The following is a 41,532-nucleotide window of genomic DNA, read 5'->3' as shown; positions in this document are numbered from 1 at the left end:
AAAGAAGCCGCCATATGTCTGTCCAGCGACTTGCAGCGAATGGAGCGCAGAGAGACATATGGCGGCGGAAAGCCTATCCTAAAAGTGGCATTACGAACTGAATCCATGGAATACCCACCACAATGAATATAGCGAGGTAGATAATCCCAAAGATAGCACCTAGTTTCCAAAATTCAGGGCCTTTATTATAGCCACTAGCAAACCAAATTGGGCTATGACCAGTACCATAAGGGGTAAGAATCCCCATAATTCCCATTGGTACTAAAAGAATCAACATAACTTGAGCTGGATCAACACCAGGAATCTGAAGAATTAAAGTAGCAAACAAACCTACCATAGCTGTTACATAAGCGGTGCCAGAAGCAAAGAAGTAACGAAGTAAGCAAAATGCTAATAACAAGCCAAGAACAGCCATTGTTGGATCTAAAGAAACTAAAGAACCACCTGCAGATTTAGCAAGCCATTCCAAGAAGCCTACATTCTTAAGCCCAGAAGCCATCGGCACAAGTGTGGCAAACCAAGTCAAAACATTCCATGCTGGTTTGTTAGCAAGGAAATCTTGCCAAGTCATAATCTTAGTAAAAATCATCAAGATAATAACAATTAAAGCCGTTGTAGTTGGGTTGATTTTAAATGTAGAAGCACCAATCCACAATACGAGAGCCAATACAGAAATCAAGGCCATAAAGATTTCACTGCGTGTCATGGAGCCTAATTTCTTATATTCATCCTTTGCCCATGCTGCAATTTCAGGGGAACCTTTTACCTCTGGTTTGCAGAATACATACGTCAACAATGGTGTAATGATAAATAGAATAATACCTACTGGCAAGAATGCTAAGAACCATGTACCCCAGTTGGCAGCTACGATACCCGACTTAGCAGACAATTCAAGAGCCAATGGATTTGGCGCCGCACCAGTCAAGAAAATAGAACTAGATACACAAGTTGTTGCCAATGCTACCCAATTTAAATAAGAACCAATTTTACGAGGATTCTTATCTGGATAAGAATCGAACATCGGACAAATACTGGATACAATTGGATAAATCGTACCACCAGAACGAGCCGCATTACTTGGAATAAATGGAGCCAACACAAGGTCAGTAATAGCAATGGCATAACCAAGGCCTAAAGAGGACTTTCCAAGCTTGGCTACGAGGAACAATGCAATACGTCGGCCAAGGCCAGAATTTTCATAACCGATACCGATCATAAATGCTGCGAATATCAACCACACGATGGCATTAGAGAAACCGCTAAGCCCCCAGCTGATAGCTTGAGCATCTGTAATAGCCTTTGCTACACCAGTTGCTTTATCCACAATAGGTGCTGGACCAACCTTAAATAACATAGATACGGTAACAGCAATGATACCGATAAAAGCGGGTGGGATTGGTTCTAAAATCAACCCCACCACGAGGCCTGCAAAAATACTTACATAAATCCAAGAATTTGGACTAAGGCCTTCAGGCGCACCGATGAGCCATACAAGAATAGCTACTACAAGCGGTGCGAATAATTTCCAATTCAACTTCATTAGGAACACTCCTTACTAAAAATAAAACTACAAGATTGCAAATACAGTATAGCAGAATATTTTTAGTGAAAATATAATATTCGTCATAATACTTATTGATTGATACTAAACTTTTAGTAATAGTTTTTACTAGATATTTTTGGTTTTATACAATATAATATAAACATCGAAAATTACTAATATATCGAAAGATATGTCGAAAGGATTGAAATGAAGTTAATTTCTAGTTATATAAAACCTTTATGGTTCTCTATTATCATTGTGTCACTTCTTTCGTTACTCAATGTAGCAGGCACTTTATATATACCAACCTTAACAGCTACCATCATCAATGACGGTGTCCTCCATGGTGATTTAGAGATGATTACTAACTCTAGTGCAACGATGCTTATCGTTGCACTATTAACAGTATCGTCTGCTATCCTAGGTGTTGCTATGAGCGCTCATATTTCAGCCTCTATAGGCAAAGTATTGCGCGACAATTTGGTGAAAGCTATACAAGCCTTTTCACTACGCGACTTTACACACTTTGGTACAGGCACCATACTCATGCGGACCAGCCGAGACGTTGAGAAAATTCAATCAGTTCTAGGAGAAGGTTTAAATATGATTCTCCCTATGCCTCTCATGATATGTATTGGTCTAGGACTAACCTTCTATAAGAGCTGGCAACTAGGTCTCGTCATCCTTGCTGTTATGGCATTCATGATACTGACCATAATTTTTATTGAAAGTCGCGCCTTACCTATTATTAAAGCGTTACAACTAAAACTAGATACTATTACCGATATGGTACGTGATCATATTGTGGGCATGCCTGTTATACGAGCTTTCAATAGAAGACATTACGAAAATACTAAAGAAATAGAAATTTTTACAGAAACAGCTCAACTAAATAAAAGATTACGCCAAACCTTTGCTATTGGTTTACCGACTATATTAATTCTCTTTAACATGAGTACCGTTGCTATCCTTTGGCTCGGAGGCTATAACGTAAGCATAGGTTCCCTACAAATAGGTGACATTATGGCCGTTATTGAATACGCTAACCTTATCCTCTTAAGTATGCTCATGGCTATTTTCGTCATCATAGATATACCCGAAGCTATCGTATGTTACACCCGCATTCAAGAGTTATTGGAACACGAAAACTCAGATACATTTCCTGAACCATATAATAAAAATACAAATTTAAACACCCATTATATAGTTGGCCAAGAAGATAGCAGAAAATTTGTAGATTTGGCATCGGCATCGACATCGGCATCGGCATCGGCATCGGCATCGGCATCGGCATCGGCAAACGATGATACTCCACTTCTGGAATTTCGCAATGTTACGTTCCGTTACGATAATGCAGAATCGCCGGCTTTAGAAAATATTTCCTTTACCGTTCATCACGGTGAAACATTGGCTATTATGGGTGACATTGGTTCTGGTAAAAGTACGATTACAAACCTAATCCCTCGCCTATTCTCCATTGAGTCTGGAGACATTCTCTTCAAAGGCAAATCCATCTATGAATGGAATGTAGATGACTTACGCTCACGCATCGGTTATGTCCCACAAAAAGCCTACTTATTTACAGGGACTGTAGAAATGAACATCCGTTACGGTGCTGCACCAAGCCAAGATATTTCAGTTCAAGATATAGAAAATGCATGCCGATTATCTAAGGCGGATGAATTTATTAGTCGCCTTGAAGGTGGTTACCAATATATCGTCTCCCAAGGTGGTACTAATCTATCTGGAGGTCAACGCCAACGTCTTGCCATGGCTAGAGCGCTCGTGCGCAAACCTGATTTATTTATATTCGATGATAGTTTCTCTGCTCTCGACGGCACCACAGAGCGTGCCGTTCGCACCGTATTACATGAGGAATTGCAAAAGGACAATCGCCCCGCTCTCATCTCTGTAGAGCAAAAGGTAAGTGCTGCAAAAAAAGCAGACCACATCTTAATCATCAACAGAGGTCAAGTGGCAGGGTATGGCACTCATGATGAGTTAGCTGAAAACTCTACCGTATATAAACAAATTTTAGCATCTCAGGAGGTGACAGAATGAGCCCATTACGTCGTTTCCTAATCGATTCTAAAAGCCAATGGGGTTGGCTAGCACTACTCATCTTAGCCCTTATCACAGCAGCTATGTTTGAGGTATCAGCTCCAGTATTACTTGGCAAGGTCGTAGATGCTATTATCAGTGGATTACAAACAAACCAAGACATTAATACCATATTCGCCTCTATTGATACAATCATCCTCTGGCTTATTGCCATCTATGGATGTCATGCTTTATTCACATACTTCGGCGAATACATGATGGCCTCCATTGGATCAAAAACAGTGCTCGCCTTGCGTACACGCATGAGTACTCACTTATACTCATTGCCTATCGAATACTTTCACAATCACCAACGTGGTGATCTTCTAAGCCGTCTAACCTCTGATTTGGATGCCGTTGCTGAAACGATAGGTGAAGGTGTGCCCGGTCTCGTGTCCGCCATTATCGGAATCATCGGCGCCACTGCAATGATGCTCTGGATCAGTCCAATTTTGGGAACATCCATCATCGTCATCATACTGATTGGTATCGTATGCTTAACGTGGCTATCTAAACGAGCCCGCCTCGTGTATCTTAGAAATCAGAATGCATTAGGAGCTTTCAACAGTGGCATAGAAGAAATCGTTGTAGGCAAGCCAATTATTCAAACCTTTGGTCTAGAAGAGACTACAACTCGCCAAGTAAATATACTGAATGACAATCTATTTAAAAGTATGCGAAGTGCTGCTTTCACCAGTCAGCTTGTAGAGCCTCTCGTAAAATTTTTAAATCAATTTACCTATTGCCTCGTCGCTATTCAAGGCGGTCTCATGGTATTACGTGGGTCCATTTCCATTGGGGATATTCAGGCATTCTTCCTCTATGTAGGTCAGGTATCCGATCCCCTATCTCGTAGTTCCTATATTATGACAAAATTCCAAGAAACCGCTGCCGCCTTAGGCCGTATTTACGAGGTAATTGATGCCCCATCTGAAATTGATGATGGAAAATTGACATTATCCAACAGCTCATCAAAAACTGATAGAGACGCTATTAGTACTAACACATCTATGACGGCCAATCAACCAAGTAATCAAGCTCATATGGGGACAATTAATTTTGAACATGTTGATTTTGGTTATACACCGTCCAATGTGTTTATGAAGAATATTAATATTCACATTCCAGCTGGCTCTATGGTAGCCATCGTAGGTCCTACCGGAGCTGGCAAATCTACATTAGTGAATCTCATCATGCGCTTCTATGACATTAAAAATGGTCGCATCACTATTGACGGTGTAGATATTCGGGATTTGTCTCGTGAAAGCTTACATAATACGGTAGGAATGGTATTGCAAGACGCTTGGATTTTCACGGGTACTATCGCCGATAACATTGGCTACGGCAAGCCAAATGCTACACGTGAAGAAATCGAGTATGTCGCAAGGCTTGCCATGGCAGATCACTTTATCCGTACATTACCCAATGGATATGATACGATGCTCAACCGAGGTGGTGATGATCTCTCCCAAGGTCAACGCCAATTAATTACCATCGCTCGGGCCTTCTTAGCTGATCCTAGCATTCTCATCCTTGACGAAGCAACGGCTAACGTAGATACCCGTACCGAAGTAGAGGTTCAAAAAGCGATGAACACACTCCTCAAAGGTCGAACCAGTATCGTTATCGCCCATCGCTTATCCACAATAAAAAATGCGGACTTTCTACTAGTGGTAGAAAACGGCACCATTGTAGAACAAGGGACACATGATGAACTCATGGCACTTAACGGATACTATAAAAAACTATATGAAAACTATGCTGAAGGAATGACAGTATAGGACAAATAAAAAACGTACACAAGCACGCTTCATTGGTCTAGTTCCATTTTGGATAGTACCAAAGTCGCTGTGCTATGTACGTTTTTTTATATTTAATCTAATCATCTATATTGATTGAAAAGGTATAAAGATCCTAGTATAATAGGTGCCCCTATATAGAGACCCATATTAGGTACTTCCCCCAATAAGAATGCTGCTACAATAGCTGCCACTATAGGCGAGATATACATAAAATTAGTTACATCAGAAACCTTTTCAGCATGTTCCAAGGCGTAGCTCCAGAATACAAAGCCTAACGCACTAGATAGGAATGCTAAATAGGCCATAGCAAATTTTGCGCTAATCGGTGCCACCACAATCATTTCCAGGGCATGTTCTGCAAAGGGCAATGCCATAATAGCCCCCGTAAACATAGACCACATAGCAATGGTAATAGGCTTATGTCCTTTTAAACTAAGTCCACGATTTAGAATATTATACACTGCAAAGAGTATCATTCCTAACAAAGTCCACAAGGCTCCTACAGGAATAGTAAGGGCGGAATTCCATAGAATGATTATGGCTACACCTATAAATGCAGTTATGGTAAATAGCCACCCTATGGGTCGTATTGTATCCTTATAAATTATCATGGCCATCAGTGCTGTCGTCATCGGGGTCAAGGCCATAATAATACTGGATGTAGCCGCTGGAATTGTACGCAAGCCTTCATTAAAAACAACTTGATAAAGAAAATTCCCTGTAGCTCCTAACAGAATATATAGTCCCCACTCACGCCATGTTGTCGGTATATGTAGCCCTTTTACAACGCCGATTACCAGCATAAGTAAAGCGCCACCCATGACCCTTGCCACAGACAATGTCAATGAATCTACTGACTGTAATGCGATTTTACTGAAAGGAAATGCAGTAGCCCACACCGCAATAGTAGCAGAAGCACCTAAAAGTGCTTTCTTTCGATTTGTCATTAACATCCACCTTTCAATAGCATTCGCCTATACAATCTTATAATCCACTTTGATTAACGTATATTCTATCCAAATTATTTCTATCTTGATTCATTCTACCAAGATCATGTTATCCACATGTTTTATAGCTTAATAACACTATCTCAATAGTACCATAATATACCCCTAACACTACAATAAATTAAATCATACTTTTTATTCCTATGAAGGGGAAGATTTCTTCCTTATTAGTTCTACAAAATGTGTAACAAAGTCGTTGGAACAAGTAATAACGCTTTATGAAAACTATGTAGCAGATATGTCTATGTAATTAATGCAACTATTCACTTAACTTGACTATTGTAAGTTCACTATTAATCCCATTAATTTCAATTTGATTTTCTGATTCAGCCACGGAAAAATCGTCTACAAGATTTCCACATTCTTCGAAGAGCAATTTAGTGCGAATACCTTTTTTCACCGCTTTGAAAGCATACTCATGAGGGACATACAGCCGAGATTTCGCCGATATCTGATTCACATCAATTCGCCCCGTATAATCCGCTACATATATATCCATTGAAGAGTTGTTATCCAGCTCTATATGACTGTTACCGCCGGCAATATAAATTTCTTTAGCCGCTCCGTCCAGCTCAAACTTTTCACTATCAATATCAAACAGCTCCAGTTTTTCACAATGAGTCGCTAACTCCGTATCTCCCATATATTTTTCAGGCAAATTTATAAAAATCCACAAATGTTCTTTTACAAGCTCTTCAGATAAGGATTTGGAACAATTTACATCCACATCGATACGCCTTTTGATATCATCGATTTTTACTTTCACCAGTTCCGTCAAATTTTCAATAGTATCACTGACCAATTGAACCTTTATCTTCTCACCCTCTCCAGCTCTCATTTTTACGCAATTAACAGAACCCAGTTTAATATCGAAATGTTTTATCTCATCGATATCATATTCTACGATGCTTTCATAAGGATATCGAGGTTTAACCGCTTCTTCTGAAAGCAATTCATCCACAGAGACATTGAATACACCTGAAAGGGCCTTTAAATTTGAAATATCCGGCATTCCATTGCCCGATTCCCACTTTGTTATGGCCTGTCTCGACACATTAAGTGTTTCTGCTAATTTCCCCTGAGATAATCCAGATTGTGTTCTATACTCCCGTAATTTTTCATTAAAATCCATAATGTGACCTCCTATTTTAAGCAATATCAGTTACTCTTCAACAAGAGCTGCTCAGAGTATAGTATATAGTGTCAGTGAAGAAAAGAAACGCTTGTTTTCCTGGCTGGCAACGTTCCGTAGCATTACAATATACATGCATTTATAAAGACTTGCAGGCTGATTCTGTACAAGATATAAACGGCCTCCGAACAGTACACAAATATAAACTATCCAATCATACTATTGAATAATCCGCCTTCATCCTCTTTAATAAAATTTTTATTTCCTTTATTAATATTGATATGCAATTTCATATTATTATATATACATTAAATGAAATTGCAAAAAGCAAAATCCCATATAAGCCTATATATACTGGTGTATTTAAACAATTTAGCTTATGGAAATTTATGAGATACTTCACAAAATTGCATAGTATGTATTGAAAATCTATATCATCTATTCATTGTAGAATTGCTACAAACATTGTACACTATAGGCATAGAAATCTATAGTTATATCCTTTTATGGAGGTGCAAAATGCAACATACTGCATGGAAAGATTTTAACACAGGTGTGTGGGATAAAGCCGTTGATGTACGCGACTTTATTCAAAGAAACTATATCCCCTATGAAGGGGACGATTCCTTCCTTGCTGGTCCTACAGAACGAACAACAAAATTGTGGGAACAAGTAATGAAGCTTTATGAAGAAGAACGTGAAAAAGGCGGCATGCTCGATGCTGATACTTCCGTGGCCACACACATTACTGCCCATGCGCCAGGATATATCGACAAAGAACTTGAAACAATCGTTGGTTTGCAAACTGACAAACCTTTAAAACGCGCTATGTTCCCATATGGTGGCTTGCGCACAGCAAAATCCGCTATTGAAGAATACGGCTTCAAAATGGATCCGCAAACAGAGGACTTCTTTAAGAAACATCGCAAAACTCACAATGATGGCGTATTTGATGTATATACTCCAGAAATGCGAGCTGCACGTACAGCTCACATTGTAACTGGTTTACCAGATGCGTATAGCCGTGGTCGTATTATCGGTGACTATCGTCGTATCGCTCTTTACGGTGTTGATTATCTCATTGAAGATAAAAAAGAACAATTTAGCATTACAATGGGTGACATGCTAGAAGATGTTATTCGCGACCGTGAGGAAATACAAGATCAAATCCGCTCTTTGAAAGAATTGAAAGAGATGGCAGCATCCTATGGCTATGATATTTCCAAACCAGCTAAGGATGTTCGTGAAGCTATGCAATGGATTTACTTCGGCTATCTTGGTGCTATTAAAGAGCAAAACGGTGCTGCTATGTCCATTGGTCGTAACTCCACATTCCTCGATATCTATGCGGAACGAGACCTTCGCAACGGCACATACACAGAGGAACAAATCCAAGAATTCGTAGACCATTTCATTATGAAATTGCGCATGGTTCGCTTCGCACGTATCCACGAATACAACAATTTGTTCACAGGTGACCCTGTTTGGACCACTGAATCCATCGGTGGTATGGGTACTGACGGCCGTACATTGGTTTCTAAGATGTCCTTCCGTTACCTACATACATTGACTAACCTTGGCCCTGCTCCAGAGCCAAACCTCACTGTATTATGGTCCCCTCGCATGCCTATCGGTTTCCGCCGTTTCTGTGCGAAATTATCCATTGAAACATCTTCCATTCAATACGAAAATGACGAATTGATGCGTCCTAACTCTGGTGATGACTACGCCATCGCATGTTGCGTATCCCCAATGCGTATCGGTAAAGAAATGCAATTCTTTGGTGCTCGTTCCAACTTGGCGAAATGCTTGCTTTACGCTATCAACGGTGGCGTTGACGAAAAGTTGAAGAAACAAATTGGTCCTAAATACCGCCCTATCACTTCCGAATACTTAGAATTTGACGAAGTATGGGAAAAATTCGACGACATGATGGAATGGTTGGCAGGCGTATATGTAAATGCCTTGAACATCATTCACTACATGCACGATAAATATGCTTATGAAAAACTAGAAATGGCATTGCATGACCGCAAGGTAACTCGTTGGTTTGCAACTGGTATCGCTGGTTTATCCGTAGTAGCAGACTCCTTATCCGCTATTAAATATGCTAAGGTAAAACCTATCCGTGACGAAAATGGCATCGCTGTTGATTTCGAAATCGAAGGTGACTTCCCTAAATATGGTAACGATGATGACCGTGTAGATAGCTTGGCAGCAAAGGTTGTTTCCACATTTATGAACAAGATTCGTAAACATCCTACATATCGTCAATCCGTTCCAACTATGAGCTTGTTAACAATTACTTCCAACGTAGTATATGGTACTGCTACAGGTTCTACTCCAGACGGCCGTAAAGCTGGCGAAGCTTTCGCTCCTGGCGCGAACCCAATGCACGGTCGTGATTCTCACGGTGCTGTATCCTCGTTGGCATCCGTAGCTAAAATGCCATGGCGTGATTGCTCCGATGGTATTTCTAATACCTTCTCTATCATTCCGGACGCATTAGGTAAATCTGGTGAAACATTTGTTTCCGTCAGCGATTTTGATATTGAGTTAGACCCTTCTCAATTGCCTAACAGCAATACAAACTTCGCATGCAGCGAACCAAATGTTACTATAAAGGAAGATAAATAAAATCTTCCACAGTATCGGACTGCTTTCACCGGCACCGATACGAGTGTTAGTCTTGGTTGAAAGGAGGTTATACCCATGAGCAACCAACAAGTTGATAACTTGGTAGAGTTATTGGATGGTTATTCCCAAAAGGGCGGCCATCATTTGAACGTTAACGTGTTTACTCGTGAAACATTGTTAGACGCTCAAAAACATCCTGAGTTGTACCCTCAATTGACGATTCGTGTATCCGGTTATGCGGTGCACTTCAACAAATTGACAAAACAACAACAGGACGAAGTTATTTCCCGTACATTCCATCAACGTATCTAATCGAGGTTTCCTATGACTGGACGTATTCATTCGGTTGAAACGATGGGTACGGTTGATGGTCCAGGCATGCGCATGGTGGTATTTCTTCAAGGATGCCCCATGCGCTGTGCTTATTGCCATAATCCTGATACATGGGATGAAACTAGCGATAATGCTAAATTCATGACCGTAAAGGAATTATGGGACCAGTACGAACGTAACCGCCAATTTTATACTAATGGTGGTATCACCGTCACAGGTGGGGAAGCTCTTATGCAAATCGACTTTGTTATTGAGCTTTTCACATATTTCCGTGAAAGAAACGTCCATACCTGTTTAGATACAAGTGGAATTTGTTTTGACCCCCACCAAGAGGTGGCATACCGTAAATTACTCAGTGTAACTAGTCTCGTCATCCTAGACATTAAGGAAATCGATCCAGCCAAGCATTTATGGTTAACGGGTAAACCGTTAGAGCCCATTCTCGGGTTTGCTCGATTGACGGCAGACGTGGAAGTTCCGATTTGGGTTCGTCACGTAGTAGTCCCTACGATTACAGATAATGCCGATCGTCACTATCGTCTAGGCTTTTTCCTAGGATCTCTGAAAAATTTACAAGCCGTTGATTGCTTACCTTATCACGTTATGGGTATTGCTAAATATAAGGAGTTAGGTATTCCCTATCGCCTAGAGGGCATCCCAGCTGCAACGAAAGATATTGCAGCTAAAGCGACAAGAACCGTGGTGGAAGGCATCAAGGCCTATAGACGCCATTGGTGGAGTCCCATCAAAACACAACATCAATCATAATCAAGTTTGAGGATAACTACCTCCCTTGATATATATAAATATATATACCAAGACTTGATCTATGATAGCCCTAATCAATAGAGCCGCCCCCATACAACCGGGGACGGCTCTTATTGCATTTAAATAAACTTTCTATCATACAAACGGGCAGCGATGAGGACCACTAAACAAGATCCCACATTATGCACTAATGCACCTGTAGTAGGCGTCAAAACCTCAAGCAATGAGAGAATAATAGCGATACAATTAATGACCATTGATAAAGCAATACTAAATTTTATAGTTTTAATCGTAGCATCTGATAATCGTTTAATATAAGGAATTTTACTAAGGTCATCACTCATCAAAGCAATGTCTGCTGTTTCTATGGCAATATCACTACCAATAGTCCCCATTGCAATACTCACATCAGCAGTCTTCATAGCCGGTGCATCGTTAATTCCATCGCCAACCATACAAACCTTATGATGTTTCCCTTGCAATGATTCGATAATACTTACTTTTTCTCCTGGTAAAAGCTCCGCATGTATTTCGGAAACGCCAGATTTCTTTCCAATATATGTAGCTGCTTCTTTACTATCACCAGTAAGTAATACTGTTGTCATATCTAAGCTTGAGATAGCAGATATCATATTTATCGCATCATTTCGCATTGTATCAGATAATGTAATGATACCTATAATATGCTCTTTATCTGCAATAATGACAGATACCTTTCCTTCACTTCGATATACATTAATGGCTTTTTGAATAGAATCACATACAATAATATTATGCTCTTCAAGAAATCGTTCATTTCCACAATATAATTCCCGACCTTTTATTACGGCTATAATCCCTTTACCTACAGACATCGTAAATGAAGTAGTATCAAGTATTTCTAAATCTTGCTCTATGGCATGAGAAACGATAGCCTTGCCAATAGGATGTTCGCTCTTAGCCTCTACAGATGCAGCTAATTGAAGAATATCAATCTCACTATAATCTGTATCAACGGCTAAAATAGATTGAACTGATAACTGACCACGTGTTAATGTGCCGGTTTTATCAAATGCCATGGTATCTACTTTTCCCATAGTTTCAAGAATTTCACCAGATTTAATAATAACGCCATGTTTAGTAGCTTGACCAATAGCGGCCATAACCGCAGTAGGTGTAGCAAGCACCAATGCACAAGGACAAAACACAACCAACACAGTAACACCGACGATGATATTACCAGTTACTAAATAGCCTATACATGCAATCATCAATGCAATAGGAACCAATCGACTAGCAACAATATCAGCTATACGCTGAATCGGAGCCTGTTTCTGTTCCGCATTTTTAATAAGTTGAATCATTTTTTGAATAGAACTATCTTCGCCCACTTTGGTAGCTATAATATCTATGGCACCAAAACAGTTAATCGTTCCGCCAAATACATCATCATCAATTGTTTTATCAACAGGGATAGACTCTCCTGTCATAATAGATTGATCTACCGTTGTTTCACCATTAATAATGCGTCCATCTACAGGCATCGTTTCGCCCGGAAGGATTCGTAAATAATCACCACTTTGTATAGACTCTACAGGAACCATCATTTCTTTGTTATCTTGTATTTTACGACCCTTAACAGGTGCTAATGAAATTAACTTCTTTAACCCTTTTTTTGCTCGCTCCGTAGTTGCTTCTTCAAGGAGAGCGCCTAAAGCCATAATAAAGGCGACCTCACCAGCCGCAAATATATCTCCAATAGCAATGGCCGCAAACATAGCCATGGAAATCAATAAAGCTGACGAGATTTTACTAATCCCCTTATTATATATAATCCTTCGTATAGATAAATATACAAGAGGAAAACCACAAATAATAACGGTAATCCAGGAAGGTTCAAAAGGGATTATATTTTGAAATAGTCTCTGTCCACAAAACTCTTCTATCAAATGCGGAATTCCATCAAGCAGTAAAAATAGCCCCGCTAAAATCGTCATATATAAACCAGATAATATATCATGTATTCGATGTACCATATGGCAATCCCCTTATCAGACTTTCCCAATCAATATGAATTGAATTACAACTATACTTACAGTACAATAATTACAATAGCGAACACCTTGTTCATTTTAATTGTATCAACCTATGGTATTAATACAATATATAAAACAGCGTATATGTTCATTATGGAACATATACGCTATTCTGTACTTAAAGAATGACAGGAGTTATTATGGATCGTAGACAGAAAAAAACTCGTAAAGCCATATTTATAGCTTTTAACAAATTATTATCTAATAAGGCGTATGACAAAATCACCGTTCAAGAAATCATTAGTGCCGCAGACATTGGCCGCACCACCTTTTATGCTCATTTCGACACAAAAGAAGCATTGCTAGAAGCACTCTGCGAAGACTTATTTTTACATATAAAAGATAGTATTAATCACTTACCGCATGCTCATGGGCTGTATCAACAAAGTATTTACCCTGTCTCAGTATTTGGTCATTTATTACAACATTTACAGCAAAATGAAAATAAAATCCTCGAACTACTAGCTAGTGATAATAACGAAATCTTTTTGCGCTATTTCAGGGATCATCTAAATGAGTTGGTACAAGGATATTCTATCAACCAAGACCGTAAAGCAAATACAAATCTACCGGATGACTTTATTATTAATCATATTTCAGGTAGCTTTGTGGAAATGGTGTTATGGTGGGTAAAAAACGGCATGAAAGAATCGCCTACAGAATTAGACAATTACTTCCATGCCGTTATAGAACCTATTATATAATTATTTAAAATTTATCAAGATACAACATTGATTGGTTCCCCCTTAAAGAAGGCTTGTACATTATCTCGAATAATGCCTACCAAGCGTTGACGTGTTTCAAGGCCTTTCCAACCCATGTGCGGAGTAATGATGACGTTATCTAGTGTATAGAGAGGACTATCCTCTGCAGGAGGCTCTACCTCCTGTACATCAAGACCGGCTCCAACAATGCGTTTAGCGGCTAATGCTTCACAAAGGTCCCTTTCATTAATAAGAGGTCCACGACCCGTATTCACAATGACCGCATTAGGTTTCATCTTACCGATTGTTTCTTTATTAATAAGATGTTTAGTTTGGTCATTTAGCGGGCAATGTAAGGAAATATAGTCACTATTAGCTAGCAATTCATCAAGGCTCACATAACGAATGCCATCACCATCAGCCTTTGGTGTACGTGTATGCACTAAGATGTTCATGCCTAGCGCTTTTGCAACTTTGATGACTTCCATACCGATGTGACCAGCTCCGACAACACCTAAGGTTTTACCATTCACTTCTGTATGGCTCACTTGAAGGTATTTCGTGAAATTGCTGCGATTACCTTTAGCCAGCATACCAATTTGTTGCTGCATGGTAGATGCAAAATTGAGGATCATCATGATCACCGTATGTGCTACACGCTCTGTGCTATACGCAGGAATATTGCACACAGTGATGCCCTTTTTCTTTGCTGCGTCAAGGTCAATATTATTATAGCCAGTACCTGCTTCTACGATAAGCTCTACAGTATCAGGAAATTGTGAAAGCAGATCGGCACTTACAGGCAATTCTTTTGTAACCACAACACGAGCACCTTGAATCCGTTCAATAAGCTCAGCATTCGTACTATCTTCGTAGACCTGCACATCATTAGATAATATGGAGAAATCCAATGCATGGTCATAATTCATTTTGCCTGCATTTACCACTACTACACGTTCGCTCATGAGAACCTCCTAAATTGAATAGCCTAAAACATAGGTAATACCACTTCTATATAAATTATACTATTATTTATATAAATTTATACTAAAATAACTTCTATTATATATCAACTACCTATACCAATTAATATACTTTCACAACTAATTAGTATACTTTCACAATTATTGTATATAATATATGTATAAAGCCTATAAAATTCAAAATAAAACTCATTTTTCTGTATATAACTTTCACAAAAGTATTGTGTAATTCCCCAAAAGTTATAAAATAAAAGTAATGTTATATAGAATTGAGGAATACAATGAGACCTACCTATTTGACCATAAATACAAGTCTCGTTCGCGAGAATTTGCGCAAAATTAAAGATAGTTTACCTGAATGGAGCACGTCCACAGCTGTCATCAAGGCAAATGGCTACGGCCACGGCAGCGTTATGATGGGCCGTATTGCTGTGGAGGAAGGTTACGAATCCTTAGCCGTTGCTATTCCAGAAGAATCCGTACCACTTCGCAATGCAGGTATTATGGTACCTATTTATTTATTAGGACTCACAAGGCCACAATCCTTTGAACTTGTGGCAGACACTAATTCGATTCCTGCCGTTTGTGAATCTACCGACTTGGAATCACTCGATAAAGTAGCCGATAATCACGACATGATTATTCGCGTTGCTGTTGCTGTCGATACAGGCATGCATCGCATCGGTATCAAGCCTGAGGATGCCATTGAGTTTATCAAACGCATTGAGTCCTACGAAAATTTGGAAATAGACGGATTCTTCTCCCACATGAGCAATGCTGATGCGGCGGATCAATCACACGCCCATAGCCAAACGCAAAAATTTCATCGCATGGTAGATGAAATACGAGCATTCCGTCCAGAAGCAGATTACCGTTTCTCCCTCGCCAACAGTGCAGGTCTTTTATCTGTCAAAGATAGTCTATTCACAGATGCTCGTCCTGGTATTATTCAATACGGTATCATGCCATCCCTTGATGTGCCAAATCGATTGGGCTTAAAACCTGTTTTATCTTTCCATAGTGAAGTTGTTCATGTACAACATATCCCTGCTGGCGAAGGCATTGGATATGGATCTACCTATATCACACCTGAGCCAATGACAATTGCTACTATCCCTGTAGGCTATGCGGATGGCTACCCTCGTAGTTTATCCAATCGGGGCACCGTACTCATTCATGGCACTCGTTGTCCCGTAGTAGGTCGTATTTGTATGGATCAATTCATGGTTTCTGTTCCGGATACAATCACGGTAAAGCCTGGCGATAAGGTGGTGCTTCTAGGGTCTCAAGGTCATGAAAGCATTTCTGCTTTAGAAATTGCAGCCCTTGCTTCTACAATTCCTTATGAGATCTTTTGTGGATTCTCAGAGCGCGTACCACGACAATATATTTAACCTATGTAAAATAAAGAAAGCCCGTATCACATGTAGAATTCTACATGTGATACGGGCTTTCTTGCTCTCCTATACCCAGCGTGCTGTAAAGCAGTTACGTTCTTATTGTGAGAGAGAGTATATATACCAAGTATATAATCTTATGATTCGGAGGGAACCACAATTCATAAGGGGCCCTCTGAACGATAGACGGCATAGGAGAGAGTCAATGTTTATCTATCCAATCCAGAGGGCTGTGTGTAATTGTTTATTGTGTGTGTGTTGTTTATTGTGTGTGTTTTATGTGTTGTGTATGTGTGTGTAAGTGTATTTATGTTATGTGTGTATAGTTTTGAGTGCTTAGTGTTCGTTTTTGAAAGGGTTTGCTTTACAGCGCTATAGAATAGGAGATCAACTTATTTTGCTACCGTCCCTGTTTTAGCATCCAATACAACGGATATCGGTTTATTTTGTGCATCATGGAATTCTATGGTATATAGTGGTTTACCATTTTGATTAGCAAGAGACCACGTATTAATACCAGTCGCTACCTTGCCAGACTGTACGAAAGCTGCATTAATTGCCACATGTGGAGGTATTACTGTTCCAGCATCAATAGCACTAGCTTCCATAGATGCGTCATATGCTTTAGGAGTACCATCCGTTACATTACCAGTAGCCACATCTAGAGTCATAGAATGAGCACCACTAGTATTAAAACCAGCTACTTCATAGATGGCAGTTTTACCTTGAGTTTTGAAGGATACATTAGTGATTTTGGAGTTTCCAAATTTACTTTCGAATTGGTCAATTAAATAATTAGCACCAACTACGAAAATACTATTTTGGTCTACTACGCCTTCTTGCTGATTGGTTGTGCTAGGTTGTGATTTTCTACTTTTAGAGTTTTTTTTTCCTCTTTAGTAGGCTCTTCTTTATCAGCCTTTTTTTCGTCTTTCACAACTTTTACTTTAGGCGCTTTGTCTACTGCAGCTTTTTTAGTATTTTTAACTTCTTTATCATGCTTTGCTACAGATTCTGATTTTTTATCGCCACCGCGTACTACTCTTGTTTCACTAGGAGCTTTAGCTACAGATACAGTTTCAATAGTAGGAACTGCTGCTGCAGGATTTTCTGTACTAGGTACTACAGTTTCTTGAGCTACTGGTGTTTTAACATCTTGTGTAGCTGTTGGAACTGGTGTAGTATTACGAACTGCTGTACCTACTTGATTAGCATCTACTACAGGAGCTACCGGAGTTTTAGGTGCAACTGCAGTAGTAGCCACATCTGGAGCCACCGCTGTAGTAGGAACTACTGGGTCAGTAACTGGTTGTGCTGGAGTCGCTGCACTCGCTGTTTCTTGTGTAACAGGCATTGGAGTTACTGGTTCAGCTGCGGTTACAGCTACAGTGGCACCAAATACGCCAGCCACTGCTAAAGCAATACTACTTTTTAAAATAGATTTTTTCATATTGTCCTCCTTATTAATTCATTTACATGCAACTTTACGCATGTATATTTCCAGTCAACTCAATGTCATCATGTAAGTTCCAAAACATATATCTAGCATGGACTTGTAGATATATAGCTTGGAAATTTCAGATATAGTTGAGTTTGTCTTTCGACTGGTACACATACTATCGACAGTCTATGAAGTCAAAATGTAGAAGCACTGTTAAAAGCTTATTTTATAGTGAGTTTAGAATGAATTTATATATAATTCCTATGAAATCCTATGGGATTTACTTTATACTTAAAAATTCCATGAAAAATATATCAAAAGCCGTTTATCCCATATATAAGGGATAAACGGCTTCAAAATATACGTATCGATATCTAAAATTGCACATTCATGAGCAAACTTTCACAAAAAATGCCTCAATACTAGTTATTTTTTTAAGAAAAATAGTATTAAGGCATTTAATTATTATATTCAGAATAAAATAACTAGGCACTATTAAGATATAATAACTAGTCAATCATATATTAATCGTCAAATTTAACAGATAGCAATTTACCATTCATTGCATCCATATGCACATGTACCTCTTTATTATCTGCTGTACCAAAGCTAACTTTGTAGACGATTTTACCTTTATCATAGCGCACAGCCCATTCATTAAGGCTCACAGCTTTACCTTTTGTTTGGGCATAAGCAAAGTTCACCACAGCTGCAGGCGGTAAGATTTCCCGAGGATCAAACGATTTTTTCTTTAGTGATTTATGGAAGTCCCCTTCGCGCTTTTCAAAGATTTGATTAGTAGCATAGATATACGTTAACTCATACTTGCCAGATTCATCAAAACCTTCTACATCATACTTAATTTGGCCTCCATCCGCATCAAATGCGATTTCCGTAATTCCAGCATTTGGATGATTTTGGATAAAGGCATTTAATAAACCATTAGCACCTACAATGGCCGCATGGTTGCCATCAACAACTGCCACAGTTGGCTCTACAGCTACTAAAGGGGCTGCACTTGCATTTGGCATGCCAAATGCCACAGCCAAGGCCAATACAAGGCTACCTTTTACAAAAAATGATCTCATTAGTTCCTCCATATCTCAAACAGTTATCATAACAATATATATACAATTATACACTAAATCAACGCGGTTTATAATCTTTATTTATATAATTAGTGCATGTACCTACGCCCTATGATACAATGCACATAGATTCATTTTTGTAATTACATGTGAGCTAACTATGATTTCAATTTACCCCACTATATATCATACATTTCAATGCAAGGCCGACCGATGCGAAAATACATGTTGCCAGCTGTGGACCATCGATATAGATGAACCTACTGCTGAACGCTATCATGCCATGACAGGTTCTCTTGGTGAAAGCTTACGCCAATCCATCACAGTTGATGATGAAGGCAGTCACTTTATCTTCTCTAAAGCACAACCTATGTGTCCCTTACTCAATGAAAAGGGGCTGTGCAAGGTAGTTCTTGAGCTAGGAGAGGAAGGACTATGTGACACCTGCCACATGCATCCACGCTTTTATAAATACATTGAAGACTTAGAACTATGTGGCGTTGGATTATCTTGCGAAGCATCGGTTGAACTATTAGCCCAACAGGAGCCGCTGGACTGCCTCCTCTTTACAATAGAAGATGACTATAATGAATTCAAACCTGAGGAGCGATTAACACTTCAAAATGTATTTGAGTTATTGGCCTTTGATTTAGATCCTAATCTATTCCAATATACGCCAAAGCCCTCAAATCAGTCTTTCAAAGAATTATTAGACCTATATAAAAGGAGCGAACCTATCGATGAGAATTGGACTGCACAGGTTAATACATTATCTAGTAAACTAGACCAACTTGTCGCATCTATACAGCCCTATATACAGCAAGAAGATATGAGCCTATTTAATAAGGTGTACCAATATATATTGTATCGCCAAATCGATATGCTATCAGACTATTCCTTGGAATCTATCTTAGCTTATGCAAAGGATGGTACTGACTATATACTTATAGCCAGTATATTAGAGGGACAACCCTTAAAGCAAATTGCAAGATGGTCACAACAAATCGAATACGACGAAGATAATGTAATGCTGTTATTACAACACTACGAATCACAGCTCATAGAGTGAACAAAAAACCGCAAGAATCTTATCTTGCGGTTTTTTTATGTCTTATCACAATACATCATTTGAATAATGTATGAACAAAACGGATCCATTGAGGTAATACGGAGACAGATAATAATGCCACAATAAACATGACAATATAGGTTTTAACGATACCCAGTGCAACATAGCGGCACATTAATTGGGCTATAATGAACACAGCATAATACTGGCTGAACATCGTAATAAGATAGGCCATATCCCCTACATATTTTTGAAGAGATAAAGAGAAAAAAATAATCCCTAGTATATGAACTAATACTAAGACAACTGTGCGAAGTGCATTTGTATAAGCTAATCCATATATATAATTGCGCAATACCCCACCATAAGTACCACGACCACCTAATAAAACAAGTAAACGCCATATAACAAATGAACCGATGATAATTTGAAAAATTAAAAATACAGAACTGGCTAAAATACTAATTACATCAAAATGAGTTAGCCCAGTCATCCGTTTAATCCCCAGCAATGGAGATATCACTTTCACTATAAACGGTAAGCTATAGGTCATTATATATAATACAATAGTAGATACCAGTAGATTTAGAATGGCTCTCGTATAAGATCCATAATTGATAATATTCTGAAATGATTGTTCGCTAAGTTTGGTAAATAAATGCAATATATCCTTATACCATGTCATAAATACTCCTTTTAGTCTAAAACTAGTAAAAAAGGACGAGCCAAGTCTCGTCCTAGATATATCATATGTATTTTATCGAGTCAACATATAAATCCATTCAAACACGTGTACCAACAAAAGAGCAATCAACATCAGAATCAAACCTTCATAAGGGGTCCCATTAATACATGCTCCCACAATACGTCCCATAGTTTGTAACAATAATACGGTACTTAAAATACATAGCACAATCATACAGAAGCCAATGATCGCTTGCAGTATTAATGGTACCGAAGTTAGAATCAGCATAATCCCTGCTGTAAAAGTAATCAGTGCCACAACAAGTTGAGCAAATGACATGATATGCAAAATACCGGTTGTAACAGTTCGAACGTAGAATTTACGTTGTTGAGCAACTGCATAGACTATAATGATACATACCATGAGAATGACTTTTCCGATTACCCATGCAAAGCGACCTATATTCCAAAATTCTCTAGGACTACCCATCTGTTCCAAAAAAAGTTGTATTTCATGTTGACCTACTGGAAGAGATAGCGATTCCCACCTTACCAATAATGAAGAATTACGTATAAACGCACGTATAGCATCTAAATATACGCCTTCACCTACAATAGTAAATTGATAGCATATAAGTGTTAATAGCAGCATGCCTATGAGTTGCCCATAGGCAATATCAAAGTGATACATACGAGGATTATTCTCTTCAATAGGGTTTAATAAACGATAGATAAACTGCATTAAACCTACCATCATAGGTATCACCACCTTTTACACCATATACATACACAACATTCAAGTTTGAATACTATAACCTACAACACACAATAAGGAACTATAAAAAATAGTTCCTTTTCATTTTCCGTTCATCATTATAACACAAAAGAGCCTATAAAAGAATGTGGTTTTACTATATTCTAATTGCGGTTCCTTTAAAAAATAAAAAAGGGGACTGTTTTGTTACAGCCCCTTTCATATTTTTCATGTTATGTAATTATCTGGAAGTAGCAAGTACTACCATACCAATCAAGACACCTAAAATGATTACAGGAATTAAACTCGTAATAATAGAAATGCCAAAAGTTGCTAAACGGGATTTATTAATTTGGCGACTCAATAATGTTAAGCATACCCAGAATGTATAAACTGCAAAAGCTATCGTTGCGAATATAATAATAGTTATCCATACAATACTACCTACTGTAGAATCAGGATGAGAGCCTAGTAGCAGCAAAAATGGCAATGATAGTAATAGGAATCCAATGAAATAAACTAGCCCCATAATCTGATTATAAGCTTGTTCATACCACATAATTTTTAATACAGACTCATATGTAGTATTGGCATCAAATTTATTAGCGACCCAAGAAAAAATAGCAGAATAAATAGCAATACCAATAAAAGCAAATAGCAAGCCAACCGCTAGACCTAATAAGCCAACCCCAGAAAGAGCTGCCGCACCAGTAAGTGCAACATTAAGTTTATCCACAAATATCATACTCAGAAGAGCCGGTAGAATATTTGAAAATACGAATGACGTCAATGCCAAAGCTGCTGTAGCATAGAACCCTTTGCGACAAGATCCATGCTCTACAATCTGTGGAATACCACGTTTAAAGGGAGCTACTATAAGCTGCCAAATATCTGAATACCATTTTGTTTCCATAAATCCTCCAAAACACCTATATTTCTCTAATTGTAACACAAACTATATTTAAACCGTCATGGACAACATTATCCCTCCCACACCAAAGATGAAGGATATTATGTAAAAAGAAATACCCGTTATCCAAAGATTTAGACCAAATTGCTTATAGGTAACTTGCCCCTTCAAAATAATAACTATGGTCAAACCCTTTCATCAGCAACCCCTGATTTATTAATGATAACCATATTAGGTTTCCTTTTTATTTCATCTATTAATATATTATACTATATAATTCAAATTTTAAGACATTATTCTAACCTATTATAACGCAAAAAAGCAGCCCCACTAGGGGCTGCCTTTTCGTTTATCTTATTGCAAAGATGCTGCAATTTTTGTAAGGTTTTCATCCATACGTTCTAAGTATGTTTTATTATCTTCGTTGCTTTCGATAGTATAAATAGTTTCTACCTTAGCACCTACTTCTTGTGCCAAAGTTTTGGATACTTCTGGGCTAGCCATTTCTTCTGCAAAGATAGTAGTAATATGGTTTTCTTTAGCGTATTCGATGAGTTTAGCCAATTGTGCTGCATTAGGTTCACCTTCAGCAAATACATCTTCCACACTGTTTTGTTCTAAACCAAAATCACGGCATAGGTACGCAAATGCTGCATGGCCTGTAACAAAGTTTTTATGCGGAGCTTTAGCGAATTGCTCTTCATATTTTTTAATCATTGCATCTAATTTAGCAACGTATTCAGTATAATTCTTTTCATAATAATCCTTGTTTGCTGGGTCAACTTTTACAAGGGCATCCTTGATATTTTTCACTTCAATTTTAGCATTTTTCAAAGATAACCATGCATGAGGATCTTCTGCACCATGTTCTTTAATTTCTTCTGGGTCAGTATTTTTAATAGCTTCAACACCTTCAGTAGCTACAACAGATACGAGTTTATCATTTTTAGCTGCTTCGATAGCTTGTTTTGCCCAAGGCTCCATACCAAAACCGTTATACACAAATACTTGAGCTGTTGCCAGTTGTTTCATATTTTCAGGCTTCAACTCGAAATCATGTGGTTCTACGCCATCTGGTATAATAGTAGATACCTCTACCTTGTCACCACCAATAGCCTTTGTAAACTCAGCCATTGCATTAAAGCTTGTTACCACTTGGATTTTTTTACTTGCTTGTTCCTTCTGTGCACTCGGTGCATCATTGCCACAACCTGCAAATAAAGCAGCCATCATAATACCTACAACTAACAAAATCAGTTTCTTGATCATCGTAGTCCTCCTTTGTAAAAACCTGATCGCTATGCCTATACAGAATATAAACCATTCTTTAGTTGCAGTTGCGACTCAGTTGCATTTGTAATATAGTTATAGTATAAACTTACTTAGAATTTTGTCAATCAGAAATGTGGTTTTCATATGTTATCAATAGAACATCTTTATTTTTCCTATCAAGGTCAACCGCCTTATGTGCTAAACGACCTTAATTTACATATTCACAGTGGTGATTATATATCCATCGTTGGGGATAATGGGTGTGGTAAAAGTACCTTACTCCGTCTTATTTTAGGTTTTCTTACCCCTGTAAAGGGCTCTATCAAACGAGATACAAACAATATTCGGTACGTATCTCAGAAAAACGATTTCTCTCACGCAGGCTTTCCTATTACGGTAAAAGAAATCCTCGATTCCTACCGTAAACTTTTAAAGATTAAGGATAAACAGGAAGTCAATCGCGTATTAGAGCTTACCCATATGACAGAATTTAAAGACCGTCTCATCAGCAAACTTTCAGGTGGACAAGCTCAGCGTGTATCTATCGCCCGCGCCCTCATTGGTAAGCCTGACCTCATCATCCTCGATGAGCCTTCAACAGGTATCGATAGAAAAAGCCAAGAGGGCATCTATGCTCTACTTCGCAATTTGAACCAAGAGCACCTTATTACGATTATCTCTGTTGAGCACAATATCGAAATGGCTCTCGCCAACTCTACCAATATCTACCATATTGCAAATGGTCAAGGTCACCTTTGCTCCCCTGAGCAATATGCTAGTGAAATCATGCACAGTACGGGTCGCAATCCAATAGATCACAAAAACTGCTCCTGTTTCACAGATGTAACAATAGAAACTCAGGCTCAGGCTCAGGCTCAGGCTCAGGCCGATGATACCACAGTTGAGGAGGTGCGCCATGTTTAGTTATGATTTCATGCAAAATGCCTTCTTCGTAGCGATTTGTATTTCTCTTTTATGTCCATGTATTGGTATCTTCATGGTGCTACGCCGTTCCAGTATGATTGGCGATACCATGAGTCATGCATCGCTAGCAGGTATTACACTAGGTTTATTAACGAATACTAATCCAATTTTAGGAGCTTTTATCTTCACTGCCATCTGCGGTGCACTTATCGAGTTCTTGCGAAAATACTTCTCCCACCACCTCGATTTAATTCTAACTATCATCTTATCCCTCAGTATCGGTACTGCTATTACTCTCATTAGTTCAGGCAAACTAAAGGCTAACGCAAATGTATTCTTCTTTGGTAGCATCCTAACGGTAAACGCAACCGATATGATTAGCATTGCAGTGCTCACCATTTTATCAGTATTAACGCTATACTTTTTGTATAACTCCTTACTCTACATCGCTTACGATGAAGAAGCGGCTCGTGTAGCAGGTGTTAAAGTAGATTTTATCAACTATATCTTTGCTATCTTAATGGCTGCCGCCGTATCCATTTCTATTAAAATCGTTGGTGTTCTCGTATTGAGTGCCATGATTGCACTACCAGTAGCATCTGCATTACAATTAGAAAAAGGATTTAAAATAACTTTATTATGCTCCATTGGATTTAGCTTACTTGCCATGATCATCGGACTTTTTGGATCCTACTTCCTTAACGTAGCACCTGGTGGCTTCGTGTCCCTAACATCGGTAGGTATTTTACTGGTAGTGTTAGTCATTAAAAATATTCGCACCATCATACGACGCTTTCAGTTTAGTAGATAAGCTAAAACAATAATTTATATATTTAGGCATAAATATTATAGCTAGTTAGAGTAATATAACTAGTTAGAGTCAAATAATATAGCTAGTAGATTAAAAAATATATCTAACCAAATGCGATAGCATATTTGATATTTTATTAGCCATATAAGTCATTTAACTATACAGGTGTATAGCATGTTTAGTATTAAAATAGAATCGAAAGAGAGCTATGAATACAACAACTTGGCCAGAAGGCATAAAAAAGACCAAACAGCGCGAAGCCATTTGGTCTGTATTAACAACTACAGATAAACCCATTACAGCCCTTGAAATCGCAGAACGCTTAGGTGACGGTAGCACTACTTGGATGTCTACTATCTACCGTACACTTGAACTATTAGAAACTAAGGGTATCGTTACACGTACCACGCTCATGGGTAGTGATATGGCATATTATGAAATCACCCCTCATACACACCGCCACTATGCTGTATGTACGAGCTGTGGTGCCATGATACCTCTACATACCTGTCCCGTCGTAGAAATGCCTAAAGAACTCAGCGAAGCAGGATTTACTGTGACGGAACATCACTTAGAGATCGCTGGAATCTGTAGAAACTGTAAGGATAACAAAAAGGACGTAACACTGTAGTTACGTCCTTTAACGTTTTAGCGTATACTTTGGAATTAACCGTATTTAGCTTTCACCAATTACAGCATCAACGGAGCTACTACAAAACCGAGTGCTACGGAGATGGCAATAGCAAGTACGCCTGGAATGAAGAACGGATGGTTAAATACGAGTTTACCAATTCGCGTAGAGCCCGTATCGTCCATTTGTACAGCCCCCAAAAGTGTTGGATATGTAGGCAATACAAAGAGTGCAGATACAGCTGCAAAGGATGCGATAATAATGTAAACAGATCCTGTGTTCTCTGGTGTAATACCGAGAGCTAAAATTACAGCTGGTACCAAAGCTTGCGTAGTTGCCGCTTGACTATACAACAATGTACTTGCAAAGAAGAAAGCTACCGCCAATAGGAACGGATATGCTGTTACCATGCTAGAAGCGAGCGCTTTGATTTCAGGGATATGACCTTTTACAAAGGTATCGCCCAACCATGCTACACCTAGTACACAGACACAAGCGGATAAGCCAGATTTGAATGTACTTGTATTAACAAGTTCTGCTGTATCAAGCTTACAGAAAAATGTGATAGCAGCCGCAATAATCATCATAAAGCCGATGATAGCATCATTTCGACCAAAGATAACTGGTTTAATAAGACCAATATTTTTGGAAATTGCTGTTGCGTAGAATACGATACAAATGATACCAATCAAGAAAATCAATACAGAAGTTTTCCCACCAGGTTTTAAATGGAAATCAGTGCTTTTTTCACGAGGTGGCGCCACATGACCTGCCGCCAAACGTTCTTGATACACTGGATCAGAAGATAAATCATTATTCGCAAAGGTAGACATGATAAATGCCGTAATCATAACCCCTACAAATGTTGTGGAAATACAGATGGCGAGCAATGTAGGATAGTTAACACCATATGGCTCAAGGACCCCAGTCATAGCAACTACGGCTGCCGATACAGGACTCGCTGTGATACCAATTTGACTCGCTACAACGGCGATGGACAATGGCACAGATGGCTTAATATTTTCACTTTTCGCCACCTCTACGATTACTGGAATCATAGAGAATGCTGTATGACCAGTACCCGCTAAAATAGTTAAGAAATACGTAACAGTTGGTGCTAAATAGTTGATATGCTTAGGATTTTTACGCAAAATACTTTCAGCAATGCGCACCAAATAATCAAGACCGCCGGCTAACTGTAAGGCACAGATGGCTGCGATAGCAGACATGATAATCAGAATTACATCCCATGGAATCTGTCCCGGAAACATCCCCATACCAAGGCTTAACAACACAACCCCAAGGCCGCCAGCGTAACCGATGCCCATGCCACCTAGGCGAACACCGAGGAAGATGGCACCAAATAAAATAATAACTTGCATAATTACATAAATGTCCATACGATGACCTCCTTTATACATATATAGTATCATAGATATGCTAAATAATCATCGAGTTTTGTATAGTCTATAGTTTAAAATATAACGAAATTTCGATATGTTATGCAAAAAAACTACACCCCATTGCCTTAAACTACTAACAAAAGACAATAGGTGTAGCTTTTCAATAATTAATTTAGCATTATAAAATAATTGGGCGCATATCTTCAAGTATCCCCTCTTCCTCAGTGGCACGTTGGATACTTTCACCTACAATACGAACCATGTCCTCTAATTGTTCCACAGTCGATGCCAATGGAGGCATAAGGATAACCACGTCGCCAATAGGGCGGCAAATAAGACCTTGTTCACGGGCAAGGATTGCCACCTTAGCACCTACCGCATCATTTGGGCGATACGCTTCATGGGTGGACACATCTTTTTCAAGTTCAATACCTACAATGAGGCCCCGCTGACGAACCTCTTTAACATGTTTCAAAGATTTTATAGGTTCTAGAGCCTTTGTGAAAGCTTCTACTTTAGCAGGCAATTGTTCAATTACCTTTTCATCACGGAATACTTTCAAAGAAGCCAACGCAACGGCACAGGCCAAGGCATTACCAGTATAGGAGTGACCATGATAGAAGGTTTTCTTTTCCTCAAAGGTACCGAGGAATGCGTCGAATACGCGTTGTGTAGTCAATGTTGCCGCTAATGGAAGGTACCCACCAGTGATGCCTTTGGATAAGGTCATAAAATCTGGAGATACCCCTTCATGTTCGCAAGCAAAGAATTTGCCAGTTCGGCCAAAGCCAGTAGCTACTTCGTCAACGATGAGGAATACATCGTGTTGTTCTGTTAACTCACGAACTCGTTTCAAATAGCCGTGAGGCATTACGAGCATGCCCGCTGCTGCTTGCACCAATGGTTCCATAACAAGAGCTGTGATTTCATCACCTTCTTCGTTAAGGATACGTTCCAATTCAGTCAACGACTCTTCAAAAGCTTTATCTCGATCTGCCAAATCTCTATACACACCAGGGCTTGGCAATGTTAATGGTTTAAATAATAGATTATGGAATACTTGGTGGAATAATTGAATACCACCTACGGATACGGTACCTAATGTATCCCCATGATAGCCTGCATTGAGGGCAATGAACTTAGTCTTTTTCGTTTGCCCTACTTGTTGACGGTATTGGTACGCCATTTTAATAGCCACTTCGATAGCTGTACTGCCATCATCAGAGAGGAATACTTTATCTAAGCCTTCTGGAGCAAGCTCTACAAGTTCTTTACACAATTGTGCAGACGGAGGACTTACGAGGCCTAATAACGTGCTATGCGCAATTTTATCGATTTGATCCTTCAATGCTTGGTTCAATACAGGATGGTTGTGACCATGAATATTAACCCACAAAGAGGATACGCCATCGTAATACTTTTTACCGTTTTCATCGATGAGGTATACCCCCTCACCGCGTTCAATTACTACTGGTTCTTGTGCTAGCCAATCTTGCATTTGTGTAAATGGATGCCATACAAACTCGTGGTCCCATTGTGCTGCTTGTGAAAGCTGTTTCTCTGCCATTTTGTCACCTCATACTTACTAAGTTTTACAAACTATAACTCTCTATTACATATACCTTATATAAACTAAATTAAATTGCCCTATCTAAGGTATGCTAAATTACAAATTAAATATGTCTCAAAATCACTGTTAATATGTACTCAATATCACTGTTAATATATATTAAATTGCTATAGCTAATATAAAATCAGCCAATTATTATTTATAGACCTAATACTGTGTTCCATAATTCCTTAGAATCAATAAAAGATCGAGCCCAACCAAGTTGAACCTTGTGAATATCCGGTCCTTGATATGGCGGCACTACAGCTACTACAGGAACACCTGTGTAACGCTCCATATCTGCCACATTTGTTTTCAACAAAAACAGGTCTACAGCTGTTGTATCATTTACGATAATAGCTTTCACCTCGATACCATGCAACTTAGCATATTCGCAAGTCAAAACGGCACGATTAATAGATCCAAGGCGACCATCTGCTACAACAATAGCTGGTAATTTGATATCTTTCATAAAATCCGTGAAAGTTTTATCTCCATAGAGAGGGGTCGTGATACCGCCTGCACCTTCTACAAAGGTTATGTCATAGCGACTCACTACATCTAATGTATGTTCTACAAGGCCATCATAGTCAATCTCGATACCAGCCAATTCCGCTGCAAGGCGAGGTGAAAAATCACCGGCAATAGCATAAGGATTCACTTCATGACGACGAGATTCAGGAATACCTGCCGAGCGCATCAAATGTGTTGCATCTTTACTCTCAAGGCCAATATTATAATTATCCTCATCCATCGTCACACATTCAGGGAAAGGAACTGCACTAGAAGACACAGGTTTCACCATACCAACAGCAAAGCCATCGTCTACAGCCATCGCCCCCAATAACCCTGTCACAAACGTCTTACCTACATCTGTATCTGTACCGATTATAGAAATACCTAACTGCTTCATACAAAGCTCCTCTCAAGCGAATACTTACTGCCACATAGGTTAACTAATTTATATGATTAAGTTTACAATCTAATTACAATATACAGCGAAAAGGAATATATAGTCAACCTATTATTACTATTCAAGTTTACGATGCTATGACTCTATGGGGCCCGAATACATCGCTATATTTTAGCTAAAAAGCTGTGTCCCTAACCTCCGCGCTCCATAGTAAACTAAGTCGTACTTCGCTTAGGAACACAGCTTTTTATAACATTATCGCAATATTAGTCCCATAGAGTCACAGACCGCTATTTTGAATACGATAATAATAGGTTGGCTATATGGGAAAAGAGAAAGGGAATGGCTAAGCCATTCCCTTTCTCTTTTGATACAGTGAATTTTGTTTTATTGATTTATGGATAGACTCGATGGGACGAGTTCACAAATACAGTTATAAAAAGAGTGATAACTAACCAATTAGCGACTTAGCTTGCTTTGGAGCGTATAGGTTAATTATCGTTCTTTTTTACCTAAATGTACAAATCAACTTGGACTCCATCAAATCTTAGCCTAGATTTCGAGGTAGCGAAATTCGCCTGTATCAGGATCCATCATGCCCCCATAGAAACCCATCCCTTTTGGAAATAGTGGATGGTGGCGTAGGAAGTTAACTGTATAAATTACATTGTCTTCAGAGATATGGAATCGATCCATCCAGTCGATAAGGCCCGGTTCGATCATGCGAATAGCATCTTCACTGATACCTTTTGCTTTCATAGATTCCATGAATGTAGTAGCAGAAAAATCGATCATACCGCAGTTTTCATGACCGATAATTAGCACATCTTCAATTTCCATACCATAGGTAGCAACGAGCAAGCTTTGCACAATGTTATCGATAGGTTGTGTTACACTATTTCCTGCAGTTTTGATGACAATTATCTCACCTCGATTAAAGCCTAGTGCTTCTTCTAGCATACCTACTAAGCGGGTATCCATACAAGTTACGATGCCTAACTTTTTTGTAGGATGGCTTGTTAGCCCCGCCTTTGGTAGCTCAGGGTGTTGTTTCACATATTCTTTATTGGTTTCAATTATTTTTGTAATATCAATCATAAAGGTCCTCACTTTATATACTCTATTTCCACCTGAAATAGATTCTATTCATTATATACACCTTATTCATCACAAAACAAGTTTAAATTACAACTTATAAATTATTATTATGAATTTTACGATTATACAAAATCTTTAACTTAATAATATTAACTCCTATCTTATAATTTGTTTTTATTTATATAAATCATATAAAAACTTCAAAAATGCGATGAATATTCTGTATAATTCTGGCATATATGGTAGATTTAAAAACCCTTCCTATGGTACTATTAACACTATAGAAAGCAAACGCCACATGATACCGCATATGACGTGAACTGTATGTACAGTAAGGAGGTTTTATAATGGGTATCAATCAAAAAACGTTGCCAGGCATTTTACTCTGTGCCATTCTCGCTATTCCTTGTTGGCTACTAGGACAGCAATTTCATCTAGTAGGTAGTCCAATCTTTGCCATCATTTTAGGTATAATTATTGGTTCTATCTTTACCTCTTGGAAACGGGAAAAAACAGGTGCTGGCATTGGATTTACATCCAAAAAGATTTTACAGTGGGCCGTTATTTTGTTGGGCTTTGGTCTTAACATTACACAGATTCTACATGTAGGTTGGATTTCTTTACCTGTCATCATTTCTACCATCGCTACATCGTTAATCGTATCTTATGTTATTTATCGATTAACCCATATTGACTCTAACTCAGCTGTTCTCATCGGTGTTGGTTCATCCATTTGTGGTGGTTCCGCTATTGCTGCAGCGGCACCAGTTATTAAAGCTGAAGATCATGATATTGCACAAGCAATCTCTGTTGTATTCTTCTTCAATGTAGTAGCCGCCTTCGTATTTCCTCAATTAGGTGACGCCATTGGACTCTCTAACATGGGCTTTGGATTGTTCGCTGGTACTGCAGTTAACGATACTTCTTCTGTAACAGCAACAGCTGCTGTATGGGATAGTATGAAGGGTACGGGCACACAAGTTCTAGAATATGCTACTATCGTAAAACTAACACGTACCCTAGCTATCATTCCTATATGCTTAGGCCTCGCTAGTTATCAAGTATACAAAGCCAAGAAAAATGCCTCTCAGACAGATGGTGCAAACGTTAGTATTGCTAAGATTTTTCCAAGATTCGTTTTATACTTTGTACTTTGCTCCCTTATCACAACAGCATTATCCTATGCTAATGTAGATATTCAATTCTTGAGTATCTTCAAAACAATTTCTAAATACTTTATTACAATGGCCATGGTAGCAATCGGCCTTAATACAAATATTGTAAAATTATTAAAAACTGGCGGCTCTGCCCTTGCCTTAGGCGCTTGTTGCTGGATTGCTATCTCCGCTGTAAGCCTTATGGCACAACATATGATAGGTTTATGGTAGAAAATATACATATATTGTATATTATGTTATAATTATATATGAATAGAATAGTAAGAACCCCTCCAGTAATGGAGGGGTTTCGTGCTACTATTCACCTTATTAGTACTTTATCATACCATAGTCAGGAGGGTTAATATGTACTTCTTACAAGGACTTCTTGTCGGCCTCGCTACGTTTGCCCCTGTTGGCATGCAAAACCTCTTCATTATTAATACGGCCTTGGTGCAACCTGTCCGTCGCATTATATTGACGCTAATCATACTAGCGTTTTTTGACATGAGTTTAAGTGCTGCCGCCTTCTATGGTATTGGTACCGTTCTTGAAATGTGGCCACTCACAAAGCTTATAGTTCTCATCTTTGGGGGACTCCTCATTGTTTATATGGGCTTTAATATATTTAAAACTGAACCAGACATACGCAATGTGGACACGCATATTCCAATTAGAAAAATTATTGTCTCAGCCATTGCGGTATCATGGGGCAATCCTCAAGCCATTCTAGATGCGACAATGATGCTCGGTGCTTTTCAAGCTAATATTCCAAAAGAAAGCATCTACCACTTCTTCGCTGGTTTCTTGGTTATGACACCTATTTGGTTCGGTTCTCTAGCTACTACAATGCATCTACTAGCTAAAAAAATTAAAATTACTCATATGGCATGGATTAATCGTTTCTGTGGTTCAGTTCTCGTCATTTACGGTATCAAATTATGTATTGATGGCTTCATGATGTTAAGAGACTTTTTGTAAGGTTATACAAAGAAAAGTCTAAATCACTAATACCATCATAACTATATAAGAAAAATACAAATAGATGATGTACAGAAAAAGAAAAAAGTCGTTAGCAAGTTGCTAACGGCTTTTTCATTTATAATCTCATTTATAATTCTTCAAGTACCTGCCGGAACATATCTCTAAGAGCTACAATATACGAATTATTTTGATTTCGTTGCGATATAAAGTAGTAGTGGCGTTCCATAGGTTTACCATGATTCGTCAATACCTTACGTTCAATACCTGGCATAGGATCTGTTAAGTATTTAAAACAATCTAATAGTAATAGCCCTTGCTGCCCTGCAACCAAGTATCGTGCTTCTTCTAACGTACGAGCATAAGCGAAGGCACCATTATAACCTATGGCTTTGCGATAGTGTTCCTCTTCAGACAAGGTATATTTCCCGCGACACAATAAAATAAGTGGTAAATCATCGATATGCTTTAGTTCTACACAATCTTCATTAGTATATCCTTGTGGTACCTCTATAAATGTAGTGGCTTTATCAATTAAATGACTTTCAAAATCATCAGATAAAATTTGCCATTGATCATTAAATACTACATCTACACGACGATCGCTGAGCATGCCATATAGCTCTTCATGACTGCCGCTGTACATACGAATATCTAAATTTTTATAACGCTTTGCCATGCGAATCACAGTTTGCTGCATAGCAATCCCACTATAACGGTTCAAATAGCCAATGCGCAAACTCACCCGTGCATCTGTACCAATGCGTGTCGTTTCTACCTTAATATCATGGAACCGTTCTAATAGCTTCTTACCAGATCGATATAAATATTGTCCTGCTGGTGTTAGATGAAAACTTCGTTTCTCTCGAACCATTAATTCAACACCAAGGCTATTTTCAAGAGCTTTAATTTGCTGAGATATAGCAGATTGAGATACATATTGCTCTGTTGCGGCTTGTGTAAAACTATTATTATCTACTACACATACAAAATACTCTAATTGTTTTAATAACATAACGATGCACTCTCATCTCTCTTACGGATTAGACAAATCAATACCTTTGAAACATTTCGCAACATACAGCCCCATATTGGAGTTTGCTATACGTTTTCTCTACATAGTATCTTACATAGAATCTATAGTATCTATCGATCCTCTACATAATACTAAATATATTTAACTATGTCTAAAACGGTGAAAGCAGATCAGCTATGATGATTAACTTTCACTAGGAATAACTAAACTACGATAAATAAACAGGGCCGCTACAAAGAATATAGCTGCTGTAGACCAAAAGACCGCCCCATACCCAAAGGCGCGAGCAATCATACCACTAAGGACAGGCCCCAATACATTTCCCATCATGGCTACACTGGACACCGCACCAAATACGATACCTCGGCGCTCAATAGGAACAGCCTTGGATATGAGCGTATTGGCAATCGGTGTAATAAAGCCCATGAAAAATCCTGCAATGGCACGGAATATGCCAAGGCCCCATATACTAGGCATTATATATTGAAGTATAAACAAAGTCCCTACAGCCCATGTAGCAGTAAAAACAATACGAGGCATGGTTAAACGTTCTGTTATCTTGCCAATGGAGATTGAGGCTAAAGCACTAAACAAACCAGCGCCAAAGATGATTATACCAACAATAGTGGCTACAAACTCATCATTCATATGCATATAGTGCTTAATGTATAGTGGTAAAATGGGGCCAATACCGGTAATACCAAAATTACATAGAAACAATAGCCCTACCAAAAGGCGAACACGAGGTATGACCAAAAAGGATTTAATTAGAGACAGCTGCGACTCTCTAGCATCTACCTTATGCTCAAACTGTAGATTAGGCATGAATAGATAAATCCCTAACATACAAAGCCCTGTTAAGGCTGAGAACATAATAAATGGTGCGCGATAACCTAATAAATCAGCCGCCAGCCCACCCATGAGTGGTCCAAAAACGAGGCCCATAACCATGGAGGCTTGATATAAACCCATTGCCCAAGGTACCTTATCCTCAGGGGTTATGAGAATAATAATAGCCAAGCCTATCGGAACATATCCCCCCACCACGCCTTGCAAGATACGTAACATCAATAACTGCCATGGTGTTTGTGTAAAAGCACAGGCACCGACCGTAACCATCAGGGTAAACAAGATGAACATCATTACCTTACGTGGACCAAGCTGATTTGCCTTACGCGACCAATAGGGAGCACTAAGAGCCACCATACAAGGTGTTACACCTGATACAAGACCTGCCCACATGGCCGCTTCTCCTGGATCATGAAGACCTAGCTCAGCTAAAAATAACGGAAGGAAGGATAATACACCGATAATTGTTATACCCCCACCAACCTGTATAGTACAGATTAGGTATATAATTCGTTTCCAAGAAGAATCCATAATATCCTTCTTTCCTATTTGAAATTACCTATAAAGGTAGTAATATACATATCGATATGAGCTAAAGTATACTATAATACAAAAGAAATGTTTATAGAACAGATTTTTATTCTTACCTCAAAAGAATGCAACAGCATATATTTACATAAATCCATAGAATATATACTTATGATTCTATTGTATCGCAAACGACAAAAAAAGACCATCGCTTATACCCATTAGGGCCAGAGATGGTCTCTTTTATCATGTGGTTCCCCTACTTTTACTAAAGAAAGAGATGCCTACAATATATTATTTTTGTTTGAACATCCAATAAATATAGTAAATAACAAGCGCATAAGTTACTACGTCAAATACAGGCAAGAATGGTACCATTTTAGATAAACGGCCAAATCCATGAACATGGATATTTGCCGCAATAATGGCAATTAGATTCAAGCGATGAATCCAGATTGCTTTTTTACGGGATACAGATTTTGCCATATTGCCTACCCAAGGTGTTAAGTATAATACCGCAAAGATAAGAGCAATAAACATAGCCACAAGGGAGATATAACCGCCCCAGAAGCCTAAGAAGGATTTCAAAGCTTTCAAGAAGTATACATACCAGTGTGCACATACGAGAACAACACTAACAATACCTACGATGCGATGAATTTCAAACATTTCTTTTGGATTATATCGTTTGATAAACCATTTTGGTTTTGTTGCAATGTATGTTAATACAAGCCATGCCACATAAGGAATAAGTCCTAAGTGAACCTTCCAGTTGCCGAATGGTCTACCACCTGTTACATAACCATATTCCACCATACCCATAAATATTAGGGATAAAACTGCAATCCAAATTAAAATATGGTATTTACTCTTAAACTGTTTTTTTACAACTTCTGCCATAATAAACCTCTCTATGTCCTATACGATCTACAAGTATACATCTAGTTTGGCCTAATGTAGCATGCTAATAAAACACTCTCACCCTATAGCATTTTACTTAGAACTAATTACTGATTAAATTAGAATCCAATTATTACATTAGAATTTGAAGTTAAGATCCGCACGATAGTAATCATTTACGCGACTGCCTTCTTGTGTTTTAGCATTGAAACCGTAGTATGCATTAATGCCGATATTTTTCTCTGGTGCATAAGATGCGCCCAACTCCCACGCCTTATAACCTTCAAAACGCATTGTTTTTTGTAAATCATTAGATTCGTATTTTTGTGTTTTGAAAATCGGTGCATTTTTAGCTTGATCGTAGTAATCTAAGCCTACTACCCAAGAGTTCTTTTTATCAATTTTGTAGTTGCCCCATTTAGCACCTACATTCCAAATATCAGAATCACTCAAGCCTGATGCTTTAACCCACTCACCGTGAACATCAAGTTTACCTACATTATATTTCGCATTGAAGCCATATACATTATCAAAGTCATTATTTTTCTTGCCATTACCCATGCGTACATTCGCTGTACCAACATGAGCAAGCATACCACCAAAGCTAAAGCGATCATTTACAGCCACATTAGCATTCACAATGCCTACATCGCCGTTATTTTCCTTGGATACTTTTGCAAAGCGGCCTGCTGTCATATAACCATAGCCACCGTTTAATGTCACTTTTTTACCAAGCTTAGCTGTAGCGCCTACCCCATCAAAGTTGGAGTTATAAATGAGACCACCGCCAAATTTTTGAGTATAGCGACCCGCATCGACCACAACATTTTTACCGAACTTGTGCTCTACGTATGCCAAATCCCAATTAGCTTGTGCCTCTTTAGAGCTATCACCTAGCTCAATAGAACCTGTAGTAATACGAGCTTTAACAGAGGTATTTTTATTAACCTTTGCATCGAGACCTAGACGTACACGAGCTGTGATCTTATCTTCGTAATCATAACCATCGCCACCCTCTTTACCGATGTAGTTGATACGAGCATCACCAGTAACTTTTACATTGCCTACGCGGTCTTCCAATTTAGCTACACGCACACCAAGTGTATTCAATTCATTGGAAAATTCATCCGCCAAGCGATTTAACATAGCTTGTTGTTCCGCATTTGCCCGATCTTGATTAGCCATACCTTTCGCAATCATTTGAGCCATTTCGTAACGCGTAATATTATTTTGACCTTTGAAAGTACCATCAGGATATCCATTGATAATACCAGCTGTAGCTAATTGATCTACTGCTTGATAAGCCCAGCTATCAGAAGGGACATCGGAAAATGGGTTAACAGCAAAAGCTGTAGCCACACCCATCATGGCAGCCACTGCAAAAGCACTGGTCATTTTACGTTTAATCATACTAAACCTCACACAATAAAATAACAGAAATAAAAATAACAAGAATAAAAATGAACAGACAATGAATTTACGAACCTAATTATCATTATCATGTTTAACATACAGATAATAACAATTTTTATTATATGAGTAAAGGAAAAATGTATATCAATCTCACAATCATTTATGACTCAAACTGATAATATCCTATGTTAATTTACTAGAAACTATAAATGTAACGAAAAATCCCTTCTGCATGATACAGAAGGGATTCTAGTAATTCATATTATTTCTTTTTAAACATCAAGTAAATGCAGTAAAGAACGAGACCGTATGTAATGATATCAAGCACTTGTAAAAATGGCACCATTTTAGAAATACGATTAAAACCATGAATATGAATATCTGCAGCAACTAGGGCTGTCATATACCTCTCGAAAATAATACCTAAAAAATTCAATCTATACGATATAGTTTATCATTTAAATCGAATTTTGTAGATTACTTATATTAGATACGTAGTATATATTATAAGAATAATTCTAAATTAAAATGCCTATTATAGTAATTCTAAGTTTATTACAATGAATAAATTTTTTCTCTACAGAGAATACATTGTAATCTACTAATACAGAATCGGTAAATAAAAAGCCCCTCATAGTTGTGAGCATATGCTTTCACCACTACAAGGGGCCATAGATTAATAAATCCTATTATATATAGGCATACAAATTAATCATCATCCTAATTATTTTTGATCCCGTTTACGATATACGATGAACGGACGTGTTAAATAGTTGAGTGGAACACTCAAGCAGTGTACCAAACGGCTGAATGGGAAGATAATAGCAACCACCATCCATGCCAACATATGGAATTTAAACATGAATGGTACACCTTCCATCAAGGATGGATCCGGCATAAAGGATAGTAAGCTACGGAACCACGGGCCGATGGATACACGGTAATCAAAGAAACCAGATGCATTAAGCAATGTACCAGCCATACCGCTGAAAATAGCTAATGTTAAGAACAAATATAACCATTTATCAAGGCCAGATGTGTTAACTTTCATAGCAGGCACAGTAAAGCGGCGTTTCATCAAGAGCAAGAAGCCTACGATGAAGATAATACCAGCTACAGCACCCATATATAACGCACCTTCATGGTACATATGGTCATTAATACCAATAGCAGCAGTCCAAGTTTTAGGAATTAATACACCTACTACGTGACCGCCGATAACGCATAGCAAGCCAAAGTGGAACAATGGATTAGCAATGCGCAATTGTTTTTTCTCTAAAAATTCACTCGATTTTGTAGTCCAGTTTCTTTCAAAGTAGAAGAAACGAACCAAAGTACCTACGATTAAGAAGGTGAAAGCGATGTAAGGCAACGCGCCCCAAAGGAATAGATTCATCGTGCACCGTCCTCCAATCCATTTGCAACAGACAAGATAATATCAAACAAGAATGCATAAGGCAGTTTAGCCTCAATGAAGCGTTCCCTAATGTATTCCAATTTTGGCTTACAATAGTCGTAAATTTCTTTTGATTTTTCTTCATCGATAACAGCACAGAGTTCAAGAAGTGCTGGAATGTAATCCGGCATTTCTTTTGGCAAATCATAGTCGTTTTCGAGGAAGAAAGCTTTAAATTTTACGAGTTCTTCCGCTTGCTCCCCTGTACCTTGTAACTCATAGGTCGATAAATACATGGTTGTATTTTGACTAAAATCAAAGGTACGAACATATTGGTCTTCGAATTCTTTTTTATCGGATTCCTCTATATAGTCGAAGAATTCTAATAAGCCTTGGCGAAGTTGAGGATGCCCAACGGATTGGGCGTCCTCTCTCCATTCAGGTAATTCGTTATACCATTGTTCATCAGGATAGCGCAGAAGAAATGACGCAATAAGAGCGATTTTCTGAGCATCCTTCATTATTGACATCCCCCTGTAGGGCAAGCAAATCCGCGATTTTGTTGCATTTCTAGGCGACCTTCGCGAGATACTTTAACATCAGATGGGATAACAAAGCGATCATTGTATTTGGACAATGCCAACAATTTGTACATAGCGTACATTTGATCTTCTGTTAAATCAACTTTATGTTCGATAGGACCATCGCCTGTTTCACGACGGCGCATATATTCACGCATGTCGAGAACACGTTGCAATGTACGAGCTAAGATGTCTGTATTACCTGCTGTAAACAAGTTAGCAAGGTATTGTACAGGCACGCGCATTTCGTGTGCATCTGGCAAGTATACATCAGATGTTACACGTTGCAAGATTGGGCTGAGCGGTGGCACATACCAAACCATTGGCAATGTACGATACTCAGGATGCAATGGCAATGCCACGCCCCACTCTTTTACAAGTTTGTATACAGGAGATTTTTGAGCTGCTTTAATCCATGCCTCAGAGATGCCTTCAGCACGAGCCGCTTTAATAACTTCTGAATCATGAGGATCCAAGATTAATTCTACTGTATTTTCGTAAATATCTTGTTCATTTTTTGTAGCTGCCATTTCTTCGACTTTGTCCATGTCGTAGAACACAACACCTACGTAGCGCATACGACCTACGCAAGTTTCAGCGCAGATTTGAGGCAAACCATTTTCCAAACGTGGGTAACAGAATACGCATTTTTCTGCTTTATTTGTTTCCCAGTTGTAGAAGATTTTTTTGTATGGGCAAGATGGAACACAATGTCTCCAACCGCGACATACATCTTGAGATACGAGAACTACACCATCTTCATCGCGTTTGTAGATGGCGCCAGATGGACATGCCGCTACACACGCAGGGTTCAAGCAGTGGTTACAAAGACGTGGCAAGTAACGCATGAATACTTCTTCGTAGTCAAATACGATATCTTCGCCCATCTTAGCTAAGTTCACGTCGGAACGAGCATGTTGACCACCTGCTAAATCATCATCCCAGTTAGGGCCCCAAGTAACTTCCATTTTTTGTTTCGTTACAAGAGAACGAGGACGAGCAACTGGTTGGTTATTTTTACGACCACCATGAATCAATGTTTCATAGTCGTAAGTCCAAGGTTCGAAGTAATCCTTCAATTCTGGTTGTTCAGGATGGAAGAATAATTTCATCAAACGGTTTGTTTTAGAACCTGTAGAAAGAGCCAATTTGCCAGAGTTATCTAATGTCCAGCCACCTTTCCATTTTTCTTGGTCCTCCCAATGACGTGGGTAACCTACGCCTGGGCGAGTTTCCACGTTATTAAAGTACATATATTCCGCGCCTTCGCGGTTCGTCCATGTATTTTTACAAGTGATAGAGCATGTATGACAACCCAAACACTTATCCAAATTTAGGACCATAGATACTTGAGCCTTAATCTTCAAGCCAATCTACCTCCTTCATTTTACGAGCCACAATTGTCATATCACGTTGGTTACCAGTTGGGCCATAGTAGTTAAAGCCATAGCTCAATTGGCCATAACCGCCGATCATGTGTGTCGGCTTCATGTGAATATGAGTTGGTGCATTATGCGTACCACCGCGTTGTTTCTTAACCTTCGCGCCAGGAACGTTAATATGACGGTCTTGGGAATGGTGCATATAGGAAATACCGCGAGGA

Annotated in this window: 37 protein-coding genes and 1 pseudogene; 13 read left to right on the top strand and 25 right to left on the bottom strand. The window is 38.6% G+C overall.

The genetic code is table 11. The features are described 5' to 3' along the window. Nucleotides 1-73: 73 nt before the first annotated feature. Nucleotides 74-1,540: a DASS family sodium-coupled anion symporter gene (locus HMPREF1865_RS04835; protein WP_038125771.1), complete on the bottom strand. Its 1,467-nt coding sequence runs from the start codon at nt 1,538-1,540 to the stop codon at nt 74-76. A 210-nt stretch (nt 1,541-1,750) separates the two neighbouring features. On the opposite strand from HMPREF1865_RS04835, the gene HMPREF1865_RS04830 reads away from it, so the two are divergent. After that, nucleotides 1,751-3,604, top strand: a complete 1,854-nt coding sequence (locus tag HMPREF1865_RS04830; RefSeq protein WP_060919392.1) for an ABC transporter ATP-binding protein — start codon at nt 1,751-1,753, stop codon at nt 3,602-3,604. Next, nucleotides 3,601-5,424 (top strand): ABC transporter ATP-binding protein, encoded by a 1,824-nt coding sequence (locus HMPREF1865_RS04825; protein ID WP_060919391.1) that lies wholly within the window; start codon nt 3,601-3,603, stop codon nt 5,422-5,424. Before HMPREF1865_RS04830 ends, HMPREF1865_RS04825 begins: the two co-directional genes overlap by 4 nt. A 101-nt stretch (nt 5,425-5,525) precedes the next feature. Here the strand turns inward: HMPREF1865_RS04825 and HMPREF1865_RS04820 are convergent, their stop codons facing one another. Both HMPREF1865_RS04820 and HMPREF1865_RS04815 read right to left on the bottom strand, forming a co-directional pair. After that, nucleotides 5,526-6,392, bottom strand: a complete 867-nt coding sequence (locus tag HMPREF1865_RS04820) for a DMT family transporter (RefSeq protein ID WP_060919390.1) — start codon at nt 6,390-6,392, stop codon at nt 5,526-5,528. A 319-nt stretch (nt 6,393-6,711) separates the two neighbouring features. Then, nucleotides 6,712-7,584 carry a helix-turn-helix domain-containing protein gene (locus HMPREF1865_RS04815; protein WP_060919389.1) on the bottom strand — a complete coding sequence of 291 codons (873 nt, stop codon included), beginning with the start codon at nt 7,582-7,584 and terminating at the stop codon, nt 6,712-6,714. Nucleotides 7,585-8,103: 519 nt separating this feature from the next. Between HMPREF1865_RS04815 and pflB the strand changes: the two genes are divergently transcribed. From pflB to pflA, 3 genes are all read left to right on the top strand, one after another. Continuing rightward, nucleotides 8,104-10,221 carry a formate C-acetyltransferase gene (gene pflB / locus HMPREF1865_RS04810; protein WP_060919388.1) on the top strand — a complete coding sequence of 706 codons (2,118 nt, stop codon included), beginning with the start codon at nt 8,104-8,106 and terminating at the stop codon, nt 10,219-10,221. A 75-nt stretch (nt 10,222-10,296) separates the two neighbouring features. Beyond that, nucleotides 10,297-10,533: an autonomous glycyl radical cofactor GrcA3 gene (gene grcA3 / locus HMPREF1865_RS04805; RefSeq protein WP_004693956.1), complete on the top strand. Its 237-nt coding sequence runs from the start codon at nt 10,297-10,299 to the stop codon at nt 10,531-10,533. 12 nt (nt 10,534-10,545) lie between these two features. After that, the gene (pflA, locus tag HMPREF1865_RS04800; protein ID WP_004693958.1) at nt 10,546-11,322 is read left to right on the top strand and encodes a pyruvate formate-lyase-activating protein; all 777 of its coding nucleotides are present in this window, start codon (nt 10,546-10,548) and stop codon (nt 11,320-11,322) included. Between the two features lie 119 nt (nt 11,323-11,441). On the opposite strand, the gene HMPREF1865_RS04795 is transcribed toward pflA, so the two are convergent. Further along, nucleotides 11,442-13,337, bottom strand: a complete 1,896-nt coding sequence (locus HMPREF1865_RS04795; RefSeq protein ID WP_012863834.1) for a heavy metal translocating P-type ATPase — start codon at nt 13,335-13,337, stop codon at nt 11,442-11,444. 200 nt (nt 13,338-13,537) lie between these two features. Between HMPREF1865_RS04795 and HMPREF1865_RS04790 the strand changes: the two genes are divergently transcribed. Continuing rightward, complete coding sequence (locus tag HMPREF1865_RS04790; RefSeq protein WP_060919387.1) at nt 13,538-14,101, top strand: TetR/AcrR family transcriptional regulator; 564 nt, start codon at nt 13,538-13,540, stop codon at nt 14,099-14,101. Between the two features lie 14 nt (nt 14,102-14,115). Here the strand turns inward: HMPREF1865_RS04790 and HMPREF1865_RS04785 are convergent, their stop codons facing one another. After that, nucleotides 14,116-15,066, bottom strand: coding sequence for a 2-hydroxyacid dehydrogenase (locus HMPREF1865_RS04785; RefSeq protein WP_012863833.1), 951 nt, complete (start codon nt 15,064-15,066; stop codon nt 14,116-14,118). 299 nt (nt 15,067-15,365) lie between these two features. On the opposite strand from HMPREF1865_RS04785, the gene alr reads away from it, so the two are divergent. Next, complete coding sequence (alr, locus tag HMPREF1865_RS04780; RefSeq protein ID WP_060919386.1) at nt 15,366-16,478, top strand: alanine racemase; 1,113 nt, start codon at nt 15,366-15,368, stop codon at nt 16,476-16,478. Between the two features lie 395 nt (nt 16,479-16,873). On the opposite strand, the gene HMPREF1865_RS04775 is transcribed toward alr, so the two are convergent. The 3 genes from HMPREF1865_RS04775 to HMPREF1865_RS04765 all read right to left on the bottom strand — a co-directional run bounded on the left by HMPREF1865_RS04775 (nt 16,874) and on the right by HMPREF1865_RS04765 (nt 19,010). Next, nucleotides 16,874-17,152 (bottom strand): PepSY domain-containing protein, encoded by a 279-nt coding sequence (locus tag HMPREF1865_RS04775; protein ID WP_060919385.1) that lies wholly within the window; start codon nt 17,150-17,152, stop codon nt 16,874-16,876. Nucleotides 17,153-17,310: 158 nt separating this feature from the next. Next, complete coding sequence (locus tag HMPREF1865_RS04770) at nt 17,311-17,931, bottom strand: hypothetical protein (RefSeq protein WP_060919384.1); 621 nt, start codon at nt 17,929-17,931, stop codon at nt 17,311-17,313. A 515-nt stretch (nt 17,932-18,446) separates the two neighbouring features. Next, entirely contained in the window at nt 18,447-19,010 is a 564-nt protein-coding gene (locus tag HMPREF1865_RS04765; protein ID WP_060919383.1) for a PepSY domain-containing protein, read from the bottom strand. A gap of 160 nt (nt 19,011-19,170) precedes the next feature. Between HMPREF1865_RS04765 and fliB the strand changes: the two genes are divergently transcribed. Continuing rightward, on the top strand, nt 19,171-20,079 hold the full coding sequence (gene fliB, locus HMPREF1865_RS04760) for a flagellin lysine-N-methylase (protein WP_060919382.1): 909 nt from the start codon (nt 19,171-19,173) through the stop codon (nt 20,077-20,079). A 55-nt stretch (nt 20,080-20,134) separates the two neighbouring features. Here fliB and HMPREF1865_RS04755 read toward each other — a convergent pair whose 3' ends face one another. The 4 genes from HMPREF1865_RS04755 to HMPREF1865_RS04740 form a co-directional block, all read right to left on the bottom strand. Beyond that, nucleotides 20,135-20,764, bottom strand: coding sequence for a hypothetical protein (locus HMPREF1865_RS04755; RefSeq protein ID WP_060919381.1), 630 nt, complete (start codon nt 20,762-20,764; stop codon nt 20,135-20,137). A gap of 72 nt (nt 20,765-20,836) precedes the next feature. Next, entirely contained in the window at nt 20,837-21,520 is a 684-nt protein-coding gene (locus HMPREF1865_RS04750) for a hypothetical protein (protein WP_060919380.1), read from the bottom strand. A 238-nt stretch (nt 21,521-21,758) separates the two neighbouring features. Beyond that, nucleotides 21,759-22,430 (bottom strand): hypothetical protein, encoded by a 672-nt coding sequence (locus tag HMPREF1865_RS04745; protein ID WP_060919379.1) that lies wholly within the window; start codon nt 22,428-22,430, stop codon nt 21,759-21,761. Nucleotides 22,431-22,781: 351 nt separating this feature from the next. Further along, complete coding sequence (locus HMPREF1865_RS04740; protein ID WP_060919378.1) at nt 22,782-23,696, bottom strand: metal ABC transporter substrate-binding protein; 915 nt, start codon at nt 23,694-23,696, stop codon at nt 22,782-22,784. A gap of 147 nt (nt 23,697-23,843) precedes the next feature. Between HMPREF1865_RS04740 and HMPREF1865_RS04735 the strand changes: the two genes are divergently transcribed. The 3 genes from HMPREF1865_RS04735 (at nt 23,844) to HMPREF1865_RS04725 (ending at nt 26,065) form a co-directional block, all read left to right on the top strand. Further along, a complete protein-coding gene (locus HMPREF1865_RS04735) occupies nt 23,844-24,623 on the top strand; it encodes a metal ABC transporter ATP-binding protein (protein ID WP_060919377.1) in 780 nt (259 codons plus the stop codon). Beyond that, nucleotides 24,616-25,434, top strand: a complete 819-nt coding sequence (locus HMPREF1865_RS04730) for a metal ABC transporter permease (RefSeq protein ID WP_004693987.1) — start codon at nt 24,616-24,618, stop codon at nt 25,432-25,434. The genes HMPREF1865_RS04735 and HMPREF1865_RS04730 overlap by 8 nt, the downstream gene beginning before the upstream one ends. Nucleotides 25,435-25,642: 208 nt before the next feature. Further along, on the top strand, nt 25,643-26,065 hold the full coding sequence (locus HMPREF1865_RS04725; RefSeq protein WP_060919376.1) for a Fur family transcriptional regulator: 423 nt from the start codon (nt 25,643-25,645) through the stop codon (nt 26,063-26,065). 59 nt (nt 26,066-26,124) lie between these two features. Here the strand turns inward: HMPREF1865_RS04725 and HMPREF1865_RS04720 are convergent, their stop codons facing one another. The 4 genes from HMPREF1865_RS04720 to HMPREF1865_RS04705 form a co-directional block, all read right to left on the bottom strand. Beyond that, nucleotides 26,125-27,465, bottom strand: a complete 1,341-nt coding sequence (locus tag HMPREF1865_RS04720; protein WP_060919375.1) for an anaerobic C4-dicarboxylate transporter — start codon at nt 27,463-27,465, stop codon at nt 26,125-26,127. 181 nt (nt 27,466-27,646) lie between these two features. Beyond that, nucleotides 27,647-29,035, bottom strand: a complete 1,389-nt coding sequence (bioA, locus tag HMPREF1865_RS04715; RefSeq protein ID WP_008603034.1) for an adenosylmethionine--8-amino-7-oxononanoate transaminase — start codon at nt 29,033-29,035, stop codon at nt 27,647-27,649. A 202-nt stretch (nt 29,036-29,237) separates the two neighbouring features. Further along, entirely contained in the window at nt 29,238-29,990 is a 753-nt protein-coding gene (gene bioD, locus HMPREF1865_RS04710; protein WP_004693998.1) for a dethiobiotin synthase, read from the bottom strand. A gap of 552 nt (nt 29,991-30,542) precedes the next feature. Then, a complete protein-coding gene (locus tag HMPREF1865_RS04705) occupies nt 30,543-31,088 on the bottom strand; it encodes a beta-class carbonic anhydrase (RefSeq protein WP_012863820.1) in 546 nt (181 codons plus the stop codon). 347 nt (nt 31,089-31,435) lie between these two features. Here HMPREF1865_RS04705 and HMPREF1865_RS04700 point away from each other — a divergent pair, with 347 nt between their 5' ends. After that, nucleotides 31,436-32,476 carry a YeiH family protein gene (locus HMPREF1865_RS04700; RefSeq protein ID WP_060919374.1) on the top strand — a complete coding sequence of 347 codons (1,041 nt, stop codon included), beginning with the start codon at nt 31,436-31,438 and terminating at the stop codon, nt 32,474-32,476. Between the two features lie 135 nt (nt 32,477-32,611). Continuing rightward, complete coding sequence (locus HMPREF1865_RS04695) at nt 32,612-33,226, top strand: LysE/ArgO family amino acid transporter (protein ID WP_060919373.1); 615 nt, start codon at nt 32,612-32,614, stop codon at nt 33,224-33,226. Between the two features lie 130 nt (nt 33,227-33,356). Here HMPREF1865_RS04695 and HMPREF1865_RS04690 read toward each other — a convergent pair whose 3' ends face one another. The 9 genes and pseudogenes from HMPREF1865_RS04690 to HMPREF1865_RS04655 form a co-directional block, all read right to left on the bottom strand. Next, nucleotides 33,357-34,241: a LysR family transcriptional regulator gene (locus HMPREF1865_RS04690; RefSeq protein WP_021147672.1), complete on the bottom strand. Its 885-nt coding sequence runs from the start codon at nt 34,239-34,241 to the stop codon at nt 33,357-33,359. A gap of 204 nt (nt 34,242-34,445) precedes the next feature. Continuing rightward, complete coding sequence (locus HMPREF1865_RS04685) at nt 34,446-35,642, bottom strand: MFS transporter (RefSeq protein WP_060919372.1); 1,197 nt, start codon at nt 35,640-35,642, stop codon at nt 34,446-34,448. Between the two features lie 291 nt (nt 35,643-35,933). Next, nucleotides 35,934-36,539, bottom strand: coding sequence for a hypothetical protein (locus HMPREF1865_RS04680; RefSeq protein ID WP_060919371.1), 606 nt, complete (start codon nt 36,537-36,539; stop codon nt 35,934-35,936). A 138-nt stretch (nt 36,540-36,677) separates the two neighbouring features. Further along, entirely contained in the window at nt 36,678-37,949 is a 1,272-nt protein-coding gene (locus tag HMPREF1865_RS04675; protein WP_060919370.1) for a putative porin, read from the bottom strand. Nucleotides 37,950-38,214: 265 nt separating this feature from the next. Further along, a pseudogene (locus tag HMPREF1865_RS09565) lies at nt 38,215-38,355 on the bottom strand (hypothetical protein); the annotation flags it as partial. A gap of 321 nt (nt 38,356-38,676) precedes the next feature. Next, nucleotides 38,677-39,348 (bottom strand): respiratory nitrate reductase subunit gamma, encoded by a 672-nt coding sequence (gene narI / locus HMPREF1865_RS04670; protein ID WP_060919369.1) that lies wholly within the window; start codon nt 39,346-39,348, stop codon nt 38,677-38,679. Then, nucleotides 39,345-39,869: a nitrate reductase molybdenum cofactor assembly chaperone gene (gene narJ, locus HMPREF1865_RS04665; RefSeq protein ID WP_060919368.1), complete on the bottom strand. Its 525-nt coding sequence runs from the start codon at nt 39,867-39,869 to the stop codon at nt 39,345-39,347. Before narJ ends, narI begins: the two co-directional genes overlap by 4 nt. After that, on the bottom strand, nt 39,869-41,296 hold the full coding sequence (gene narH, locus HMPREF1865_RS04660) for a nitrate reductase subunit beta (protein WP_060919367.1): 1,428 nt from the start codon (nt 41,294-41,296) through the stop codon (nt 39,869-39,871). Before narH ends, narJ begins: the two co-directional genes overlap by 1 nt. After that, nucleotides 41,286-41,532: hypothetical protein (locus HMPREF1865_RS04655; protein WP_196484504.1), on the bottom strand; the 247-nt coding region annotated here is incomplete at its 5' end. The genes HMPREF1865_RS04655 and narH, both read right to left, overlap by 11 nt.

Origin of the sequence: Veillonella parvula (assembly GCF_001553335.1) — a bacterium.
GTDB lineage: Bacteria > Bacillota > Negativicutes > Veillonellales > Veillonellaceae > Veillonella > Veillonella parvula_S.
Note: the sequence above shows the minus strand (reverse complement) of the source record. Positions and strands in the feature narration are given on the sequence as shown.

What these genes read in the sequence shown, in the direction of transcription:
- grcA3 (WP_004693956.1), top strand. Translation starts at nt 10,297, where the DNA reads ATGAGCAACCAACAAGTTGATAACTTGGTAGAGTTATTGGATGGTTAT.
- HMPREF1865_RS04790 (WP_060919387.1), top strand. Translation starts at nt 13,538, where the DNA reads ATGGATCGTAGACAGAAAAAAACTCGTAAAGCCATATTTATAGCTTTT.
- HMPREF1865_RS04695 (WP_060919373.1), top strand. Translation starts at nt 32,612, where the DNA reads ATGTACTTCTTACAAGGACTTCTTGTCGGCCTCGCTACGTTTGCCCCT.
- HMPREF1865_RS04785 (WP_012863833.1), bottom strand. Translation starts at nt 15,066, where the DNA reads ATGAGCGAACGTGTAGTAGTGGTAAATGCAGGCAAAATGAATTATGAC.
- pflB (WP_060919388.1), top strand. Translation starts at nt 8,104, where the DNA reads ATGCAACATACTGCATGGAAAGATTTTAACACAGGTGTGTGGGATAAA.
- HMPREF1865_RS04675 (WP_060919370.1), bottom strand. Translation starts at nt 37,949, where the DNA reads ATGATTAAACGTAAAATGACCAGTGCTTTTGCAGTGGCTGCCATGATG.
- HMPREF1865_RS04755 (WP_060919381.1), bottom strand. Translation starts at nt 20,764, where the DNA reads ATGACATGGTATAAGGATATATTGCATTTATTTACCAAACTTAGCGAA.
- bioA (WP_008603034.1), bottom strand. Translation starts at nt 29,035, where the DNA reads ATGGCAGAGAAACAGCTTTCACAAGCAGCACAATGGGACCACGAGTTT.
- narJ (WP_060919368.1), bottom strand. Translation starts at nt 39,869, where the DNA reads ATGAAGGATGCTCAGAAAATCGCTCTTATTGCGTCATTTCTTCTGCGC.
- alr (WP_060919386.1), top strand. Translation starts at nt 15,366, where the DNA reads ATGAGACCTACCTATTTGACCATAAATACAAGTCTCGTTCGCGAGAAT.
- HMPREF1865_RS04700 (WP_060919374.1), top strand. Translation starts at nt 31,436, where the DNA reads ATGGGTATCAATCAAAAAACGTTGCCAGGCATTTTACTCTGTGCCATT.
- HMPREF1865_RS04705 (WP_012863820.1), bottom strand. Translation starts at nt 31,088, where the DNA reads ATGATTGATATTACAAAAATAATTGAAACCAATAAAGAATATGTGAAA.
- HMPREF1865_RS04745 (WP_060919379.1), bottom strand. Translation starts at nt 22,430, where the DNA reads ATGGAAACAAAATGGTATTCAGATATTTGGCAGCTTATAGTAGCTCCC.
- HMPREF1865_RS04795 (WP_012863834.1), bottom strand. Translation starts at nt 13,337, where the DNA reads ATGGTACATCGAATACATGATATATTATCTGGTTTATATATGACGATT.
- fliB (WP_060919382.1), top strand. Translation starts at nt 19,171, where the DNA reads ATGATTTCAATTTACCCCACTATATATCATACATTTCAATGCAAGGCC.
- HMPREF1865_RS04735 (WP_060919377.1), top strand. Translation starts at nt 23,844, where the DNA reads ATGTTATCAATAGAACATCTTTATTTTTCCTATCAAGGTCAACCGCCT.
- HMPREF1865_RS04815 (WP_060919389.1), bottom strand. Translation starts at nt 7,584, where the DNA reads ATGGATTTTAATGAAAAATTACGGGAGTATAGAACACAATCTGGATTA.
- HMPREF1865_RS04750 (WP_060919380.1), bottom strand. Translation starts at nt 21,520, where the DNA reads ATGATGGTAGGTTTAATGCAGTTTATCTATCGTTTATTAAACCCTATT.
- HMPREF1865_RS04730 (WP_004693987.1), top strand. Translation starts at nt 24,616, where the DNA reads ATGTTTAGTTATGATTTCATGCAAAATGCCTTCTTCGTAGCGATTTGT.
- HMPREF1865_RS04740 (WP_060919378.1), bottom strand. Translation starts at nt 23,696, where the DNA reads ATGATCAAGAAACTGATTTTGTTAGTTGTAGGTATTATGATGGCTGCT.
- HMPREF1865_RS04775 (WP_060919385.1), bottom strand. Translation starts at nt 17,152, where the DNA reads ATGACTCTAGATGTGGCTACTGGTAATGTAACGGATGGTACTCCTAAA.
- HMPREF1865_RS04835 (WP_038125771.1), bottom strand. Translation starts at nt 1,540, where the DNA reads ATGAAGTTGAATTGGAAATTATTCGCACCGCTTGTAGTAGCTATTCTT.
- HMPREF1865_RS04830 (WP_060919392.1), top strand. Translation starts at nt 1,751, where the DNA reads ATGAAGTTAATTTCTAGTTATATAAAACCTTTATGGTTCTCTATTATC.
- HMPREF1865_RS04680 (WP_060919371.1), bottom strand. Translation starts at nt 36,539, where the DNA reads ATGGCAGAAGTTGTAAAAAAACAGTTTAAGAGTAAATACCATATTTTA.
- HMPREF1865_RS04825 (WP_060919391.1), top strand. Translation starts at nt 3,601, where the DNA reads ATGAGCCCATTACGTCGTTTCCTAATCGATTCTAAAAGCCAATGGGGT.
- narI (WP_060919369.1), bottom strand. Translation starts at nt 39,348, where the DNA reads ATGAATCTATTCCTTTGGGGCGCGTTGCCTTACATCGCTTTCACCTTC.
- HMPREF1865_RS04725 (WP_060919376.1), top strand. Translation starts at nt 25,643, where the DNA reads ATGAATACAACAACTTGGCCAGAAGGCATAAAAAAGACCAAACAGCGC.
- HMPREF1865_RS04765 (WP_060919383.1), bottom strand. Translation starts at nt 19,010, where the DNA reads ATGAGATCATTTTTTGTAAAAGGTAGCCTTGTATTGGCCTTGGCTGTG.
- HMPREF1865_RS04685 (WP_060919372.1), bottom strand. Translation starts at nt 35,642, where the DNA reads ATGGATTCTTCTTGGAAACGAATTATATACCTAATCTGTACTATACAG.
- HMPREF1865_RS04820 (WP_060919390.1), bottom strand. Translation starts at nt 6,392, where the DNA reads ATGACAAATCGAAAGAAAGCACTTTTAGGTGCTTCTGCTACTATTGCG.
- pflA (WP_004693958.1), top strand. Translation starts at nt 10,546, where the DNA reads ATGACTGGACGTATTCATTCGGTTGAAACGATGGGTACGGTTGATGGT.
- HMPREF1865_RS04690 (WP_021147672.1), bottom strand. Translation starts at nt 34,241, where the DNA reads ATGTTATTAAAACAATTAGAGTATTTTGTATGTGTAGTAGATAATAAT.
- HMPREF1865_RS04720 (WP_060919375.1), bottom strand. Translation starts at nt 27,465, where the DNA reads ATGGACATTTATGTAATTATGCAAGTTATTATTTTATTTGGTGCCATC.
- bioD (WP_004693998.1), bottom strand. Translation starts at nt 29,990, where the DNA reads ATGAAGCAGTTAGGTATTTCTATAATCGGTACAGATACAGATGTAGGT.
- HMPREF1865_RS04770 (WP_060919384.1), bottom strand. Translation starts at nt 17,931, where the DNA reads ATGAAAAAATCTATTTTAAAAAGTAGTATTGCTTTAGCAGTGGCTGGC.